The following is a 57671-nucleotide window of genomic DNA, read 5'->3' on the forward strand; positions in this document are numbered from 1 at the left end:
CCAAGCCAATTCGGTGGCAAGACCATCGAGATGTTCCGCGACTTCCTCGGCCACGCCAGCTTCATCCTGCCGCCGCTGCCCAACACCCAGTTCACCCGTGACACCACCTGCTGGATCTACGGCGGCGTGACGCTGAACCCGATGTACTGGCCGGCGCGACGTCAGGAAACCCTGCTGACCACCGCCATCTACAAGTTCCACCCCGAGTTCACCAACGCCGACTTCCAGATCTGGTACGGCGACCCTGACCAGGAACACGGCGCCTCCACCCTGGAAGGCGGCGACGTGATGCCAATCGGCAACGGTGTGGTGTTGATCGGCATGGGCGAGCGCTCGTCCCACCAGGCCATCGGCCAACTGGCGCGCAACCTGTTCAAGAACAAGGCGGTGGAAAAAGTCATCGTCGCCGGCCTGCCGAAATCCCGCGCCGCGATGCACCTGGACACTGTGTTCAGCTTCTGCGACCGCGACCTCGTGACCATCTTCCCCGAAGTGGTCAACCAGATCGTCGCCTTCACCCTGCGCCCTGACGAAAGCAAACCCCACGGTATCGACATCCAACGCGAGAAATCCAACTTCCTCGACACCGTCGCCGCCGCCCTCGGCCTCAAGGCCCTGCGCGTGGTGGAAACCGGCGGCAACGCCTTCGCCGCCGAGCGCGAGCAGTGGGACGACGGCAACAACGTGGTGGCCGTGGAGCCTGGCGTGGTCATCGGCTACGACCGCAACACCTACACCAACACCCTGCTGCGCAAGGCCGGTGTGGAAGTCATCACCATCAGCGCCGGTGAACTCGGTCGGGGCCGTGGCGGCGGCCACTGCATGACCTGCCCGATCATCCGCGACCCTATCGACTACTAAACGACCATCCACCCGGCGGCGCCTATCCCGCGCCGACCGGGCCGATTACCGAATCCAAGGAGAATCATCATGGCGTTCAACATCCACAACCGCAGCCTGCTCAGCCTGGAACACCACACCCCGCGCGAGCTGCGCTACCTGCTGGACCTGTCCCGCGACCTCAAGCGCGCCAAGTACACCGGCACCGAACAGCAACACCTCAAAGGCAACAACATTGCGCTGATCTTCGAAAAAACCTCCACCCGCACCCGTTGCGCCTTCGAAGTGGCGGCCTATGACCAGGGCGCCAACGTCACCTACATCGACCCGGGCTCGTCGCAGATCGGCCACAAGGAAAGCATGAAAGACACCGCCCGCGTGCTCGGGCGCATGTACGACGCCATCGAATACCGTGGCTTCAAGCAGGAAATCGTCGAAGAACTGGCCAAGTTCGCCGGTGTGCCGGTGTTCAACGGCCTCACCGATGAATACCACCCGACCCAGATGATCGCCGACGTGCTGACCATGCGTGAACACGCCGACAAGCCGATCCACGAGATCAGCTACGCGTACCTGGGCGACGCGCGCAACAACATGGGCAACTCGCTGCTGCTGGTGGGTTCCAAGCTGGGCATGGACGTGCGCATCTGCGCGCCAAAAGCCCTGTGGCCTCACGATGACCTGGTGGGCCGCTGCAAAAAATACGCGGAAGAAAGTGGCGCGCGCATCACCCTCACCGAAGACCCTAAAGCGGCGGTGAAAGGCGTGGACTTCATCCACACCGACGTCTGGGTCTCTATGGGCGAACCGGTTGAAGCCTGGGCCGAGCGCATCGAGCAACTGCTGCCGTACCAAGTGAACGCCGAGCTGATGAAAGCCACCGGCAACCCACGCACCAAGTTCATGCACTGCCTGCCGGCGTTCCATAACAGCGATACCAAGATCGGCAAACAGATTGCCGAGCAGTATCCGCACCTGGCCAATGGCATTGAAGTGACGGACGACGTGTTCGAATCGCCGGCGTGTATTGCCTTTGAGCAGGCGGAGAACCGCATGCATACCATCAAGGCGATTTTAGTCTCGACCCTGGCTGACCTGTAACTGAAGGAATGCGGACCAACCTGTGGGAGCGGGCTTGCTCGCGAAAGCGGTGCATCAGTCAACACATGTATCAACTGATCCACCGCTTTCGCGAGCAAGCCCGCTCCCACATTTTGTCCCGTGTTCACAACGATGGATTCCAGAAGGACACTCTGTATGCGTATCGTCGTTGCACTGGGCGGGAACGCCCTGCTCCGCCGTGGTGAACCCATGACTGCGGACAACCAACGCGCCAATATCCGAATTGCCACCGAACAGATCGCCAAGATCCACCCCGGCAACGAACTGGTCATCGCCCACGGCAATGGCCCGCAAGTCGGCCTGCTGTCGTTGCAGGCGGCGGCCTACACCCAGGTGTCGCCGTACCCGCTGGACGTGCTCGGAGCCGAGACCGAAGGCATGATCGGCTACATCATCGAACAGGAACTGGGCAACCTGCTGGACTTCGAAGTGCCCTTCGCCACCCTGCTCACCCAGGTCGAAGTGGACGCCAACGACCCCGCCTTCAAGAACCCGACCAAGCCCATCGGCCCCGTGTATTCCAAGGCCGAAGCAGAAAAACTCGCCGCTGAAAAAGGCTGGGCGATTGCCCCGGACGGCGACAAGTACCGCCGTGTGGTGGCCAGCCCACGACCGAAACGCATCTTTGAAATCCGCCCGATCAAGTGGCTGCTGGAAAAAAGCAGCATCGTGATCTGCGCCGGCGGTGGCGGCATCCCGACCATGTACGGCGAAGACGGCAAGCTCAAGGGCATCGAAGCGGTGATCGACAAGGACCTGTGCTCGTCGTTGCTGGCGTCGCAACTGGAAGCCGACTTGCTGGTGATCGCCACCGACGTCAACGCCGCCTTTATCGACTACGGCAAGCCGACCCAGAAAGCCATCGGCCAGGCCCACCCCGACGAAATCGAAAAACTCGGCTTCGCCGCCGGCTCCATGGGGCCCAAGGTGCAAGCGGCCTGCGAGTTCGCCCGCAAGACTGGCAAAACCGCCGTCATCGGTTCACTCTCGGACATCGAAGCGATTGTCCAGGGCAGCGCCGGTACACGCATCAGCACGGCAAAGCCTGGCATTACCTACCTGTGAAGTTGAGGAGAAACGCCTATGGCCACCTTTGAACCGGGTCACTTGCACGTCGAACGTCATGCGCTCAATGCCAATGACTACAGCTACAACCTGTGCATCGACTACGAAGTCAGCCAGGACCCCAAGGAAGGCAAGGGCATGCTCTTCAAGCTGCATGGCTCGGTGCAGGGCAAGGACCTCAAGGAAGAGTTCTTTTTACCCAAGGACCAGGCGTTCGACTTTGCCCGGCATGCGATGAACATTGCGCAGAAGTATGGAATGCCGAAGATCGCGGTGCTCAACGGCTCGATGCACAAGCAGTACGACCTGATGTTCGAGGATGTGCGGCATCAGTTGGATGTGAAGCCCGGTGATCCGGTCAAACCCGAACACCTAGAGTAAGAACACCGCAAATCCCCTGTGGGAGCGGGCTTGTGTGGGAGCGGGCTTGCTCGCGAATGCGGTGTATCAGTTGATACATGTGCTGACTGACACACCGCATTCGCGAGCAAGCCCGCTCCCACATTTGGATCTTCACCCAATGTGGGATTTCACCTCTACCCTCGCTCCAAGGCATACTTGCCGCCTCTGCTCTCCAGAATTGCAAATCGCCCCATGCGTATCCACGTCAGCTTCATCGACCGCGTCGGCATCACCCAGGAAGTCCTGGCCCTGCTCGGTGGGCGCAATCTCAACCTGGATGCGGTGGAAATGGTGCCGCCCAACGTCTACATCGACGCGCCGACCCTCAGCGCCGAGGTGCTCGAAGAACTGCGAGATGCGCTCTTCAGCGTGCATGGCGTACAGGCCGTCACCGTGGTGGACATCCTCCCCGGCCAGCGCCGCCACCTGCAACTGGACGCCCTGCTGGCTGCCATGACCGACCCGGTGCTGGCCCTGGACAGCGCGGGCAAGATCCTGCTGGCCAACCCGGCGTTGATCGCGCTGTACGGTCGCGAACCCGCCGGCGAAAGCATCAGTGAATTGTTCAACGACCCGGCGCTGCTGGCGACCTTGCTGGAACATGGCTTTCGCTTGCCGCTGCGCGAGATCAGCGTCAACGGCCAGACCCTGCTGCTGGACGCCACGCCGATCACCGACGCCGGCGCCCTGCTGACCCTCTACCAACCCAACCGCATCGGCGAACAACTGTCGGCGCTGCACCACGACCATGCCGAAGGCTTTGACGCACTGCTCGGCGAATCGCCGGTGATCCGCACCCTCAAGGCGCGGGCGCAGCGGGTGGCGGCGCTGGATGCGCCGCTGTTGATCCAGGGCGAGACCGGCACCGGCAAAGAGCTGGTGGCGCGGGCCTGCCACGCCAGCAGTGCGCGCCACAGTGCGCCGTTCCTGGCATTGAACTGCGCGGCGTTGCCGGAGAACCTCGCCGAGAGCGAGCTGTTCGGCTATGCCCCGGGCGCGTTTACCGGCGCCCAGCGCGGCGGCAAGCCGGGGCTGATGGAACTGGCCAACCAGGGCACGGTGTTCCTCGATGAGATCGGCGAGATGTCGCCGTATTTGCAGGCCAAGCTGCTGCGTTTTCTCAATGACGGCAGCTTCCGCCGCGTCGGCGGCGACCGTGAGGTGAAGGTCAACGTACGCATCCTCAGCGCCACCCACCGTGATCTGGAAAAGATGGTCAGCGAAGGCACCTTTCGCGAAGACCTGTTCTACCGCCTCAACGTGCTCAACGTCGAAGTGCCACCGCTGCGTCAACGCGGCCAGGACATCCTGCTGCTGGCGCGTTACTTCATGCAACAGGCCTGCGCGCAGATCCAGCGCCCAGTCTGCCGCCTTGCGCCGGGCACCTACCCGGCGCTGTTGGGCAACCGCTGGCCGGGCAACGTGCGCCAGTTGCAGAACGTGATCTTCCGCGCCGCCGCCATCTGCGAAAGCAGCCTGGTGGACATCGGCGACCTCGACATCGCCGGCACGTCGGTCGCGCGCCAGAGTGACAACGAAGTCGACAGCCTGGAACAGGCGGTGGAAGATTTCGAGCGCAGCCTGCTGGAGAAGCTTTACAGCAGCTATCCCTCGACTCGGCAATTGGCCAGCCGGTTGCAGACCTCGCACACCGCGATTGCCCATCGCCTGCGCAAATACGGCATCCCCAACAAACCTTAACTGATAAAACGCAGGTCAAAATGTGGGAGCGGGCTTGCTCGCGAATGCGGTGTATCAGTCAGAGATGTATTCACTGACCCACCGCTTTCGCGAGCAAGCCCGCTCCCACATTGGACTGCATTCCAGTTTTTGGTCCAGGAACGACATCGACTGTACTGAAAGCGCTACAGCGTAACGATATCGCTACAACCCTGTTTTTTGCGTGCCATGCAAGGCTTTGATCCACATAGGCTTTTTTTCCTGCGCCCAACTGTAGCGAAATCGCTACAGTCGTATTGCATAACGCTATAACCATTTTTATTAACTTGTTGATTTATAACGATTTAATAACCTTGGCCGCGATCTTGCTAAGCAACTCCCCATTATTCCGTCCACCAGACGAATCTGGCCCCGAGGAGTTTCCATGAGCGAGTTGCGTTTCACTGAAGATCACGAATGGCTGCGCGCCGAAGCTGACGGCAGCGTCACCGTGGGTATCACCGCTTTCGCACAGAACGCGCTGGGTGATGTGGTTTTCGTGCAACTGCCGGAGTTGCAGGCCTACGACAAGGGCGCCGAAGCGTCCACCGTGGAGTCGGTCAAGGCCGCCAGCGGCGTGTACATGCCGCTGACGGGCGAAGTGTTGGAAGTGAACGACAAGTTGAGCGACAGCCCGGAACTGGTCAACGAAGACCCGATGGGCGAAGGCTGGTTCTTCCGCTTTAAACCGGCCGATGCCGACGCGGTAGCTAAACTGTTGGATCAGGACGCGTACGACCGCCTGATCAAAGCCAACGCTGAAGCTTGAGGAGCGCGCAATGACCGTTCAACTGACCACCGCCAACGAATTCATCGCCCGCCACATCGGCCCGCGCCAGGAAGATGAGCAGCAGATGCTCGCCAGCCTGGGTTTTGACTCCCTGGAAGCCCTGAGCGCCAGCGTGATCCCGGAAAGCATCAAGGGTACCAGCGTGCTCGGCCTGGAAGACGGCCTGAGCGAAGCCGAGGCCCTGGCCAAGATCAAGGCCATCGCCGGCAAGAACCAGCTGTTCAAGACCTACATCGGCCAGGGCTACTACAACTGCCACACCCCGTCGCCGATCCTGCGCAACCTCCTGGAAAACCCGGCCTGGTACACCGCCTACACGCCGTATCAACCAGAAATTTCCCAAGGCCGCCTGGAAGCGCTGCTGAACTTCCAGACCCTGATCAGCGACCTCACCGGCCTGCCGATCGCCAACGCCTCCCTGCTCGACGAAGCCACCGCCGCCGCCGAAGCCATGACCTTCTGCAAGCGCCTGAGCAAGAACAAGGGCAGCAACGCCTTCTTCGCCTCGATCCACAGCCACCCGCAAACCCTCGACGTGCTGCGCACCCGTGCCGAGCCTCTGGGGATTGAAGTCGTGGTCGGCGATGAGCGCGAGCTGAGCGACGTCAGCCCGTTCTTCGGCGCCCTGCTGCAATACCCGGCCAGCAACGGTGACGTGTTCGACTACCGCGCACTGACCGAGCGTTTCCACGCCGCCAACGCCTTGGTAGCCGTGGCCGCCGACCTGCTGGCCCTGACCCTGCTGACCCCACCGGGTGAATTCGGTGCCGACGTGGCCATCGGCAGCGCGCAACGCTTCGGCGTGCCGCTGGGCTTTGGTGGCCCGCATGCGGCGTACTTCTCCACCAAGGATGCGTTCAAGCGCGATATGCCCGGCCGCCTGGTCGGTGTGTCGGTGGACCGTTTCGGCAAGCCGGCCCTGCGCCTGGCCATGCAGACCCGCGAGCAACATATCCGCCGCGAGAAAGCCACGTCGAACATCTGCACCGCCCAGGTACTGCTGGCCAACATCGCCAGCATGTACGCCGTCTACCACGGCCCCAAAGGCCTGACCCAGATCGCCCAGCGCGTGCACCAGCTGACCGCGATCCTGGCCAACGGCCTGACCACCCTGGGCCTGAAGGTCGAGCAGCAGAACTTCTTCGACACCATCACCCTCAACACCGGCGCCCACACCGCCGCTCTGCACGACAAGGCCCGCGCCCAGCGCATCAACCTGCGTGTGGTAGACGGCGAGCGTCTGGGCGTTTCCGTGGATGAAACCACCACCCAGGCTGATATCGAAACCCTGTGGTCGATCTTCGCCGAAGGCAAGGCACTGCCCGCCTTCGCCGAGACTGAAAGCACCCTGCCCGCCGCGCTGCTGCGCCAGTCGCCCGTGCTCAGCCACCCGGTGTTCAACCGTTATCACTCGGAAACCGAGCTGATGCGCTACCTGCGCAAGCTGGCCGACAAGGACCTGGCGCTGGACCGCACCATGATCCCGCTGGGCTCCTGCACCATGAAGCTCAACGCCGCCAGCGAAATGATCCCGGTGACCTGGGCCGAGTTCGGCGCCTTGCACCCGTTCGCCCCGGCCGAGCAAAGCGCCGGCTACCTGGAGCTGACCAGCGACCTGGAAGCCATGCTCTGCGCAGCCACCGGCTACGACGCGATCTCCCTGCAACCAAACGCCGGTTCCCAGGGTGAGTACGCCGGTTTGCTGGCGATCCGCGCTTACCACCAGAGCCGTGGCGATGAGCGCCGCGACATCTGCCTGATCCCATCGTCGGCCCACGGCACCAACCCAGCGACCGCCAACATGGCCGGTATGCGCGTGGTGGTCACCGCGTGCGACGCCCGTGGCAACGTCGATATCGAAGACCTGCGCGCCAAGGCCATCGAGCACCGCGAGCACCTCGCCGCGTTGATGATCACCTACCCGTCCACCCACGGCGTGTTCGAAGAAGGTATCCGCGAAATCTGCGGGATCATCCACGACAACGGCGGCCAGGTGTACATCGACGGCGCCAACATGAACGCCATGGTCGGCCTGTGCGCACCGGGCAAGTTCGGCGGCGACGTGTCCCACCTGAACCTGCACAAGACCTTCTGCATCCCCCACGGAGGCGGCGGCCCGGGCGTTGGCCCGATTGGCGTCAAATCGCACCTCACGCCGTTCCTGCCGGGCCACGCGGCCATGGAACGCAAGGAAGGCGCGGTGTGCGCGGCGCCGTTTGGCAGCGCGAGCATTTTGCCGATCACCTGGATGTACATCAGCATGATGGGCGGCGCAGGCCTCAAGCGCGCTTCGCAGTTGGCGATCCTGAATGCCAACTACATTTCCCGTCGCCTCGAAGAGCACTACCCCGTGCTCTACACCGGCAGCAACGGCCTGGTGGCGCACGAATGCATCCTCGATCTGCGCCCACTGAAAGACAGCAGCGGCATCAGCGTGGATGACGTGGCCAAGCGTTTGATCGACTTCGGTTTCCACGCGCCGACCATGTCGTTCCCGGTGGCCGGCACCTTGATGATCGAGCCGACCGAAAGCGAATCCAAGGAAGAACTGGACCGCTTCTGCAATGCGATGATCGCGATCCGCGAAGAAATCCGCGCGGTGGAAAACGGCACGCTGGACAAGGACGACAACCCGCTGAAAAACGCGCCACACACCGCCGCTGAACTGGTGAGCGAGTGGACCCACCCGTACACCCGCGAGCAGGCGGTGTACCCGGTGCCGTCGTTGATCGAAGGCAAGTACTGGCCGCCGGTTGGGCGAGTGGACAACGTGTTTGGTGATCGCAATTTGGTGTGCGCCTGCCCTTCAATCGAGAGCTACGCATAACCTGAGGCTGTACTCGGTCAAAAATGTGGGAGCGGGCTTGCTCGCGAAAGCGGTGGGTCAATCACAGTTGTATCAACTGACAGACCGCATTCGCGAGCAAGCCCGCTCCCACATTTGACCGAGCCAGGCTTAGAAAAATAATAAGAAACCGGAGAACAACTCATGTCTTTAAGCGTGTTCGACCTGTTCAAGATTGGCATCGGCCCCTCCAGTTCCCACACCGTTGGCCCGATGCGCGCCGCCGCTCGATTCGTCGAGGGCCTCAAGCGCGACCACCTGCTGGGCACCACCACCTGCGTCAAGGTGGAGCTCTATGGCTCGCTGGGCGCCACCGGCAAAGGCCACGGCAGTGACAAGGCCGTGTTGCTGGGCCTGGAAGGCGAACACCCCGACACCGTGAATACCGAAACCGTGGCAGCCCGCCTGGCGCAGATGCGCAAGGACGGCCGCCTGAATTTGCTCGGTGAACACAGCATTGTGTTCAACGAGAAAGAACACCTGGCGATGATCCGCAAACCCCTCGCCTACCATCCCAACGGCATGATCTTTCGCGCCTTCGACGCCGCCAACATCCAGATCCGCAGCCGTGAGTACTACTCGGTCGGCGGTGGTTTTGTGGTGGATGAAGACGCCGCCGGCGCCGACCGCATCGTCGAAGATGCGACCCCGCTGACCTTCCCGTTCAAACACGCCAAGGACTTGCTCGGCCATTGCGCGACCTACGGGCTGTCCATCAGCCAGGTCATGCTGACCAACGAAAGTGCCTGGCGCCCTGAAGCCGAAACCCGCGCCGGGCTGCTGAAGATCTGGCAGGTCATGCAGGACTGCGTGGATGCGGGCTGTCGCAACGAAGGCATCTTGCCCGGTGGCTTGAAGGTCAAGCGCCGCGCGGCAGCGTTGCATCGCCAACTGTGCAAGCACCCGGAATCGGCGCTGCGCGACCCGTTGTCGGTGCTGGACTGGGTCAACCTGTACGCGCTGGCCGTCAACGAAGAAAACGCCAACGGCGGGCGCGTGGTGACGGCGCCCACCAACGGTGCGGCCGGGATTGTGCCGGCCGTGCTGCATTACTACATGCGCTTTATCCCCGGTGCGAATGAAGATGGCGTGGTGCGCTTCCTGCTCACCGCCGCCGCCATCGGCATTCTGTACAAGGAAAACGCGTCGATCTCCGGCGCCGAAGTCGGCTGCCAGGGTGAAGTCGGCGTGGCCTGTTCCATGGCCGCCGGTGCCCTGTGCGAAGTGTTGGGCGGCACGGTTTCCCAGGTGGAAAACGCCGCCGAGATCGGCATGGAACACAACCTCGGCCTGACCTGCGACCCGATTGGCGGGCTGGTGCAGGTGCCGTGCATCGAGCGCAACGCGATGGGCTCGGTGAAAGCCATCAATGCGGTGCGCATGGCCTTGCGCGGCGACGGGCAGCACTTTGTGTCCCTCGACAAGGTCATCCGCACCATGCGCCAGACCGGCGCCGATATGAAAAGCAAATACAAGGAAACCGCCCGTGGCGGTTTGGCGGTCAACATTATCGAGTGCTGACGCCGCAAGGCGCGCCAGCACGTTTTTCAGGAGCTGAACATGTCCACCGAAACCCTGTTGAAAACCCCATTGCACGCCCTGCACCTCGAACTCGGCGCGCGCATGGTGCCCTTCGCCGGCTACGACATGCCGGTGCAATACCCCTTAGGCGTGATGAAGGAACACCTGCACACCCGTGATCAGGCCGGGCTGTTCGACGTGTCCCACATGGGCCAGATCCGCCTCACCGGCGCGAATGCCGCCAAGGCCCTGGAAACCCTGGTGCCGGTCGACATCATCGACCTGCCGGTGGGCATGCAGCGTTATGCGATGTTCACCAACGACCAGGGCGGCATCCTCGACGACCTGATGGTGGCCAACCTGGGTAACGATGAACTGTTCCTGGTGGTCAACGCCGCGTGCAAGGACCAGGACCTGGCGCACCTGCGCAAACATATTGGCGGCCAGTGCAGCATCGAGCCGCTGTTCGAAGAACGTGCCCTGCTCGCCCTGCAAGGCCCGGCAGCGGTGAAAGTGCTGGCGCGCCTGGCACCGGAAGTCACCAAGATGACCTTTATGCAGTTCGCCACCCTGCGTCTGTTGGGTGTGGATTGCTACGTCAGCCGTTCGGGCTACACCGGTGAAGACGGCTTTGAAATCTCGGTACCCGCCGCCAACGCCGAAAGCCTGGCCCGCAGCCTGCTGGCCGAGACCGAAGTCCAGGCCATCGGCCTGGGCGCCCGCGACTCCCTGCGCCTTGAGGCCGGCCTGTGCCTGTACGGCCACGACATGAATGCCGAGACCACGCCGATTGAAGCGAGCCTGCTGTGGGCGATCTCCAAGGCCCGCCGCGCCGATGGCCCGCGTGCCGGTGGTTTCCCGGGTGCCGATCGCATCTTCACCCAGCAGCAAACCGGTGTAAGCCGCAAGCGCGTAGGCCTGCTGCCCCAGGAGCGCACGCCGGTGCGTGAAGGCGCAGAGATCGTTGACGAGCACGGCACCGTGATCGGCAGCGTATGCAGCGGCGGTTTCGGCCCAACCCTCGGCGCCCCGCTGGCCATGGGTTACCTGGACAGCGCGTTCACGGCGCTGGATACGGAAGTGTCTGCGCTGGTACGTGGGAAAAAGGTGCCACTTCGTGTAAGTAAAATGCCATTTGTGCCGCAGCGTTACTACCGTGGTTGATTGACTGTTTCTATAAGTAACGCGGTTGCGTTAACGCGCACTAATTTGTAACGCAACCGCCATAAAACAGTGCATTGACGATAGTCAATTTAATAGGGCACAACCTATAACAAGTGACCAACTCTATCGAATAAGCCGAATCCACCGAGGTGACAAAAGTGTCATAAAGCCGAGCAAACGCTGGGGTTTTGGCAGGGCTTGTATTTTCTCTATTAGTTGGCGTAGAGTTTGCCCACTGTGTTTGCATGGGTCGCATTGAACCAGGACCTGGGCAGTAGCTGAAGTAGTTGCGCTACAACCCGTTCGACGTCTTACTTTCCTGCAATCCAGCACCAGTACTCTTTCATGCGAAAGAGGCTGTCATTAATTTTTAGCGTCAAGGAAATAAGAAAATGTCGGATAGCAAACGTCAGAGCGGCACCGTCAAGTGGTTTAACGACGAAAAAGGGTTTGGTTTTATCACTCCAGAAAGCGGCCCGGATCTGTTCGTGCATTTCCGCGCTATTCAAGGCAACGGCTTCAAGAGCCTGAAAGAAGGCCAGAAAGTGACCTTCGTTTCGGTCCAAGGCCAAAAAGGCCTGCAAGCAGACGAAGTACAAGCAGAAGGCTGATCCTTCCTGCGACAAAAAGCCCCTGACATGACATCAGGGGCTTTTTTATGGGCGTTATTCCGTACTATGGGTTTTTTCTCCAGAGAGCCCCGCCATGTCCAAATCCCTGCTGAGCCCCCAGGGCGAATTTCCCGCCGTTGGCCTGGGCCGTCGACTGGCAGCGATGTTCTATGACTTCTTGCTGTGCACCGCGCTGCTGATCGTCACCGCGTTTATCTACAAGCTGGTGTGGATGGCGTTTATCGGCGAAGCCAGGATGCGCACCCTCACCGAATCCGGCGCGCTGGACGGCGACCCGTTGCTGTCAACGATTCTGTTGTTTGTGGTGTTTGGTTTCTTCGCCAAGTTCTGGACCCATTCCGGGCAGACCCTGGGCATGCAGGTGTGGGGCGTGCGCGTGCAGAACGCAGATGGCTCGCGCATCAGCCTGTGGCAGGCGCTGCTGCGGTTTGTGGTGTCGATTGCGTCGTGGCTGTGCGTGGGGCTGGGGTTTTTCTGGTCGCTGTTTGATAAGCAAAAGCGCAGCTGGCATGACATCTATTCGGATACGCAGCTGGTGCGAATCCCGAAGCAAAAGAAATAATCACAGGCCAGTGAAAATCCAAATGTGGGAGCGGGCTTGCTCGCGAAGGCGGAGTGTCAGTCGCAGGATTCATTGACTGATACACCGCCTTCGCGAGCAAGCCCGCTCCCACATTTTTCACCGAGTTCGCCTCAGGTCAGGCGTTGCCCGCCAACTTCAGCCGCGCCGCCTGGGTGAAATCCAGCATGCGCTTGAGCGGCCGCACCGCATGCGGAATCACCGACGGCTCGACAAAGATCTCATTACTACCCTCACGCAGGCACTGCAACGTACGCTCCAGCGTATTCATCGCCATCCACGGGCAATGCGCGCAACTGCGGCATGCCGCGCCGTTGCCGGCGGTGGGCGCTTCGACAAACACCTTGTCCGGGCACAGCTGCTGCATCTTGTAGAAGATGCCGCGGTCGGTCGCCACGATGAACGTCTTGTTCGGCAAGCGCTGGGCGGCGGCGATCAGTTGGCTGGTGGAACCCACGGCGTCCGCCAGTTCGATCACGGCGGTCGGTGATTCCGGGTGCACCAGGATCGCGGCGTCCGGGTACAGCGCCTTCATGTCTTCCAACTGCTTGGATTTGAACTCTTCGTGGACGATGCACGCACCGTCCCACAGCAGCATGTCGGCACCGGTCTGGCGCTGGATGTAGGTGCCCAGGTGCTTGTCCGGGCCCCAGATAATGGTCTCGCCGTTGTCCATCAGGCTCTCGACGATTTCCAGCGCGCAGCTGGACGTCACCACCCAATCCGCGCGGGCTTTGACCGCTGCCGAAGTGTTGGCGTAGACCACCACCGTGCGCTCGGGATGCTGGTCGCAAAACGCGGAGAACTCGTCCACCGGGCAACCCAGGTCCAGGGAGCACGTGGCTTCCAGGGTCGGCATGAGGATGCGTTTTTCCGGGGTGAGGATCTTGGCCGTCTCGCCCATGAACCGCACGCCGGCGACCAGTACGGTCTTGGCCGGGTGGGCGGCGCCGAAGCGGGCCATTTCCAGGGAGTCGGAAACACAGCCACCGGTTTCTTCGGCCAGGGCCTGGATCACCGGGTCGCAGTAGAAGTGGGCAACCAGCACCGCGTCCTGAGCTTTAAGCTCGGCGGCGATGGCGGCGCGCAGGCTCGCCTCTTCTTCGGCGCTGAGGGCCTTGGGCTGCTTGGCGTCGAGGTGGGCTTGAACCAGAAGGCGTTCGGAAATTTGCGTCATGTTCGCAAGACCTGCAGGCGCAGTAGCGCGAAAGTCGAGTGTACCACCGGCTCTGGAGCCCTTCGGGCGCCGCCGGACGAAGTGTTTTTGTTCATCAAGCACGGGTGAAACAGAAGCTGCGCAAGGCTACAGAATATCCAATCGTTTCAAAAGCCAAATCTGGTATCCAGCGGCACGCCCGTCGGGCAAAAAAAACGGCAAGGCCCCGTGATGGGCCTTGCCGTTTTCATGTTGGCACCGGTCAGAAGCGGTAAGTGACCGAACCCCCAAAGCCGTTGGCGCTGTTTTCGTACTTGGCGTCGTAGGTCAGTTGCAACTGAGGGTTGTTGTCGCGCACCTTGATCGGCTCCTCCTTCAGGTAGGAATAGGCCACGTCAAAGGTCAGGTTATCCACCGGCGTCCAGCCGGCACCCAGGCTGAATACGGTGCGGTCGCCCGTCGGAATGCGCACGGAACGATCGGTGTTGTTGGTCGGCGTCTGGTCCACGGAGAAGCCCGTGCGCAGCACCAGTTGATTGTTGAGCTGGTATGACAGGCCGATCGCGTGGGACCAGGTGTCATGCCAGTGCTGTTCTTCGGTGATGGAATCCAGGCCGGCCAGCTCAGTGGTAATGTCGGACACGCCGGTGTTGTTCACCGTGATCTTCTTCAACTGGCTCCAACGGGTGTAGGTGCTGCCCACGTAGAGTGTCAGAGCATCCGTCAATTGGTGGGTGACCGAGAAGTCCACGGAGGATGGCGTGGTGACGTTCAGCTTGGCGTCATACTTCTGCGGCCCACCGTCCAGCAGGTCGGACAGCACACCCGAAGCGTTGGTATGGCCGCTCAGGTGATAGACCACTTGCGAATGGTAGGTGACGCCAACACGAGTAGTGTCCAGGGCCTGCACCAGAATACCGGCGTTAAAGCCCATCGCGGTGTCATCGCCCTTGATCTTGGCCGTTTCCGTGCCCAGGCCAAACGCAGGCACCTTGGAGTCCAACTCCCCGCTGATTTTGTTGAAGGTCGGGCCGAAACCTACCGAAACCTTGTCGTTGAACGCATAGCTGACCGTCGGTTGCACGGTGATGACCTGAACCTTGCTCTTATTGCCAAAGCCATTGCCTTGGAAGCTGTGTTCATAGTCAGTCACCAGGCCAAACGGTGCGTAGACCCCCAGGCCAAACGCCCAGTGCTCGTCGATCGGCGTCACCAGGTAACCCATCGGCACGGCAATGCCGGGGACCATGTCGCCTTTGTTGGTACCTGGGTTGTCGGCGCCACCCTGGGAGGAACTGGCGTCCTTGATGTTGGATTTGGCATCGAGGTAGGTCGCGCCGATGCTCACTTCATTCTGTTTGATGCGAGCCATACCGGCCGGGTTGCCGAACACTGTACTGGCGTCGTCGGCCGAGGAAGAGCGACCGGCGTAGCCTGTACCCATTGAACTGATGCTTTGTTCATTGAGCGCAAAACCACCGGCGAACAGCGGTGTGGAGGCAAGCGAAATGGCAAGCGCCAAAGCGCTTTTAAGAGTTTTTTTATTCATTATTAGGACTCGAATTGTTGGGCAGCGGTGAGAAAACTACCAACGTTCGAGCGGAGCAATTATGAAGAGTTTTTCATGCGCAAGATTGTCGGACAATCCTATCCATTTCAAAGACTTTGCCCGATTTATCGCTTCTTTTTATGACTTTTTAACCTGATCGTGACCCGCTGGTTTCTGGGCCGACGGGGGCTCAAATCAGCCGAGCATCCAACTCCCCCGCCCAAGCCATCAACGCCGCCAGCAAAAAGAAACTGCCGCAGGCTGACTCGACTTTGTGCTCCGTCGTCGCCGACGTGCGATAGCAATGTCCGTTGAAACGCCCGTCGACAAAGTCATCGCTGCGCACGATCGCCGCCAGCAAACGCCCCGCCTCCTGCTGCAACACCTGCCCATCGGCCAGCTCCAGCGCCTGCGCTTGCAGGGCCAGCGACGCCATGGCCGCCGCGCACGGATCGTGCGGTCCATCGGGCTGCCCCAGGCGGTTGAGCGGTGCGTGCACCGAGCGGCTGCGCAACCAGTATTGGCTGGCGCGCTGGGCATCCTGGTGGAATGGCACACCGTACAGACGCGCACCGACGCCGAGGCCGAGCATGGCCCAGGCTTGCCCACGGGACCAATCGCCCGCAGGGTCGCCAACGTGCCATTGCCCCTGCTCATCAAGGGCATGGCTGCTCCAGGCGCCCGCCGAACCCGCACAGGCACGAAACGAGGTATGCAGGTGCTGGCGCCCCAAACTCAGCAGGTCAGGGGAGTTGCCTAATGCGAACAGGTTTAACGTCGCCGCCAGTGGGTCGATGCTTAAGCTACGATCCCCCTGCGCGCCGCCGCCCATCTCACGGCCCAGGGGGATGCAACCGAGCACCGGATCAAACGCATGGGCCAGGCGCTGTGCGGCCTGTTGCGCCAACTCCGCAGCTTCGGGATCCGCCAATAACTGCGCGCCAAGACCAGCGCCATACCAGAAGATCAAGCTGCGGTGATGGGTATCGCTGTCGAGCTTGTCGCGCAGGCGTTCAGCAATCCTTAGCGCTTGTTGCCGATCCGCCTGGCGCCCGTAATGGACGGCGCGCAGCCACCACAACCCCGCCCAGAAACCACCCAGCCACGAGCCACCGGCCGAGACTTTCCAGGCGCCGTCGTTGTACAGCGGGAAACCCTCGCCACAGACCGCCTCGATCTGCTCCAGTCGAGACAGGATCGCCTCGATGGCGCGCTGCGTCTCGGCACTGTTGAGCGGCCGGTCCAACACTTCGAACGCGCTCATTTGACCACCTGCAAACCCGGCGCCGCGCGCACCCGCGTCAGTACCAGGCTCAGCCCACAGGCCAGCAGCACCACGCCGATGGGCATCCACCAGGACTGGCCGAACACCAGCCCGAACAACGGCGGCCCCAGCGCAAACCCGCCGAAAAAGCCCACCGACAGCAACCCCGCCGACGGCGCCGGCGCGCCGAAACCGGGGTCGCGCAGCACCATGCTCATGGCGATGGCATTGGTCGCCACTGCCGTCAGGCCCATGCCCAGCGCACCGGCCCACAGCAGCCAGTGACGCGCGGGCGTGGCCTGGGCGGTCAGCCACAACGCCACGCTCGCCAACAGCAGCAACACCAGCAACAGCCACGATTCATCGGCCATGCGCGCGCCCAACGGCGTCAACAGCGTGCGCGCAACAATGCCCATCACGCCGAAGCCGGCGATCAAGCCGCCGATGGCCGTGGCCGACATGCCCTGCCCGGCGGCGAACACACCGAGAAAGGTCACGAAGGACGACAACACCACGCCCACGCACAGCTGGATACTCATCAACACAGCCAGGCGCGCCGTCGGCCGCGCTACCCGCAAACTCAGCGGTTTGCGCGCCGATGCCGCTGGCGCCACACGCGGCCCCAACACCGCCAGCAGCAACGCCGGCAGCAGCAGGCACGCCAACGCCCCGCGCCAACCGAAACCCAGCGCCAAGCCCGGCAACAACGCCCCGGCAAACAACGCCGAGACCTGCACCCCGGACTGCTTCAACCCGACCACCGCCGCCTTGAACGCTGGCTCGACGCGCTCGGCAATCAGCAGATTGGTCACCGGGTTGGCCAACGCCTGGGCAATCCCGCACACCGTCAGCGCCAGCACCACACCCGCAAATCCCGGCAAAGCGGCGAGCAGGCTGTAGGAGCACGCCGTGCTCCAGAACAACAACGCCAGGCCACGCCGGCTGCCCAGCCAATTGACCAGCGGCCCGGCCCACAACGACAGCAACGCCGCGAAACCAAAGGTGCTGGTGATCAACCAACCGAGCCACGGCGTCGGCACGCCAAGATCGGCGATCATCAACGGGCCGAGGGTGCCGACCGCGTAGAAGATCAGCATCGGCAGGGCCATGGCGCAGGTCAGCACCACGCGCAACCACAGGCTATGGGTCATCCCCGCGCTCCAACCGACGGCAGGTCGAAGTCCAACCCGTCCACGCCACAGCTATCGAGCAACTGCCGGCCGACCGCACTGATAAGCGCATCGTCGGTGCCATCGAGAATATGCGTGGTGCGCGCGGTGTTGTAGATGCCCGGCAGTGGCGACCACGCGCTCAAGCCTTCGGCGCCCATGATCTGGATCGCCGAATCCGCCGCCGCGCTCAACGCCTGGGACGCCGCGACCTTGGCGATATTCACTTCAACACTGTTGGCCACGCCCGCATCGCGTTTGGCCGCCGCGTCCTGCAACAACAACCGCGCACTGGCGATGGCCTGGTACACGCTGAACACCCGCAGGCGCACCAACTGCTTGTCGGCCAGCCGCGCCTGCTGGCCACGGGCCGAATGAATGCGCGCGCACATCAGGTCGAAACAACGCTGGGCCAAGCCCAGCCAATGCACCGAACGCAGGATGCGCCCCAAGCCCAGGCGCTCCTGCATCAGCGCCAGCCCTTGCCCCGGCTGGCCCAGCACATAGGCCGGCGCCACCGGCACATCGTCAAAGGCCAACTCGCCCTGGCCACTGAAGCGGCCAAGGATCGACAACGGCCGCACCACGCGAAACCCCGGCGCATCCGCTGGCACCAGGAACATCGACAAGCCCTGCGCCGTCTGCGCCACCACCGTGACCAACGCCGCCCGCTCGGCGCGGCAGATAAACCATTTGCGCCCGTTCAAGCGCCACTGGCCGTCGATCAGTTCCGCGTGCGCGGTGATCGTCGCCGGGATCGAACCGATGCTGTCCGGCTCGGACATGCCGTAGCTCGACACCATCGCCCCACTCGCCAACGGTTCCAGGAAGCGCTGGCGCACCGCCTCGCTGGCGTGGCGAGTGAGCATGTGCAGATCCAGGGTGGCGTCATCGCCGAAGATCGCCGGGGCGTATTCCGAACGCCCCTCCTGTTCGGCCACCGCCAGGTAATCGCGCAAGCTGCCAGCGGTGTGCGGATAAAAACTACCCCACAACCCTTCGGCCCGCGCCTGCTCGCTCAGCTCGGCCAGCAATTGCGGATTGCTGGCCAACTCACCTTCCACGGGGATGATGCGCTCATCGACAAACTGCCGTACCCGCTGCGCCTTCAACATGCGATGCCCGCCCCGCTTTCGAGGAACGCCACTTCGGCGGCCAGGGATTTCTTGTCGATCTTGCCCGCTGGCGTCAGCGGCAATTGGCGATAGAAACGCAGGTACTCCGGCAGCTTGTTCACCTCCAGCCCTTGCTCACGCAGGTAGTCGGTCAACTCGCTGAGGGAGAAACGCGCGGCGCCGTCTCGCAAGGTCACGCAGATGCAAACGCGTTGGCCGAGGTCCGGGTCAGGTACCGCCACGCACGCGACGCTGACCACGTCCGGGTGGCTGGTGGCCAGGGTTTCGATCTGCACCGGGCTGATGTTCGCGCCGCCGCGGATGATGATGTCTTTCTTGCGCCCGGCCAAAATCAGGTAGCCATCACTGTCGATGTAACCGAGGTCGCCGGTATTCACCCAGCCTTCGGCGTCGCGGTACTGCGCGTCGAGTTCCGGCGCATTCACGTACTGCATCGGGCTCAACGGGCCGCGCGCCTTGATTTCGCCGACGCTGCCCTGGGGCAATTCCACGCCGTCTTCGTCAAAGATCTTGATCGCACACACCGCCGGGTTCGGCCGGCCGACGCTGTAGAACACCACATCCAGCGCATCGTCCAGGGTGTTGTGACAGTTCACCCCGTCGGCGGAACCGTAGAGGCTGATAAAACCGCAACCGAACGCCTCGACACAGCGGCGCACGGTGACTTCATCGATCAGCGAACCGCCGCAAATCAGCCCGAGCAGGCTGGATTTATCCACCTGCGCCAACCGCGCATCGGCAGCGATACGTTGCAACATGGTCGGCACGCCGAGGATGTGGGTCGGGCGCAATTGGGCGATGGCGTCGATAGCCGCCGCGACATCGAATTGCGGCAACACCGCAATCGAACCGCCGAGCCAGGACAGGCTGCCAAAGGTCGCCGTCGAACCAAACGACGAACCCAGCGGCACCAGGTACAGGCCACGGAACGTACCGCCCTCGGGGTGCACACGTTGCAGGAAGCGCCCGCGCCCGCCAACCAGGGCGTTGTGGGAATAGGCGACCAATTTAGGCTCCGACTCGGTGCCGGAGGACACCAGCAAGCGCACCGGAGAATTCGGGCACACCTCGGGCAATTGCGCTGCGCTCAAGGGCTCGGCCTGGAACATCTGCTCCAGGCTCAGCCATCCTTTGCGCGCCTCGCCTTCGACGATCAGCACGCGCAGCGACAACAACGTCGGGCGCAGGGCTTCGATGACCTGGCACAAATCGATGCCGGCGTACTGCGCCGGCACGATCACCGCCCGCGCATCGCAACGGCGCACCAGGGATTGAATGTCGAGGCTGCCGCGCCCCGGTGGAAACGGCGCGACCACGGCGCCCAGCGCCGCAGCGGCGAGGTCGATGGCGCAACTGCGCCAGCTGTTGGTCAGTTGATACGCCACCACGTCACCGGCGACGATGCCCGCATTGCGCAAACTGGCGGCCATGCGCAGCGCCGCTGCGTGCAGCTCGCCGTAGGTAACGCTGCTGTCGGGTTCGAGCACCGCCGGTTTGTGCGGGTCGCGTTCGGCGTGTTCACGAAACAGTTGGTACACCGAACGGTTGGGGTAAGTGCCGTCCTGTTCCCACACGCTGCGCACAGCGGCGGGAACCAGATCGATAATGCCTGCGTTATTCATCGAAAACTCCAGTGAGCGTTGACCGAGGTATAGGCATTCACGCTTAAACACGTCTTCAATCGCCTGTCTTGAGCCAGGGCTGACAGGTCTTCTACGGCCACCACGGCCGGGATGTCGGCGGCGCCCAGCACCTGTTGCCAGGTAGCGGCGGGTTGCGACGCCAAGGCGCTGCGGATTGCTGCATCGCTATGCAAGTCGCAGGCGAGGATGTTTTCCAGCTGTGCAAGTTGCGCCGGAGTCTGGCAGTCGATGGCCAGCACGCCGTCGGCGGTCGGGTAGACGCCCTTGAGCAGGCTCTGTGTGGGCGCGTCCTGCACCGTCAGCAGGTTGGCGGTGCCCAGCAGCGAGCTATCGACCCGCGCACCCTGGCCGCTAAGGGCACGATGCAGCAATGCCGCACTCACGCCTTGCGCCGCGACCACACCGCCCAGCACATCGAGCACGGTGAACAACGAACCGCCCGGCGTGGCCGAAGCCTGGCCGATCTGTTCGCCGACGCCGGACCAGGCTTGCACCATAAAGTCGGTGCCGGGCAGCGGTTCGCCCGGGCGGTCGTGGCCCCAACCGCCGGCGTAGGCGTACACCAGCGCCGGGTTGATGCGCAGCAGGTCGGCGCTGTCCAAGCCCAGCTCGGCGGCCTTGCCCGGCGCCCAGTTGTGCAGGAACACATCGGCGTCACGCACCCGTTCAAACAGTTCGTCGCGACCGGCGCGGGACTTGATGTCCAACTCCCGCACCTGCTTGTGCCGGTTCAGCGCATCGAAGCGCACCGACACGCCCTCCACACACGGCGGCATGCCGCGCAGCGGGTCACCACCAGGCAATTCGAGGCGGATCACCTCGGCGCCCAACATCGCCAGCAGATGCCCGGCCAGCGGGCCCTGGATACGGCGGCAGGATTCGATCACGGTGAGGCCGCTCAACGGCAACGCCGGGTTGTTCAGGCCACGCAATGGCTGGCCGCCGGCAGCGACGGCAAAGCTCCACGGGCCTTGGGCGATTTGCGCGGGCAGATCCGCATCGCCACGACGCTCGGCGAGGCTGCGCAACGGGCACACCGCCATGCCGCTCAAGGCGCACAACGCGGTGATGCGCGCCATCGACAAGCGCGCCATGGCCTGGCGAAACACCGGCGGCATCGGCGCGACGGCTTTGGCATAGCGCAGCAGGAAGGCTTTCCAGCCCTGTCCGGCCTGTTCGCCGTCGATGCCGACCTGCGCCCAGAAGCGCCGCCACGGCTCGGCGTCGAGGGTTTCCAATTCAAAATACACGCCGTCCGCCGACATGAACGGCGGGCGATTCTTTGCGCACGTCGCCCCCGGCAACAGGTGTTCGGCTTCAGCACCCGCCGTGGCACCGGCCAGGTATTGAGCGATGCTCAACACGCCGGCGCCGGCCATGGCGGTGTCCACGCGGCTGAAATCGCCACCGCGCAGTTGCCCGACGGCTGCGGCCAACACGCCTTGCAGCGCGAGGCTGGCGCCGAGGGTGGAGACGTAATCCACGCCCAGCCCCTGGACCTTGCCGCTGGCCCGGCCGTGCACCGACATCAAGCCGCAGGCCGCTTGCACCGTGTGTTCGGTGGCGCCGGCGGACGTGCCGTCGGCCCAGCCGTGAATCACGCCCTGCACCGACTTGAGGTCAGGGTGATGCAAGCCCATGCGCATGGCATCGCGCTTATCGCTGTCATGGGGCGCCAGGCCCAGCGCCGTCGCCTGGTAGCGCAGTGACGCGGCCAAGCTGGCCATCCCGGCCGGTGCGCCGGTAAACGTGCCGCTGAGGCTACAGCCATGTAGAAGTGCAGACATTCGACATTCGCCAGAAAGGTGAGTGATCGCTGCGCGCGCGACCTCGGGTGAGGTACGCCGCGCCAGCTCTTAGAGATCGCCGCCGCTCAGCCGCCCGCGACAGCCGGCAGGATGGTGATGGCGTCACCGGCCTTGAGCGCGGTGCCCAGGTTGTCGGCGAAACGGATGTCGTCATCGTTGACGTAGATGTTCACGAAGCGATGCACCTGGCCGTCGCCAATCAAGCGATCCTTGACGCCTGGGTATTCGCGTTCCATCTGTTCGATCACTTCCAGAACAGTGTTGCCTTGCACTTCCACGCGCTTCTGATCCTGGGTAAAAGAGCGCAATAAAGTGGGCACCATCACGGAAATCGACATGCAGAACTCCTTGGGCCTTAGTTGGCCCATTGATTAATTTCGGTTTAATTAACGATGTAGATAACTTCTTCAGTCACTTTGCGTTGCACGATACGAAAACTGCGCACTGCAACTTCAACTTCCGGCAATGTTGAAACAATCACGTAGTGCACCGATGGATCACCGGCATAACTCACATCTTCCGCACTGGGGTAGGCCACGCTGGCGGTGTGGGAGTGGTAGATCACCCGGCACTCTTCGTCCCGTTCATCGAGTTCGCGCCACACCGCCAATTGCTGCTTGGGGGCGAAGCTGAAGAACGTTTCGGAGCGCGCCGCGTTGTCCATCGCCACCAGGCGTTCGGCGGTTGGCTCACCCACGGGCGCAGCGATGATGCCGCAGGTTTCCAGCGGGTGATCGCGGTGCGCCTGTTCCAACATGGCCTCCAGCAGGCCGGCACGCAGCTTCAACATGGCCGTCAGTAGCTCGGCAACGTCGGTTCGACATCACGCACCCAGGCCAGCACACCGCCGTCGAGGTTGCGCACATTGCTGAAACCGCGTTGCTGCAATTCCAGCAAGACCGCCTTGGAACGCATCCCGGATTTGCAATGCAGCACCAGGTTGGCGTGCTTGCCGAAACGGGTTTCGATGACCTGCGCGGTGTTCGGGCCCTTGGGGATATGTTGCGCGCCGGGGATGTGCACGATGTCCCATTCGGTCTGTTCCCGCACATCGATCAGCAGCAGGTTTTCCCGCCGTTCGCGCAGGGCGTGCAACTCGCGGGCGCTGATGGACGGGATGTCCGACGGCTGCACGCCGTGGGGCGCCAGCAGGCCGCAGAACGCCTGGTAATCGCTGAGGGCGGTAATCAGCTGACGGCCCGGCGCACGGCGCAGCGGCATTTGGCGGTAGGACATTTCCAAGGCGTCGTAGACCATCAAGCGGCCCAGCAGGCTGTCGCCAATGCCGGTGATCAGCTTGACCGCCTCGGTGGCCATGATCGCGCCAATCGACGCGCAGAGGATGCCCAGCACCCCGCCTTCGGAGCAGGACGGTGCCAGTTCCGGTGGCGGCGGCTCGGGGTAGAGGTCGCGGTAATTGAGGCCGACGCCGCCGGGAGCATCTTCCCAGAACACCGAGGCCTGGCCTTCGAAGCGGTAGATCGAGCCCCACACGTACGGCTTGCCGGCCAGCACGCAGGCGTCGTTGACCAGGTAGCGGGTGGCAAAGTTGTCGGTGCCGTCGAGGATCAGGTCGTACTCGCTGAACAGCTGCACGGCGGTTTCCGGTTCCAGGCGCAGGTTGTAGCAGTTGACCTGCACATGGGGGTTCAAATCGCGGATCGCGGCGGCGGCGCTGTCGACCTTCAATTGGCCGACAGTGGCGACACGGTGGATCACCTGGCGTTGCAGGTTGGACTCGTCCACCACATCAAAATCAATAAGGCCCAAGGTACCGATACCGGCCGCTGCCAAGTACAACAAGGCGGGCGAGCCAAGACCACCGGCACCAATGACCAACACCTTGCTGGTCTTTAAACGGCGCTGGCCGTCCATGCCGACATCGGGAATTAACAAGTGCCGACTATAACGGGTTATTTCGTCGTTACTTAGTTGGGCAAGTGGCTCTACAAGTGCAGGAAGTTTCATCACGAATACCTGTTTCTGAATGCAAGTGATTCTCAAGTAAACACTTGGTTTAATCAATTCAACAAATCAGAACATTCATATTCATAAGGGATATTTTTGTATGCGTTTAAATAAACAGTGGTGAACGGAACACCTGTGGCGAGGGAGCTTGCTCCCGCTGAGCCGCGTAGAGGCCCCAAAATCTTGGGAGCGCTGCGCACTCCAGCGGGAGCAAGCTCCCTCGCCACAAGAAGACAGCCCAGGAAAATCAGCCGAGGAAGGTCGACATGTCCTTGCACACCGCGCTGAACGCCTGCACAAAATGCCGCGCCTCGGACTCGCTGAGCACCAGGGGCGGCTGGATGCGCATGACCCGGTTGTTGTTGGCGGTGACGAAGGTCAGCACGCCATGCTCCCGGGACAATTTGCTGACAAAGCGCAGCACGAACATCTCCTCGAAGTTTTTCTCCACCTCGCTGATGGCCTCGTCGATATGCCGCTTGGCCTTGCCCGACAGCATGCGATAAGTGCCCGCCGCGTTGCCCGGCATACGGCTGGCGAACTCGCGCACAAACGCCTCGACGCCGCCCGTGTAGCTGTACTCGAACTCGATGGCGATCATCAGGCCTTGGCCGCGCACTTCACGGATGAACGGGTAGCCGCTGACGGCTTCGCTCAACGCCTCCTTGAGTTGCGTACCGACCCGCTCCGCGTTGCCGGCCAGGTCTTCGTTGGTGATCACATCCAAGGTGGCGAGGGCCGAAGCCGAGGCGAAATTGCCGCCGCCGAAGGTCGAGGTGTGCAAGGCAAAGGTGTCGATGCTGCCGTAGGCGCGGTCCCACAGCGCCGCGCTGGACAGCGTCGCGCCAATCGGCACGGCACCGCCGGAGAGGGATTTGGACAGCACCAGGATGTCCGGCACCACCCCTTCCCACTCGCAGGCAAACAGCTTGCCGGTGCGGCCGAGGCCGGTCTGGATTTCGTCGAGGATCATCACGCAATCGTGGGCCGTGCACAGCGCCCGCACCTGTTGCAGATAACCCGCTGGCGGGAAAATCACCCCGCCTTCGCCCTGGATCGGCTCGAGGATGAACGCGCCGACATCGCCTTGTTGCAGGGCGGTTTCGAGGGCGTGCAGGTCGCCGAAGGGAATCGAATCGCAGCGCGGCAGCAGCGGCTTGAACGGGTCGCGGTGTTTGTCGCGACCGGTCACCGACAGCGCGCCGAGGGTCTTGCCGTGGTAGCCGTTGTCGCAATACAGCACGCGTGGACGACGCATCGCGGCCATCGCCAGTTTCAACGCGGCTTCGATGGCCTCGGTGCCGGAGTTGCTGAAGAACACCCGCTCCAGATCTCCCGGCGCCAGTTCGCTCAAGCGCTGGGCGAGCAGGCTGGTATGCAGCGGCACTGACACGTACTGCACAAAGGTCGGGTGCTGGTTTTGCAGGAATGCCTGCAACGCCTGGTTGACCTTGGGGTGGTTGTGCCCGGTGTTCAGGCAGCCGTAGCCGGCGACAAAATCCAGGTAACGGCCGCCGTCCAGGTCGGTCAGCCAGCAGCCCTCGCCCTGGGTGAACACGCGCTCGATATGGTTGAACTGGTAGAACTCGCGCAGCACCGGGTTGATGTGCTGGCCGAAGCAGCGCAAGGCTTCGGCGCGCAGGTCGGCGGGCGGCGCCACGTCCTGGCGGCGGTGGAAGCGGCGCAGGGGCTGGAAGTCTTCGTCGCGCAGGCGCTCGCCATAGGAAGCCATAGGCGACGGCGAGAAACCGTGCAGCTCGGCGATACGGCCGATTTCCAGGACTTTTTCTTCAGGCAGTTCACGCCCGATGGAGAACGCTTCGGCACGGCCTTCCAGGGCCAGCACCAGGGTTTCGGCGAGGCAGCCGTTGAGGAATTTCTTCGGTGCCAGGCCGAGGTTTTCGGTGCCGAAACGCACCGCGTCGCTGGCCGACACCAGGCCGCCGTCGACGATCAGGATGTCGTTGCGGTCGTGGTTGAAAGCCAGCACATCGCGGGGCAACGCAGCATCGATCACCACCGCGCCGGAGGCCAGGCGATAGGGGTCGATCACCCCGCCGCTGGAGGTGGCGGCGACGTAGAAGCGCACGTCGTCGTAGCAGCTTTCGATCTCGGCGGTGAGGCGCACCTGGGCGTGCATCTCCCCCGGCAGGTAGGCCAGGCTTTCCAGGCCTTGCTCGACACTGCCGCGATGCACCAGGCGCAGGCGGCAACCATGGCGGGCGAGCAGTTTGGCGATGACCAATGCGATGGAGCCGGGGTAGCCGACCACCGCAACTTCGCTGTCGGCGGGATCTACGTCGAGGCGCTGCATGGCTTCCAGCACGTTCTTGTAGGCGGCGTAGGCCGTCAGCGAATTACCGGTGGTGACCGCCACGCCACTGCGCTCCTGAGTCTGCAAGCCACGGTTGCCGACGATGGCCGTGAAGCCCCCCAGGCCCACCAGATGGGCGCCCTGCTCTTTGAGGCTGTTCACACCGTCCAGCACCCGCGCGGCAATGCTGCGCGGCTGGCTGAGCATTTGCTCGGCGGTCAGTGGCAGGTAATGCAGGATGCCTTCGCAAGTGGCGCCGGTGGCGCTGACGATGCGCCCGAAATCGGCGAACGGCACCAGGTTGCGTGGCTGCCACAGTTCGGGCTGATAGCCGCGATCCTGCTCCGCGAGGGTGCGATCGAGCAGGTCGATGATCTTCACTTGGCGTTGCAGCGCGATGGAAGTCGGGTGAGCGATAAAACCGAATTTCATGGGAGCGTGTCCTCTGTGTTTCATTGACGGTTCCAGGCGGTTTCGGAGACCAGGCTCAAGCCGTCGCCTTCCGAGTTGTGGGCCAGCAATACGTCGAAGATATTCAGTTGCCCGGGTTGGGTCAGGGCGTTGCGCAGGTGCGCTTCATCGAAGCGCACCTGCCGCTCGCGGTGCAGGTTGATCGTGCCGATGCGCTGCACGGGTTGCGTCGCGGCGGCGCGGGTGCTGACGGCGACCTGTTGCGCGCCGTTGTGGGCGTAGCGCTTGTCGAGGTAGGTCTGGATCAGCGAGAGCACACCGTTGCTGAGGTAGAACAAGGTCACGTTGCGCGCAGGGTCAGTCAGGCCTTGGGCCAGGCGCGCTTCGATGTCCGGCACCAACGCCCGGGCGCCGTCGCCGACAAACGCCAGCACGTTGCCGCTGCCGGTCATGGCGATATACGGCAAGGCCATCAGGCCGTCGCCCATCAACGCGCGGCCATACCAGCCGGAGAACCCCGGATCGGTGCGCGGCACGTTGCGCAACGCCGAGATGGCGCCACGGCCGACGTCGTACACACCGATGTAGCGGTAGTCGTGTTGCTCGATGAGTTCGCGCACCAGGTTGCCCAGGCGGCGGAAGAAGTAGTTGGAGGTCATCGGCAGGGTTTCGATATGGTCCGCCGCCACGCTTTCGCTGGTGGCGGCCACTTGCGCCAGCTTGGCGCGGCGCAGGGCGAGCACCACGGGTTCGACCTGCAAGCCGCGCTCGATGTGATCGAGGAACACGTCCAGCGGCACGTCCAGCGCCAGGTCGGTGAACGGCGACAAGTGCCGGGGTTCATGGTTGACCTGCACCACCCGCAACTGGCGCTTGAGCTTGCCTTCGGAGAACGGCGTGGCGGCCTGGTCGACCTTGCCCTTGAGGAAGAACACGCAGTGGCTGTGCGGCCCGTTCAGTTCGTGGTCGGTGTGCACGAACTGGTAGACCCGGCGACTGAAACCATACAACGACAAGGGCCCGAGGTAGTTCGGCACCTTGCGACCCTGGTGATACGGACCGACGCTGCCCGGCTGGGTAATGCTGTCGGACAGCGCAATCGCGCCGCGCTCGGCCAGAGCATGCACGCGTTGGCGCTGTTGCTCGCTGAGCTTGCCGCACTGCCAGAGCAAGTGCAGCGGCTGGCGGTTGATCAGGTCCAAGGCCTGGTCCAGCGCTTCGAGTTGCGCGCTGCTTAGGTTTACCTGCGCAGTCGTTGGCAAGGCCGGCAGCGCCACATTCAACGGCACTTGCGGACGCGATTCGAGCACGCCTTGGGTGGCCAGGATAAACACCGGCTCGGCACGTTCGGCGAGCATGGCGAAGGCTTGCTCCAGGCAGGCGCCGATCTCCTCGACCTTGCGGATGAACACCTGGCGCAGACCCTTGGCTTCGATGACCTGGCGTCCGTCGTTGTCGTTGTCGTGGGTGCCCTGGAACGCGTACCAGACGTTTTCCGGGCTGTCGGCGCAGATGATCAGGCCCGGCGCGCCGATGCGCTTGAGGTTGGCCAGGGTGCCACGAAACTCGTCGATCATGCCCGAGGTCACGGTGATCACATAGGCGCGGCCAAACAACTGCCAGCCGGCCATGGCACCCACCGCCAGGCTGTGTTCGTTGCAACCGCTGAGGCAACGCACGCCGGTGCCGGCGACGTTTTGCTGCATCGACTGGATCAGGCCCGCGACCATCGAACCGGTGTAGGCGTGAAAGTCCCAGCGCTCCTGCCAGCGGCTGTGCATAAAGCGCGTGACCTCGGTGGCCAGGCTCACCGACAGCAACGGACCGCTGATGGAACGGGCGAGCAAGCGGTTGAAGTGGGCATGCTCCAGATGGTCGAGGATGATGCGCAGCAGGTCGGCACGGCGCGCAGCGCGGTCGTCGTTGGCCACGCGCAGGTGGCGGTTGCCGCCGACGCGGTTCATCCAGCCGGGCAAGGCCGACAAGGCGCAGTACAGCACGGCCGAATGGGGCGACAGACGCGCATTCGGCGCGGCGGCGATCAGCGCGTCGAACGGATCGTCCATGCCCGCCTCGGCTTGTTCGCCAAGGTCGAGGATGAACAGTTCGTTGGACAACGGCGGGCTTTGCTGACGCAAGCGTGCCTTCGCGGCCTCCACCGAATCGAAGCTCATCAACCACATGTCCGGCAACGCCGCCGCATGCGCCGGGCTGCCTTGCAGGTAGCGCTGGGCCTGGACCATCAGGGTTTCCAGTACCGCATCGCTGCGCGGTCGGGGGCCCAGGGCCTGGTGCATTTCTTCGCAGTCGCCAGCGGTCACGGGCCAGTCAGCGGCATTCGGCAGCGGTTGCAAACCGGCCTGCAAATGCTCGATGACAAACGTCACGTCCTCAATCAGCGGCTGCGCCTGGGTAATCAAGCAGATTCCTAACGTGGCCTTCATGAACCTATCCCTATTCAAATCAAACTGAGGATCAAATGACCGGCCGCTGCGGGTCGCCGGTGGCCAGCGCAATCGAGCGCCGGGCCAGCACGGCAACGCCGCACACCAGGGCCATCGCCAGCGACAGGCCGGCGAGCATGCCGACGTGGCCGCTGCGGTCGAGCAGCACGCCAGCGCCGATCGGCACCAACATGCGCGTCAACACGAACAGGCTGGCCTGCAAGCCGTAGTCGGCGGCCTGGCGATGCTCGCGGGAGAAAAACATCATCAGGGCGAAGACCAGGGTCGATACCGCGCCCATGGCTGTCGCCAACAGGAACGCCGCCGCCACCAGCCAGACCATGTCGGCACGCAGGCCGACAGCGGCGGTCAGTGCTAATAACGAAATCAACGCCCACAACATAAACAGTGGAATCGCGCGGCCCGGGCCGATGCGGTGGATCAACCGCCCGCCGAGCAAGCTGGCCACGGCCCCGACCACGCCGCCGCCGACGCCGGCGATCAGCGCGACTTTCGGCGCGACCATGCCCTGGTCCAGCAGCAGCGGTTTGAGGTACAGCCACGCCGCGCCGACAAACGGAAAACTGGTCAACAGCACCCAGGTCCACAGCCGTGCGCCGGGTTGGCGGAAGTAACCCGACCAGTCGGCCAGCGCCGGGCTGACCGGCGCGCTAGTGGTGCCTTGCGCATGGCCTTCACGCAGCCGGGCCAGGGGCAGCAACGCCAGCAGCAAGCCGCCGGCCATCAACAGGAATGGCGCTTGCCAGCCCCAGCGGCTTTGCACCAGCAACATCACGCCAGCGCCGACAATCGCGCCGAGAAACAGCGCGGCCGAACGGATGCTGCCGGCGCGCACTTGCTCCGATTGCGGCAGCAACTTGATCGCCAGGGCGTTGACCGGGATGTCGGCCCAGGTCGCCAACACCGAGGCGGCGAACGCCAGGCCGAACAGGTACAGCGGATTGCCGGTGATCGACAGTTGGCTGGCCGCCACCAACAACACCGCCAACAACAGGCACAGCAGCATCGCCCAGTTGCGGTAATGCCCACGCTGGAAGCGATAGCGCTGCACGGGCAGTGCCAGCAGGAACTTGAACACCGCCGGCAAGCCGGCCAGTTGGAACAGGCCGATGTCGGTGCCCGACCAACCGTGTTCGCGCATCACCAACGGCAGGCCGAGCAGCAGGTAGATGCTCGGCACCACCAGCACAAAACCGAGCCAGCCGAACAGCAATTGCAGACGCCACATGGAAGGGTTCATGAGGCGCTCCGGCGAGCCACCAGCACCGAGACGGGCGCCACGGCAAAGGCCACTTCGGGGTAGCTGTCGATGTGGCTGAAACCGGCCTGTTGCAAAGCGTCACTCAGGCCGCCCGCCTCGGTGACATGGCGACCGAGCATTTGCATCGACAGGTAATACGGCATGACGCGCTGGGCGTGTTCGGGGTCGGCGGGGATCTCCGCGTGGGCGCTGATCAGCACGCCACCGGGGCGCAATGCCGCGTGGATCTTGGCCAGGGTGGCGGGCAGGTCCGGCACGAAGTGCAGCACCGAGGAACACCAGATCACGTCGTAGCCGTCGCCAATCGGGTCGCTGGCGAGGTTGCCACCGCGCACGCTGAGACGTTGTTCCAGGCCAGCGCGCTGGATGTTGGCGGCGGCCACTTCAACGGTTTTTTCGAAGTCGAAAACTTCGCCGCTGAGCAGCGGGTTGTCACGCACCAGGGCAATCGCCACCAGGCCAGGACCGCCGCCGAGGTCGAGCAGGCGACGTGCCTGGCTGAACTCCGGGATCAGGGCTGTCAGGCGCAGGGCCACGTCAACGGTGACGGCGCGCTGCTCCTGGGCGATTTGCAGGCGCGCGGCGGCGGTCCAGTTGTCGATGGTGGTGGTCATGTCGGTGGGTTGGCTGTCGGGCTGGCCGGCGCGCACTTGCTCGCCCAGTTGGTTGCCGAAACGGCGCATGCCGCGCAGGCGAAAGGTCCAGGCGTCGCCGCAGTAGTCCGTGGCATCGCTGCGCAGGTAATCGCTGGCCACCGGCGTGTTGCGGTACAGCGGCGGCTGGCGTTCATCGCGTTGCAGCAGATCCATGCTCCACAGGGCTTCGAGCCAGAAGCCGGTGTTGGCCGGGTCGAGTTCCAGTTGCCGGGCGATCAGGTGGGCCGAAGTGGGCACTTGCAACAGGTCGAAGAGTTTCCATTCCAGCGCAATGCGCAGGGCGTCGGCGCGTACGGCGGACAGGGTCAGATCCCAGAAAGGTTGCAGGGCATGTGGGGTGGACAGATTCATAGGTTTATCGCTCACAGTTCATAGCTGAGCCGAAGGCCGACTTCACGGCCCGGGCTGTACACGCGGGTGGTGCCATTCAGGTAGCCGACGGCGTCGTAGCGCTTGTCGGCGGCGTTGTTCACGTAGGCGCTGATGCCGTAGTGGCTGAAGTCATAGCCGGCAGTCATGTCGATCAGGCCGTAGCCGCCACGGCTGTATTGGTTGGCGGCGTCGAGGTAGGTCTTGCCGACGGCGCTGACGCCGCCCTGGGCGTACCAGCCGGCAGGCGCGTCGTAGCGCAGGCTGAGGTGGCCGGTGAGGTCCGGCGCGTAGGGGTTGTGATTGCCTTTGTAGTCGTTGCTGCCTTCACTGAACTGCTTGAAGCGCGTGCGGTTCAGGCCCACGGAACTGACCACGCGCCAGTCGTCGGCGACGAGGTAGTCAGCCTCCAATTCAAGCCCGGTGGAGCGCGCGGTGGCGGCGTTGGTGATGTACACCACGCCGGGCTGGATGATCTGCTGCACCTGCATGTCGCGCACGTCCATCAGGTACACGGCGGCCGAGTAGCGCAGGCGTTTGTCGGCGAGCCAGCCCTTGGCACCGAGTTCGTAGGTTTTGACTTTTTCCGGGTCGTAGCCGGGGTAGTTGGCGACGCTGGAGAAGGCGTTGAACCCGCCGGCGCGGAAGCCTTCGGCGTAGCTGGCGTAGACGTAGGCGTCGGGCTGCCATTCATATTGCAGCGCGGCCTTGGGGGTGAAGCGTTGCCAGCTGGCGCTCTGGCGGCTGCCGATGGCCGGGTCGATATGCACTTTGTCTTGCTCGGCACGGGCGCCGAGGGTGAGGGTCCAGCGCTCGGCCAGGGGCATCAGCCATTGGCCGAACAGTGCGCTGGTGTTGCCGCCCAACTGGCTGGCGGTCTCGGTCAGGCGCAGCGGCAGTTTTTGCTGGTAGGACAGGTCGTGGTCGTCGCGGTCGGCATAGGCGCCGAGCAGCCACTGGTTGTCGCGCCATTGGCCTTCAAGGCGCAATTCCTGGGACAGGGTGTTGAAGTGGTAGTCGCGGGCCAGGTGCAGTTGGTCGGCGGGTTGGAAGTCGGTGTCTTGTTGCAGGCGGTCGTAGAAGTCGTTGCGCGCGGTGATGGAGCGCAGTTTCACCCCGGAGTCGAAGGTGTGTTGCACGTCCAGCGACAGGCTGCGGCCGCTGGAGTGGTTCCAGCTCGGCGTGCCGGAGCGCACTTCGCGCCGGGTCGAGCTGGCGGCGCCCCATTGTGAGCCGCCATCGCGGTAGTCCTGGCGGCTGTAGCGCAGGTTGACGTCGGTGGCCAGGGTTGGCGTCCAACGCAGCACCATACGCGCGCTGTGGCGTTCACGGTCATCGGCCTGGCCGCCTTTATAGGCATTGTCGATAAAGCCGTCCTGCTCGCGCCATTGGCCGGACACGCCGGCATATAAGGTACCGGGCACCAACGCCGTGCTGGCATCCGCGCTCAGCGTGCGCAGGTCGCGGCTGCCGGTGCCGGCTTCGATGCGCGCGTAAGGCGTATCGCCGGGCTGGCGGGTGTGGATGCTCAGTACGCCCGCTTCGGCGTTGCGTCCGTACAGGGTGGACTGCGGGCCGCGCAGGATCTCGATGCGCTCGACGCCCAGCAGGTTGTGGTCGAAGCCCTGCCCCATCAGGGTCGGCACGCCATCCACGAGCATCAGCATCGAGGAGGAAAACGCCGTCGCCCCGGAACTCAGGCCACGGACCACCGGCAGGTTGGTGCCGGACTGCCCGAACGGCTGGAAGGTAAAGCCAGGCGTGGTGCGGGCCAGGCGCTCCAGATCGTCGATATTGCCTTTGCGCAGGTCTTCGCCGGTGATCACCGACAGGCTCGCCGGGACTCCTTCCTGTTCCTGCTCGATCTTGTTGGCCGTGACCTTGACCGGTGCCAGTTCGGTCTGTGCCATGGCAACGCTTGCGCCGCCCAGCCAACACACCAGCGCACCGCTGAAAACCCCTGTGTTCAAACGCTTTCCCCTTCAATGAATCGCCCCATGGCCGCGTCGTGGCGATGGCAGTTGATGGGGAAACATGCTATTCATTAATGCGAATGCTTATCATGTATGTCCGTATGGATTTCGGATCAATCCATATGCGAATCGGAGCCAAATCTAGGGAGGGCGTTGAACGTGTCGGCTTTACAAAGGATTTCCCAGTCGTATCGAGTCGCGTCAACGCACTCGCGATTGGTCAGCACGCAAGACTGCGGCTGGATGCGCCAGCAGTTGCCGGAAGAGCTGGGCGAGTGCTATTCGGAACGCCTGACCTTCGACGACGACCTGATGGTGGTGCGTTCGCGCTATCGCCCTACGCGCAATTTGATTGAAGAAACCGTCAGCCCGCACAACCGCCACATGCTGGTGATTACCTTCGGCATGCAGGGTGATTCCGGCTACAAAGGCGCGGATGGCGCTGCGGTGTCGTTCAGGGCGGGCTTTACCACGATCACCTCGTTCCAGCTCAGCCTGGGTGAACGCTGCTATGAGGCGGGTGCGACGGTGTCGCAACTGCGGTTGTTGATTGGCGAGAGCATGCTCACCAAGTACATCGGCGAGCAGCGCACCCAGCAGATCCTCGGCAACGGCAACGTGCGCCAACTGGCGTTCCAGAAGACCTCGGCCGCCAGCGCCAGCCACGCCAGCGCCTTGACCCGCTACCTCAACCACGGCGTGACCGGCACGCTGGACATGCACATCCACACCCTGAGCCTGCTCTCCGAACAGCTCAAGCTGCTGAGCCCCGACACCCTGCCGGAAAGCCTGCAATTCAGCGCCGCCGACATCGAGAAACTTGAGCGTGCGCGCGACATCATGATCGAGCAGATGGACCAACCGCTGACCATCCCCTATCTCTGTGCGGCGGTTGGGCTCAACGAGTTCAAGCTCAAGGAAGGCTTGCACTACCGCTTCAACTCCACCCCGCACCGCATGCTCAACGAGATTCGCATGCGCAAGGCCTACACCCTGCTGGAAAGCGGTTGCCAAGTGGCGCAGGCGGCCTACCAGGTGGGGTACAAATTCCCGAACAACTTCAGCGCGGCGTTTACGCGATTCTTCGGCAAGACGCCGAAGTCAGTGTTTGGCAAACGCCGCTGAGCGCATCAAGGGTGTGTGGCGGGAGCCAGCTTGAAGGCCGCCTGGGCCTTGGCGTTGGTCAGGATGCTGTAGCGCGTGGTGCGCGAGACTTTGTGGGTGAGGAAGCGTTCGAACACCGGGTCGAAGGTGGCGCGTTGCAGGTTCGGCTGCGCCTCCATCAAGTAACGCTCGCAGAGCGCACGATAGGCTTCGAGGGTGACGAAACGCTTGATCCAGAAGTGATAGAAGTAGCCCATCAAGAAACCCAGGCTGAAGTCATGATCGATGACCGAATGGGCGCAGCACTCAAAATCGATCAGGCGTAGCTGGCCGTCCGGGGCGATCAAAATATTCTTGGGGTGCGGGTCCATGTGCACAAACCCTTCGGCGAGCATCTGCGCAAACAATCGGAACACCCGTGGCAGCAACTCACCGGCCTGTTCCGGGTGCGCGACAAGACGATCATCCACACTGCAATGATCATCAAAAAAACCCACCAGCAGGTATTCCTCTTTCAGGAACGGAAAGCGCGTTTTATAGCCGAACCCGGCGACGCGCGGCACGCTGGCGGACTTGGCAGACACGACGGACAGGTTGATGAACTCATTGGTCAAGTCATGCAGGCCGAACACGCGCTTGAGCCCCAGGTAGTTTTGCAGCTGTTTTTTCCAGTGCTCAAGCTTGTTGTGCTTCAACACCCATCGGCGCTCGCCCTCCAGCAGGAAAACGCCGCGGGTGGTTTCGGGTATGTCGAGGGTGGTGTGTTGTTCCGGGGCGGCGAGGAAGCGCTGGACCAGGGTGGATAGTTCAGGCTGGTGGCGTGGGTCGAAATGGAAGGTGATGTCGCCGATGGACTCGGGTTGAAATGCGCGGGTGATGGGGTTGAGGTGACGCATGGGGTCTTCCTGACGTGGGGCTATCGACTTTTGCGAAATGGCCCAGCCAGGTAGACCGCGCTAAATCGCGGGCAAAAAAAAACCCGGAAATCCTCACTTGCGTGGGCCTTCCGGATTTTCTAAACCGCCAAAAATGGTGGGTCGTGTGGGATTCGAACCTACGACCAATTGGTTAAAAGCCAACTGCTCTACCAACTGAGCTAACGACCCGCTGTGTGGTGGCGCGTATAATACTGATTTCTAAGGATTATTCAACACCTTATTTTAAATAAATCAAAAATAACGCGTTGGGTCCGTAATTCCGGCCGCTTGGAAGCCTTCTGCACGCAGTCGGCAGCTATCGCATTTCCCACAAGCACGGCCGTCATCGTCTGCCTGGTAGCAGGAAACTGTCAGCGAGTAATCGACGCCAAGTCTTACGCCAGCCTTGACGATATCGGCTTTGCTGAGGTTTTGCAGCGGCGCCAGGATACGGAAGCCCTGCCCTTCTACACCGGCCTTTGTCGCCAGGTTGGCCATGCGTTCGAACGACTCGACGAACTCTGGGCGGCAGTCCGGGTAGCCGGAGTAATCCACCGCGTTGACGCCGATAAAGATGTCGCGGGCGTTGAGCACCTCGGCCCAGCCGAGGGCCAGGGACAGGAAGACGGTGTTGCGCGCTGGCACGTAGGTGATGGGAATGCCTTCGCTCGGCGCTTGCGGCACGTCGATGCTGCTGTCGGTCAGGGCAGAACCGCCGATGCCGTTGAGGTTCAGGCCGATGACCTTGTGCTCGACCACGCCCATGTCGCGCGCTACACGGGCAGCGGCGTTGAGTTCGGCGCGATGGCGCTGGCCGTAGTCGAAGCTCATGGTGTAGCAGCTGTAGCCTTCAGCTTGCGCCATCGCGACTACCGTGGCGGAGTCGAGACCGCCGGACAGCAGGATTACAGCGCGTTTTTGATCGTTGGTTTGTGCAGTCATGTCAGCGTCCTGGCTCGTCGTTCCAAAGGTATTTGTGCAACTGCAATTGCAGGCGCACCGGTAGATTGTCCGCCACGACCCAATCGGCAAGGTCGCGGGCGTTCAGGTCGTGGTGGCTGGGAGAAAACAGCACCTCGCCTGCGCGACGGTCCAGACCGTATTGGATCAGTTTGGAGTTCGCCCAGTCGTAATCATCACGGGAACAGATAACGAACTTGACCTGATCGTTGGCCGTCAGCAAGTCGATGTTCTCGTAACGGTTGCGGTGCGATTCCTTGGAGTCGGGCGTCTTCAGATCGACTACCCGGCTCACGCGCGGGTCGACCGCGGAAATATCCAAGGCACCGCTGGTTTCCAGGGACACCTCGTAACCGGCATCGCACAATTGCTTGAGCAAAGGAATAGCGTTGGGCTGCGCCAACGGCTCACCGCCTGTCACGCAGACGTAGCGTGGCCGGAAGCCAGCAACCTGTTCGAGGATGTCGTCGAGGGTGCGCACGGTGCCGCCACTGAAGGCGTAGGCGCTGTCACAGTATTGGCAACGCAGCGGGCAACCGGTCAGGCGCACAAATACTGTGGGCAGGCCAGCGGTGCGCGTTTCACCCTGCAACGAGTAAAAAACTTCGGTGATACGTAATGTGTCTTGCATAGTCGCCACGGGCGTAACAGCTAAACAGGCTGTCCGCCTCCGTCAGGCACTTCGAGAGGCCCCGCCAACGCGTAGGCCCCAAGAAGCGTGTTTCATAAAAGGGCGTGGATTCTAACGAAAAAACCCGCGCCAGGCGCGGGTTTCTTCTAAACGGGCAGCTTTGCTTACAAGCGTTGCAGATCCCGTTGGGCCAACTGGGCAGCGGAAGTCCCCGGATATTGGGCAACCACTTGCTGCAGAATGCCTTTGACCTTGTCGGTATGACCCAGGCGGCGTTCTACGTCAGCGAGTTTGTACAGCGAATCCGGCACCTTGGCGTGCTTGGGGTACAACTGGCTGACCTTGGCAAATGCCTGGCCCGCCGCTTGTAGATCACCCTTGGCCAGGTTGACCTCGCCCAACCAGTATTGGGCATTGCCCGCGTACTGGCTGTTCGGGTATTTGCGCAGGAAAGCGCCAAATGCCTGGCTGGCTTTATCGAAGTCCTTGGCTTTGATCAGGTCGAAGGCTGCATCGTAATACAGCTTTTCCTTCGCCGGATCACCCGGTTCGCTGCTCGCGGCAGGGGCTTGGCTGGCAGCGGCCCCTGCTGCTGCACCACCGATAGCTGCGCTAGGCGCACCACCGGCAGAAGAATTATCAGGAGTTGCGGCAGGTGTAACGCCGGCTCCAATACGTCGGTCAAGATCCTGGTAACGCTCCAGGCCTTCTTGCTTCAGCTGACGCACTTCATTTTGCAGAATTTCAATGGTGCCTTGTTGCTGCGCCAATTGATCCTGCATGCGTTGCAGCTGGTTGAACAGTTCGCCCTGTGCCGAGGGAGCGGACGTAGCCGCTCCCCCCGCATAGGCGCCGTTCGTGCCATAACCCGCTGGCGGATAACTGCTCCCGCTATTGTTATAGCCAGAGTTGCTATCTTCCACAGGAACCGCAGCCCACACCGCAAGTGGTGCGAGGCTGAGAGCCAATACAGTCAGAGCACGACGGCACGTTCGCATGACGAATTACTTACGCAGTTCGACGCGACGGTTTTGAGCCCAGGACTGCTCGTCGTGGCCAGTAGCAACTGGACGCTCTTTACCGTAGGAAACCAGTTCCAGTTGGCCTGGAGCAACACCTTGCAGTACCAGGTAGCGCTGAACGGCTTTCGCACGACGCTCGCCCAGTGCCATGTTGTACTCACGAGTACCACGTTCGTCGGTGTTACCTTCCAGAACAACGCGAGCGCCGTTAGCTTTCAGGTCCTTCGCGTGAACGTCCAGAGCGCGCATGGCTTCTGGCTTCAGGTCCGAACTGTCGTATTCGAAGTAGAAAGTGGTGATAGCGCGCAGAGCAGCTTCTTCGCTCAGGGAGCCGTCAACTGCACCAGTGTTAGCGCCGTAACCAGCGTTTGGATCAACAGCTGCGCCTTCACCGGCATTGTCGCCGCCTTTAGACGAGCAACCAACGGCTACGGACAGAGCCAGAGCCAGAGCAGCAAACTTACCAAACTTCAGCATTTCCATCGTGAAACTCCTAATGAACCCCAGTGTGTTAAGTACTTCTTTTTGTAGCGCCGCGTCAGTTCAGGTAAGGGGACCAGGATGGTTCTCTGACTTCGCCTTGAGCGGTAGGAAGTGGGAGCCTTACGCGTCCATTAATGGATACGAGCATCAAGACTCCCCGGCCCTGCTGGCGGGTGGCGTAGATTACCATGGTGCCGTTGGGCGCAACAGTGGCTGACTCATCAAGGTTGGTATCTGTGAGGATTTTTACGGTTCCGCGCTGCAAATCCTGGGCCGCAACCCGGAAATTAGTGAAACCATCCTGACGGTGAATCATCACCAACGTCTTTTCATCAGCCGAAAGCTTCGGATTGGCGTTGTAGTTACCAATAAAGGTCACACGTTCCGCACCACCGCCGCCCACGCTTGCCTTGTAGACCTGAGGCTTGCCGCCACGGTCGGAAGTGAAGTAGATGGTCGAGCCATCTTTACCCCAGAACGGCTCGGTGTTGATACCTGGGCCGCTGGTCACGCGAGAGATCTGGCGCGAAGCCATGTTCATCACGTAGATATCCGGGTTGCCATCTTTGGACAGCACGAACGCCAGGCGCGAACCATCCGGCGACCAGGCTGGCGCACCGTTGAGGCCTTCGAAGTTGGTGATCTGCTCACGACGGCCAGTATCGATGTGCTGGACGAAGATGCGCGGACGCTTCTGTTCAAAGGACACGTAGGCAATGCGCTTGCCATCTGGTGCAAAGCGCGGCGACAGGATCGGCTCACGGGATTGCAGCAGGGTCACGGCGCGAGCACCGTCATAGTCCGAACGCTGCAAGGTGTAGCGCGTGTTGTCTACCGAGAAACGCTCAGCCGTTACATAAAGCAGACGCGTCGAGAAAGCACCCTTGATACCGGTGAGCTTTTCAAACGACTGGTCCGAAATGTAGTGAGCCATGTCCCGCAGTTGTTCAGCCGTGCCCGACACGCTGCCGGTCAAGACCTGCTGCTCGGTGGCCACGTTGAACAAGGTGTACTGGATCTGCAGGCGACCACCGGCTGGCACGATATTGCCGACCATCAGGTACTGCGCGCCCACGGCTTTCCAGTCACGGAACACAACTTCGCTGGCCTGGTTCGGCTGGCTGATCATGTTGCCTTTTGGAATCGGCGCGTAGTAACCGGAGTTGCGCAGGTCGTCACTGACGATCTGGGCCATGTCGTCCGGCAGCACGCTGCCGCCCTGCCAGCCAAACGGTACTACCGCGATCGGGGTGGCCCGATCGCTACCGCTGGTGACCAGGATGTTTTTTTCATCCGCCGCCGCTATCCCTGCCATACAGCAAATAACGACAAGCATTCCTCGAAGAAGGTTTCTCACAAGGCTAGATCCTCAGGTGTGAATGTCATCTTGAATGAACGATAGGGAGCGAAGTCGCTTGGTTTCATTCCCTGCATCTCGGTCAACCGGCCAATGTTCTTGACCGCTGCAACCGCCGAACTGTCGAACGAACCATCGCCACTGGACTTTGCCACGCTGACCGAAGTCACCGTACCGTCCGGCAACATGCCGATCTGCAGCACTACTGTCATGCCTTTGCGTGCCGAAGGTGGACGCGTCCAACCCTCTGCTGCCCGTGCCCGAATCAGGTCGTCGAAACTGCCCGCGACTTCATCACCACGCTCATCGGCCAAGGCTTGCTGACGCTGCGGCGTGTCGGAAAGCAAATCTGCCAAGGCCTGGGCCTTTTTCTCTTCGGCGGATTTACGTGCTGCTTCCTGGGCCTTTTTCTTGGTGGCGTCGGCGGCAGCTTTCTTCTTCGCATCATCGGCGACTTTCTTCTTCGCCTCGTCTGCTTCAGCTTTTTTCTTGGCGTCTTCGGCGGCTTTCTTCTTCGCGTCTTCGACTATTTTCTTCTTGGCCTCTTCAGCGGCCTTTTTCTTGGCCTCTTCTTCGGCAGCTTTCTTGGCTTCTTCTTCAGATTTCTTCTTGGCTATATCAGCCAATTGTTTCTCTTCGGCTTTTTTGGCTTCGGCAGCTTTCTCGGCTTTCTTGGCTTCATCAGCCTTTTTCGCCTCGTCGGCCTTCTTCGCTTCGTCAGCCTTTTTCGATTCCTCGGCCTTTTGAGCCGCCTCTTCTTTCTTTTGTTCCGCAGCAGCCTTCACCGCTTCCTGCTCGACCTTTTTCTGTTCCATCTGTTCGACTTCAGTCTGGCGCGCAGCCGACTTCTGGGCCTCACCCGCAATCTTCTGATTGGTCTGGGTGGTGGCCTGACTTTTCGATTTCAGCTGATACAGGGTCGCCTGCACGATAGGCTTGGCTGGCGGCAGGTCCGGGGTCATGGCAAAGCTGACGAACAGCATGCCAAACACCAGGACGTGCAGGGCAATTGCCCAGACGCTAGGCCAGAAGTAGCTTTCCGAGGCGGACGGCTCTCGCTGCTGCTGCATCAGGGCGCCTCGGTAATCAAGCCAACGTTACCGACGCCGGCCTTCTGCAGCCCGCCCATGGCGCCCATGACAGAGCCGTAGTCGACAACCTTGTCACCACGAATGAACACCTGGGTGTGCTTGCCGCCTTCGTTGCCGGAACGGATGATCTTGGTCACCGCGTCGGTCATCTGCGGCAAGGTCATGGCCTTGTCCTGCTGTTTCTGGGTATCGACTTCGCTGCCAAGGTTCCAGTAGTAGGTCTTGTCAGCCTTGATCGAAATGGTCAGGACCTGGGTGTTGTTGTCTTGCGGCAAGGCTTCGCTGGAAACCTTGGGCAGATCAACCTTCACGCCCTGATTGAGCATCGGCGCGGTCACCATGAAGATAACCAGCAGTACCAGCATCACGTCGATGTAAGGCACTACGTTCATCTCGGCGACCGGCTTGCGCTTTTTGCGAGCTCGAGCGATTAAAGCCATTGTGAATTACCTGCTTATTCTTCGCTGGTGTGCACTTTACGGTGCAGGATCGCCTGGAATTCATCGGCGAAGGTGTAGTAACGACCAATCAGGGTTTCGCTGGTTGCAGCAAAACGGTTGTAGGCAATTACTGCGGGGATAGCAGCGAACAGGCCGATCGCGGTGGCGATCAAGGCTTCGGCGATACCCGGGGCCACGGTGGCCAGGGTCGCTTGCTGGGCCTGGGCCAGGCCGCGGAAGGAGTTCATGATCCCCCACACGGTACCGAACAGGCCGATGTACGGGCTCACGGAACCGACGGTGGCGAGGAACGGCAAGCTTTGCTCAAGCTTCTCTTCTTCACGGGAGATGGCCACGCGCATGGCACGGGCCACGCCTTCCATCACGGCTTCCGGGTCAACGCCAGGCTGCTGGCGCAGACGGGAGAATTCCTTGAAACCGGCGCGAAAGATCTGCTCGACGCCCGAATCCGGGTCCGGGTTGCTGCCCGCCTGGCGGTACAGCTTGGACAGGTCGATACCCGACCAGAAGCGCTCTTCAAAGCTCTCCAGGGCACGTCGACCGGCACGCAGCAGGTTGCTGCGCTGAAAAATCATGACCCAAGAGGTAACCGATGCGGCTACCAGGGTCAGCATCACCAGTTGAACCACGACACTGGCATTGCTGACCAGGCTCCACATGGAGGAATGGTCGACGACGGTAGGTTCCACGCTAAATCTCCTGCTTTGATTGTTTACCCGCGCCGCTTACGCCGGCAAAGGCCGCACGTAGAGCTTCGGGAATGGCCCGGGGTTTCAAACTATTGGTGCGCACACAAGCCACCAGGAACTGCCCCTCACAGAGCAGCGTTGCATCCGTTGCCCGCCTGACCTGCTGTTTAAAGCGCAGGCTGACACGGTTCAATTCGATTACTTCAGCGCTGACCAGCAGTTCATCGTCCAGCCGCGCCGGCGCGTGATAGCGCGCCTCGCTGGAATGCACGACAAACAACAGGTCCTCCCCTGCCAGCTGGGATTGGGCAAAGCCCAGCTCCCGTAGCCGCTCGGTTCGAGCCCGCTCCATGAACTTGAGATAATTGACGTAATACACGATGCCGCCCGCATCGGTGTCCTCGTAATAAACGCGACAGCGATGTGCGAACGACTGATCCCCGTTTTGCGCGCGCATACTCTAGTGCTTACTCCTCAGGTTGCCAATCCGGCTGGGCAACTGTTTTTTCATTCCCTGAAACATTCTCCAGTGACTGACTGACGACACCAGCCACTAGGACAGCACAAACGTCGAATAAATCGACTTGCGTAATGCTTTTAATCGTCCACTGCATCGAGGAATTCGTCTACCACGGGCATCTCACCCAATCGTGACGGAATGTTTAACCCAAAGTGCAGGTAAGCATGCCGCGTCACCACACGGCCCCGTGGGGTACGCATGATGTAACCCTGCTGGATCAGATACGGTTCCAGCACATCCTCAATCGTGTGGCGTTCTTCGCTGATGGCTGCCGCCAGGCTGTCGACGCCCACTGGGCCGCCGTCGAACTTCTCGATCATGGTCAAGAGTAGACGCCGATCCTGGTGATCGAAGCCGTGTTCATCCACATCCAGCAGGTTCAACGCCAGGTCGGCCACGGCTTTGGTGATATGGCCCTTGGCGCGCACTTCGGCAAAGTCCCGTACGCGGCGCAGCAAACGGTTGGCGATTCGCGGTGTACCACGGGCACGACGGGCGATTTCAAACGCGCCTTCCGGGTCCAGCGGCAAGCCGAGAATGCCCGCCGAACGGCTGACGATGGTCGCCAGGTCTGCGGTGCTATAGAACTCTAGACGTTGAACAATGCCGAAACGGTCTCGCAACGGGTTGGTCAGCATGCCCGCGCGGGTGGTGGCGCCAACGAGGGTGAAGGGTGGCAGGTCGAGCTTGATCGAGCGCGCCGCCGGGCCTTCGCCGATCATGATGTCGAGCTGGAAGTCTTCCATGGCCGGGTACAGCACTTCCTCGACGATCGGCGACAGCCGGTGGATCTCGTCGATAAACAGCACGTCGTGCGGCTCAAGATTGGTCAACAGTGCCGCCAGGTCACCCGGACGTTCCAGCACCGGGCCGGAGGTGGACTTGATCGACACACCCATTTCCTGGGCGATGATATTGGCCAGGGTGGTCTTGCCCAAGCCCGGTGGACCGAAGATCAACGTGTGGTCCAACGACTCACTGCGCCCGCGCGCGGCCAGGATAAACAACTCCATCTGCTCGCGCACGGTAGGCTGGCCGATGTAATCGGCCAGGCTCAAGGGGCGGATGGCGCGGTCCTGCACTTCTTCACGGTCGCGCGGGCCGGTGGCCGCGATCAGACGATCTGCTTCAATCACTTAAATCATTCCCTTCAGGGCGCGGCGGATCATGTCTTCGGCACTCAGGTTCTTGTCCTTGATGGCCGACACGGCCTTGCTGGCTTCCTGCGGCTTGTAGCCCAGGGAAATCAGCGCATTGACCGCATCGCTCTCGGCGCTGGCGACCTGGGCCGCTGGCATGTCCGGCTGGTTTGGGACCAGGGCAAACATGCTCGGTACGACTTCCCAGGCCTTGAAACGGTCCTTGAGTTCCACCAGCAGGCGCTCGGCGGTCTTCTTGCCGACACCCGGCACCTTGGTCAGCGCCGAAGTGTCCTGGGCCGACACCGCGCGCACCAGCTCATCCACTTCCAGGCTCGACATCAATGCCAGCGCCAGTTTCGGGCCGACGCCATTGAGGCGAATCAACTCGCGGAAGAAGTCGCGGTCACGCTTGCCAATGAAACCATAGAGCAATTGCGCGTCTTCGCGCACCACCAGATGGGTATGCAGCGTAATCGGCTCGCCGACCGACGGCAGGCGATACAGGGTGGTCATGGGCACTTCCAGCTCATACCCCAACCCGTTGACATCCAGAATCAGGTGCGGCGGCTGTTTCTCAGCCAGGGTGCCGCGCAAGCGTCCAATCACGGTTCAAATCCTTAAAGCTTGAGGGTCAGGCAAAGACCAGACCGGGAAAAACGATTGCGCTGATGCTATCAGAGACGCAGCCGCCCGCCACGACTGCGTGCCGTGCCCAGACCGTGGGGCAGCAGGCTGGAGCGGGTGTGCGCATGACAAATGGCGATGGCCAGGGCGTCGGAGGCATCGATTTGCGGCTTGGCGGTGAGCTTGAGCATGTGCATGACCATCATCTGCACCTGCTCCTTGTTCGCCGCACCGGTGCCGACCACGGCCTGCTTGACCTGGGTCGCGGTGTATTCGGCGATCTCCATGCCCTCCTCGGCACCGGCGACGATGGCCGCGCCACGGGCCTGGCCAAGCTTGAGCGCCGAATCGGCGTTCTTGGCCATGAACACCTTTTCGATGCCCATGGTCACCGGGCCGTAGGTCTGGATCACCTCGCGCACACCGCGATAGACAATCTGCAGGCGCTCAGCCAACTCGCCGGCGCCGGTGCGGATGCAGCCCGAGGCGACGTAGATGCAGCCGCGCGGGGTCTGTTGCACCACGCCAAAACCGGTGATGCGCGAACCGGGGTCGATACCTAGGATTAAAGTCATAACGCCTGCGGGTTGGGTAAAACAAAATTCTTGCGGCCAACATCGAACAACTGTGGGAGCTGGCTTGCCTGCGATGCAGACACCTCGGTGTTTCTGTCAACCCGAGGTGATGCCATCGCAGGCAAGCCAGCTCCCACAAGGATCCTCATTGTGCTCAGGTAAGCTGCTCGGCTACAGATTCCGGGATATCTGCATTGGAATAGACGTTCTGCACATCATCCAGGTCCTCAAGCATATCCAGCAGTTTCAGCACCTTCTGCGCACCCTCCAGGTCCAGTTCGGCACTGGTGGTCGGCAGCATCACGATTTCCGCGTCGGTGCCTTTGAAACCCGCCGTTTCGAGGGCGTTGCGCACGGCATAGAAGCTGGCAAACGAGGTGAACACGTCGATGGAACCATCTTCGTTGGTCACTACGTCGTCGGCGTCAGCCTCCATCGCGGCTTCGATCAGGGCGTCTTCATCTACACCCGGAGCGAAGGAAATCTGCCCCTTGCGCTCGAACAGATAGGCCACCGAACCGTCGGTACCGAGGTTACCACCGCACTTGCTGAACGCATGGCGCACCGCTGCTGCGGTGCGGTTGCGGTTGTCGGTCATGCACTCGACCATCACCGCCACGCCGCCCGGGCCGTAGCCTTCGTAGGTCAGTTCGACCATGTCGTCGGTATCGGCAGCGCCGGCACCACGGGCCACGGCGCGGTCGATGATGTCGCGGCTCATGTTGGCGCCGAGGGCCTTGTCCAGCGCCAGGCGCAGGCGCGGGTTGGAACCCGGGTCACCACCGCCCTGGCGGGCAGCGACGGTCAGCTCGCGGATCCACTTGGTGAAGATCTTGCCTTTCTTGGCATCCTGACGCTCTTTGCGGTGCTTGATGTTCGCCCACTTGGAATGGCCAGCCATAACACAACTCCAAAATTCTGTAGAAACCTTATCAACCCCGCCAGGCGGGATTTGCCTCATGTAACGCAAAGGCGCATCCGAAGATGCGCCTTTTTAGACTGCGTGGAACTCAGTGCGCTTTCACGCCGCAGCCTTACTCAGCCTTCGGCGTCTCGCGCAGGCGGATGTGCAGCTCGCGCAGCGCCTTGGCATCCACCACACCTGGAGCCTGGGTCATGACGTCCGCAGCACTCTGGGTTTTCGGGAACGCGATCACTTCACGGATCGACTGGGCGCCAGTCATCAGCATCACCAGACGGTCCAGGCCGAAGGCCAGGCCACCGTGGGGCGGCGCGCCGTATTTCAGGGCGTCGAGCAGGAAGCCGAACTTCTCTTCCTGTTCTGCTTCGTTGATGCCCAGCAGGCGGAAGACCGACTGTTGCATTTCCTTGCGATGGATACGGATCGAACCGCCACCCAGCTCAGTACCGTTCAAGACCATGTCGTAGGCACGGGACAGAGCGCCAGCCGGGTTGGCTTCCAGCTCGGCCGGCGTGCACTTCGGCGCGGTGAACGGGTGGTGCAAGGCGCTGAAGCTGCCGTCGTCGTTCTCCTCGAACATCGGGAAGTCAACGACCCACATCGGCGCCCATTCGCAGGTCAGCAGGTTCAGGTCGTGGCCCAGCTTGATCCGCAGCGCGCCCAGGGCTTCGCTGACGATCTTGGCCTTGTCGGCGCCGAAGAACACGATGTCGCCGTCAACCGCGCCAACGCGATCGAGGATCTCGTTCAGGTTGTCCAGCGGGATGTTTTTCACGATCGGCGATTGCAGGCCGTCAACGCCATTGGCGCGCTCGTTGACCTTGATGTAAGCCAGGCCCTTGGCACCGTAGATGCCGACGAACTTGGTGTAGTCGTCGATCTGCTTGCGCGGCATGCTCGCGCCGCCTGGCACGCGCAGGGCAGCGATGCGGCATTTAGGGTCGTTGGCCGGGCCGCTGAACACCTTGAAGTCGACTGCCTTGAGCTGGTCGGCCACGTCTACCAGTTCCAGCGGGTTACGCAGGTCTGGCTTGTCGGAACCGTAGCGGCGCATGGCTTCTTCGAAGGTCATGTGCGGGAAATCGCCGAATTCCAGGTCCAGCACTTCCTTGAACAGGTTGCGGATCATTTGCTCGGTCAGGCCCATGATCTCTTTTTCATCGAGGAAGCTGGTCTCGATGTCGATCTGGGTGAATTCCGGCTGGCGGTCGGCGCGCAGGTCTTCGTCACGGAAGCACTTGGCGATCTGGTAGTAACGGTCGAAGCCGGCCACCATCAGCAGTTGCTTGAACAGCTGCGGCGATTGCGGCAAGGCGAAGAACGAACCGGCGTGGGTGCGGCTCGGCACCAGGTAGTCACGCGCGCCTTCCGGGGTGGCCCGGGTCAGGATTGGCGTTTCAACGTCGAGGAAGCCGTTCTCGTCGAGGAAGCGGCGGATGCTGGTGGTCATGCGCGAACGCAGACGCAGCTTCTCGGCCATTTCCGGGCGACGCAGGTCGAGGAAACGGTAGCGCAGGCGGGTTTCTTCGCCCACGTCGGAGAACTCGTTGAGCGGGAACGGCGGGGTTTCCGACTCGTTCAGCACTTCCAGTTCATAACCCAGCACCTCAATGCCGCCGGATGCCATGTTCTTGTTCACGGCACCGGCCGGACGCAGGCGCACCTTGCCGGTGATCTTCACAACGTATTCGCTGCGCACGCGGTCGGCGGCGGCGAAGCTTTCAGCGCGGTCCGGGTCGAACACCACCTGGGCCAGACCATCACGATCACGGATATCGAGGAAGATTACCCCGCCGTGGTCCCGGCGACGGTGAACCCATCCGCAAAGAGTGATTTCCTGACCTTCCAGGGTCTCGTTCAGTTGGCCGCAATAGTGGCTGCGCATCATGGTAGTGGTTTCACTTCTCGTAATTCGAAATTCGGTGGAGGCCTGCCTCGTCACCGTACATTTAAGCCTGGGGACGGATAATGCAGGAGCCTGCGCGTAGAGTTCAACTCAGTCTGCTTTGTCGCCGCCGGCCAGATTCTTCTTCGAGCCGGTCTTGAAGTCGGTCTCGTACCAGCCGCTGCCACTCAGGCGGAAGCCTGGCATGGACAACATCTTCTTGAGTTCCGGCGCGTTGCAGGCTGGGCAATCGACCAGCGGTGCTGCGCTGATCTTCTGAATGGCTTCCAACTGATGACCACAGGAAGCACATTGATAGTCGTACATGGGCATGGCGATGTCTCGGCGATCAGATCATTACTGCGCCACGCCTGCCCATTGGAGAATAGCCCAGGCACACGCAGCAAAGCGCGGGATTATATAGGGTAAATCAAGGCAGCGCAGCCGGCTTTCTGCCCGAAGCACGGCCCGCCTGAGCAGCGGGCCGCGCTCGGGACCGTTGGGTTAGCCAGGGCTCGACGGATCTACGTGGCCCTTCAGTGCGTGAACCACACACACCACCCGGACCAAACCACTGAAGTTCTTCACTCCCCCGTAACGCAAATGCACTTCCCGATCGACGTAAGACAGCAACGCACTGACGGAACAGGCATTGATCCTGGCGATTTCCGTGAGGATGTTCCAATAAATCTGCTCAAGCCGCAGGCACGTGGAAAACCCGTTGAGCCTGACTGATCGGGACAAGGGCCTGGCCAGTCCCATGTCGAAGCCCTTTGCAAAGGGATCAACCTTTATCTTATGGAAACCACCGGCCTCCATCACTCCATTACCCACTCCGCGTGACATACACCTGACACTCCATTGCCAAACAGCAGCCCATGGGGTTGTCCCATGGGACAGTGGGCCTATAAAACAGCAGGAGCACGTGAGCGGCCAGAAGACGCGGAGTTGATAGTTGTAGGACAACGCCAGGAAGCGAAGGGAAACAAGCAAGTGGCGCCAGGGCGGCGCCACAGCGGGTGCGTATCTACTGGTTTTCGAGCAAGGAGCGCAGCATCCACGCGGTCTTTTCGTGAACCTGCATACGTTGGGTCAGCAAGTCGGCGGTCGGTTCATCACTGACCTTGTCGAGCAGTGGGAAGATACCGCGCGCGGTGCGGGTAACCGCCTCCTGGCCCGCCACCAGTTGCTGGATCATCTCTTCGGCGCTGGGCACGCCCTCCTCTTCCTTGATGGACGACAGGCGGGCATAGATCGAATAGGCGCCCGGTGCCGGGAACCCGAGGGCACGGATACGCTCGGCAATGGAGTCCACCGCCAGCGCCAATTCGTTGTACTGCTCTTCAAACATCAAGTGCAGCGTACGAAACATGGGGCCCGTGACGTTCCAATGGAAGTTGTGGGTCTTCAGATACAGTACGTAGGTATCGGACAGCAGCCGTGACAGCCCATCGACGATGGATTTACGGTCTTCTTCACTGATACCAATATCGATTGCCATGTTTTTCCCCTTCAATTGACGAACGTTCATTGATCAGGTGCAGGACCACTCTAGCAAGAGAGTCGGCCTTGTGCAGCCCGAGGCCCTCAACGGGGCATGCGGCAAATTGCCCCTTCTACGCTGTGCTGACCGACGCAGGGCAAGCCGTCGAGCACGTAGGAAAATTCTCAAAATCTCATTCAAAAACGCCCACACCTCTCTAGGACAAGCCTTTGCCGCAGAAATGCCGACGCCATCGCAATACCCTGAAATGCTTGATTTGAGTAGGCACAGCCTTTGCTGTTAAATAGGCGACGTGTGGCTGCCGTTAATGTTTGCGGCACGTTACATAGGCTGATACCCGCGCACGTGCTCAACGCCTCCCATTGTTCAGAAGCGAACCGTGCCAGTCAGCTCTTCCTTGTGATCCGTCTTAACGTGAGTTAATCAAAATGTTGAAAATCGTCCACCTGCTAACGGGCGTTGCAGCGTTGCTGCTGTCCTTTATCCCGAGCCTGCAGCCTGAAAGCCTGCCCTACCTGCAACAACATGACGCTCTGTACCTGGCCTTGTTCGGCCTTCTTAACCTGACGCTGGCACCGGTGATCCCTTACTGGAACAAAGGCACACGTCATCAACTGCAAAACCTGGTCAGCGCGCTGCTGGTACTGAGCGTTGTCGTGCAAACCCTCACCCTCCTGGCGCCCATGCCTGAAGTCGGTGGCCACCCGGCCATCCTGCTCAGCCTGGTGATTGCTGTCGTCGCTATCGTTCTTCACCTGGCGATCAGCTTCTACCGTTCGTCGCCTGCGGCCGCGTCGCAAAACTACGACATGACCAACCGCGATACCGGCACCGTCAAGTGGTTCAACACCTCCAAAGGCTTCGGCTTTATTTCCCGCGATTCGGGCGACGATATCTTCGTCCACTTCCGGGCCATCCGCGGCGAAGGCCATCGTGTCCTGGTGGAAGGCCAGCGCGTGGAGTTCTCCGTGATGAACCGCGACAAGGGCCTGCAAGCTGAAGACGTGATTGCGGCTCTGCCGCGTCGCTGATTTAACCTTCGCAACAAAAAACCGCGATCCAGTGCTGACTGGATCGCGGTTTTTTATTGCCCGGCTATTGATGGAGCGGCATCAATAATGAGGCGGCGGCGCTTCTTCTTCGGAGGTCTCGAACTGCCCGCCCATTTCTTCCTGGCGCTTGAGCAGCGCGGTCATCTGCATTTGCAGGCGTTCGACCGCCCGCTGCTGGGTGACCAGGATGTCATTGAGGGTTTCGATGGTGTCGTCCTGGAAGGCCAGGCGGCTTTCCAGGTCGTTGACGCGGTCTTGCAAATCCATGGTTCAGCCCTGGGTAAAGATAAAGTCGGCAGGCAACAGTTCACGCAGGCGCGCGCGGATGGCCGTCACTTGCGCGTCGGTGTAAGGCCGGGCGGGATGCTTGCCCCATACCGGTGCCGGCCAGGCGGCGTCGTCGCGCTTGCGCACGATCACATGCACATGCAACTGGCTGACCACGTTACCGAGCGCACCAATGTTCATCTTGTCAGCGCCAAGACCTTCGTTCAGCACTTGGGCGAGGGCTGTCGTCTCTTGCCACAAAGTCTGCTGATCGGCGACATCCAGTTGAAACACTTCACTGATAGCGTTGATGCGTGGCACCAGGATGAACCAGGGGTAATTCGAGTCATTGGACAGCAGCAGGCGGCACAGAGGGAAATCCCCAATGGCCAGCGTGTCTTGTTGCAGGCGTTGGTCTAGGGCAAACACCGCGGGCACTCCGTTTGGCAGGTCAGTTTCAGGCGCCCAGCATACCTTCGAATGCGTCCGCCTTCACGGCGAAGACGCCGCCCGGCAAAAAGACCTGCACCTTTTCGATGCAGGCGGATATTTCGACTACGCTAAGTCGGGCTTCAGCGAGGCGCACCAAAATGACTCACTTGTGCCTCATAGAGATCCGCCAATTACCCACTCGATGGGGTGAACCGGTAACGTTTTGCTCTGGGGCACTGTTTACGGATGAATGCACAGGCGTAAAGCCCCAGCGTCAAGCCCAAACCAAACGGCGTAAAAACCCCGTGCTTATGCGGTTTTTACAGTGATTTCACAGTTTTCACGAAAAAATGACATTCGGTTACCGCTTTGTGCACGCTTGTTGCATTCAGACTCATATCGTCGGCAACAACACCGACTTGGAAGTCGGTGTTACGCGATAAAAACAGCAGCGTTTCAATGCATACCGAGGAAGGATCCAAACGTTTAAAAACGTTTGAAAACAGCATTGAAGTTGTCAGTCCCGTTACATTAAGGACTGTGAATTTGCGACATGGATCTAGCAATTTACGACAGCCTCGTAAAGAAGCTGAAAGGAAAGATAGGCAAGTATCGCCAAGTATTGTCAGCGTGATATACCTTTGCGCCGACACAAAAAGAAAGAGCCGCCCAGACAAAAATACAGGTGGGACGGCAGTACTCTTCCTAAAAACCAAAGGAGCAAATCACGATGCGCGTGATGAAGTGGAGCATGATCGCCCTGGCTGTTTCAGCAGGCACCGCACAGTTCGCAATGGCGTCCGACCAGAGCGATTCCAAAGGCTTTGTTGACGACAGTACTTTCAGCATCAACACCCGTTTGCTGAACTTCCGTCGGGACTTCCGCAACAACGATTCCGGCAAGAGCTACACGAACGAGACCGGTCTGGGCTTCAACGGCCTGTACCAATCGGGCTTCACCCAAGGCACCGTCGGTGTGGGTGTTGACGTGATCGGCCTGCTGGGCGTGAAACTGGACAGCGGCAAGGGCCGTAACGGCACCGGCCTGTTCCCGAACGGTTCGGATGGTCGTGCCCAGGATGACTACTCCAAAGGCGGCGGCGCCATCAAGTTCCGCGTATCCAACACCGTCCTGAAAATCGGCGACCAGTACACCACCGCACCTGTGTACGCTTCCGACGACAGCCGCTTGCTGCCGGAACTGCCACAGGGTATCTCGCTGACCAGCACCGAGATCAAGGACCTCAAGCTCGAAGCCGGCCACTTCACGTCCAGCGTCGCGCAGTCCCAGACCTTCAAGGACAGTATCCTCGACTTCCCTGAAACCAGCCGCGGCCTCAAGCAAGCCAACTTCGTCGGCGGCGTGTACGCCTGGACTCCAGAGTTCACAACCAGCCTCTACTACTCCAAAGTCGAAGACTACTGGCGCAAGCTCTACGCCAACGTCAACTGGACCCACGCCCTGAGCGAAGACCAGTCGGTGGCCGTGGACTTCAACATCTACGATACCAAGAGCTCGGGCGAAGGCCTGCAACGCGCCTACAAAGACGACGTGACCAAGCTCGACAACCGTGCATTCAGCTTGCAGGGTGCCTACACCCTCGGCGCGCACACCTTCACCCTGGCGGCTCAAAAAGTCAGCGGCGACGGCGACTACGGTTACGGTATCGATGGCGGCGGCACAATCTTCCTGGCCAACTCCGTTGCCCGTTCCGACTTCAACGCCGAAGGCGAGAAGTCGTTCAAGGCTGGTTACGACCTCAACATGGCAACCTTTGGTATTCCGGGCCTGAGCTTCATGGCACGTTACATCACCGGTAGTGGCGCCAACACCGCTACGACGTCGAACGGCAAAGAGTGGGAACGCGACTTCGAAGCCAAGTACGTGATCCAAAGCGGCCCAGCCAAAGACCTGAGCCTGCGCGTACGTCAAGCGACCTATCGTTCGTCTGACGGCGTCTACTACGGTTCTTCGTCCATCGACGAACTGCGTCTGATCGCGCAATACCCGTTGAACATCTTGTAATTGCCCGCTCAATTACAACGATGACCTAAGGTTTCGACCTTAAATAAAAAGCCGCTCCCTTGCTATAAGGGAGCGGCTTTTTTATTACAGTTTCATTTCAATGCAAGAATAGCTAGCAAGCTAACTAACGAGCCACATCAAAAAGTTTAAACCTGACCTATCGACCAGGTTTAAACACTGCAACGCCTTATTACTTCGCCGCCGTTTCCTGCATCACGCGAATAACCCGCTGTGGAAACGGGATATCAATCCCCGCCGCTTTCAAACGGTCACGTGCAAGTTCATTCAACATGAACACCACATCCCAATAATCCGCCGTCTTGGTCCAGCAACGCAGGGAAACCGTGATGGAACTGTCGCCCAAGGTCGACACCACGGCCACCGCTGCCGGGTCAGCCAGTACGCGCGGGTCTTTCGCCAGCTCCAGCAGCACCTCACGGGCTTTCTGCAGGTCGGCGTCATAGTCCACGCCCACGTCGAACACCACCTTGCGGGTCGGCTGGCGGTTGGTGTTGGTGATGATGCCGTTGGACAGGCTGCCGTTCGGAATGATCACCGTCTTGTTGTCGCCCGTACGCAGCACAGTGTGGAAGATCTGGATACTGTCGACGGTACCGGAAGTGCCCTGGGCTTCGATCCAGTCACCAATACGGAACGGGCGGAACAACAGAATCAGCACGCCACCGGCGAAGTTCGCCAGGCTGCCTTGCAGTGCCAGGCCAATGGCCAGGGTCGCGGCGCCGATTGCGGCAACGAACGAGGTGGTTGCCACGCCGATCATCGAGGCCACGTTGACCATCAGCATCACTTTCAGCGCGATGTTGGCCAGGTTGGTGATGAAGTGTTGCAGCGCCAGGTCCGCATTACGCAGGGCCAGCAAACGCCCCACCCGGTGGGTCAGGATATTTATCAACCACCAGCCGATGGCCAGGGTGAGCACAGCCAGGAATACGCGGCTGCCATATTCCATGATCATCGGAACCCAAGACTGCGACGTCTTGATCAGTTGATCCACTTCAGCGTTCAAATCCATCTACATTCTCCTGTCTAGCGGATGTGCGGCTTTAAATTGAGTACCCAGTAACGCAATTGAGCCCCGTAGGGCTCAAAGGTAGGCGCAGGTTCTGGGGCGTGGGACGTCAAAAACGCCCTCAGGTTCCCCAAATGGCCATCAGTCGCGGAAGTTATTGAACTGCAGCGGCATGTCGAAGGTCTTGGCGCGCAGGGCAGCGATCGCTTCTTGCAGATCGTCACGCTTCTTGCCGGTGATACGCACCTGCTCACCCTGGATGGCCGCCTGGACTTTCAGCTTGGCGTCCTTGACGTGAGCAACGATTTTCTTCGCCAGCTCCTTGTCGATGCCTTCCTTGAGGACGGCTTCCTGTTTCATCAGCTTGCCGGAGGCGTAGGCGTCCTTGATTTCAAGGCACTGCGCGTCGATCTTGCGCTTGACCAGCGACAGCTTGAGGATCTCGATCATCGCTTCCAGCTGGAAATCGGCTTCAGCGGTCAGGTTGACGGTCAGCTCCTTTTCCTTGAATTCGAAGCTGCCCTTGCCTTTCAAGTCATAGCGACGGTCCAGTTCCTTGACGGCGTTCTCGACGGCGTTGGTGACTTCGTGTTTGTCCAGTTCGGATACCACGTCGAACGAAGGCATGTCATTTCTCCAATATAAGGGGCGGGCTCAGTAGAGATGGAGCGCGCCCGAGCTAAAATGCCGGGGCATTATAGCGGTTCTTTCGCCTCATTCACTGCGGGCGACCCTACGGAGCAAAAACTGATGTCGATCACCTGGCATATTCTCGGCGCCGGCAGCCTTGGCACCCTATGGGCTACACGGTTGGCGCGGGCGGGCGTGCCCGTCAGGTTGATCTTGCGCGACAAAACCCGTCTGGCCAGCTACCAGGCCGGGCCAGGGCTGACGCTGGTGGAACACGGCATCGCACACACCTACCCGGTGATCGCTGAAACATCCGATAGCCCGGAGCCAATCCAGCGTCTACTGGTCGCGTGCAAAGCCTACGACGCTCAAGGCGCTGTCGCACAGCTGCAACATCGGCTGGCGCCGGACGCCGAGCTGATCCTGCTGCAGAACGGCCTCGGCAGCCAGGATGCAGTGGCCGCCCAACTGCCCCTGGCCCGCTGTATTTTTGCCTCCAGCACCGAAGGCGCATTCCGCGACGGCGACTGGCGCGTGGTGTTCGCCGGCCACGGCTATACCTGGCTGGGTGACGTAGGCCATCCCACCCCGCCGCTGTGGCTGGAAGACCTGCACGCTGCCGGAATTCCCCATGACTGGAGCACCGACATCCTTACCCGCCTGTGGCGCAAGCTCGCACTCAACTGTGCGATCAATCCGCTGACGGTGCTTTACCAATGCCGCAACGGTGGCTTGCAGGCCCACGCATGCGAAGTCGCGACCCTCTGCGCGGAACTGAGCGAGTTGCTCGAATGCTGCGGCCAACCCGCCGCCGCGCAAGACCTGCACAGCGAAGTGACACGGGTGATCGAGGCGACTGCGGCCAATTACTCCTCGATGTATCAGGACGTGGCCAACGCCCGGCGCACCGAAATCAGCTATCTATTGGGCTATGCTTGCCAGGCGGCGGCCCGTCACCAGTTGAACCTGCCCCATCTGCAACAGTTGCAAGTACGCTTGGTCGAGCAGTTACGCGTACGCGGATTGCCCCAAGACTGAGCCACGCGCTACCCTGCCCGCCTGTCTATCACCTGGGAAAACCCTGATGCCGCTGCGCCAGCGTCTTGAAAATCTACCGGTAGGGCAGAAACTGCTGGCCGCCCTGCTGGTGCTGCTGACCACCGTATTGCTGGTGGCCAACCTCACCTTTATCAGCGCCGCCTACTGGATCTCCCAGGAAAGCATGGCGCCCCAGGCACTCCAGGCCATTGGCCGATTGGTGTCCAACCCCGCCCTGGCGGCCGAAGCCCTTGAGTCCCCGGCCAAAGCCGACGCCTTGCTCAATGAGCTGACCAGCTACTCGCCCCTGCGCGCAGCGGCCTTGTATGACGGCGAAGGCAACCGCCTGGCGCAGATGCAACACGGCGACCGCCTGCATCTGCCCGACCACTACCGGCACATCGAAGCCTGGCGCGTCACCGAGTTTCGCAGCAACCAGATCATCACCCTGCCCCGTCCGGGCCAGCCGTCCGGCCACTTGCTGCTGGTGGCCAGCAGTGAACTGCCGGTGGCGTTTTATACCGGGACCTTGACCGCCAGTCTGGGCATCCTGATTTTCAGCGTACTCCTGTGGCTGATCATCGCCCGGCAGATCAAACGCCTGATCACCCGGCCGATCCACGAATTGGAAGAACTCTCGCGCCAGGTCACCCGCGAAGAGAACTACGCCCTGCGCGCCGGCCGTGGCAACCATGACGAAATCGGCAGCCTGGCCGAAGCCTTCAACACCATGCTGTCGCGTATCGAAGCTCGCGAGCAACAGCTCAAGCGCGCCCGGGACGACTCCCAGGAAGCCTACGACCAGGCCCAGGGCCTGGCCGAAGAAACCCGCCACACCAACCGCAAACTGGAACTCGAAGTCCAGGTGCGCAGCAAGATCGAGAAAAAGCTCACCGGCTTCCAGAACTACCTCAACAGCATCATCGACTCCATGCCGTCCGCCCTGATCGCCCTGGACGAGCAACTCTACGTCACCCAGTGGAACCAGGAAGCCAGCGCCCTCTCCGGCACACGCCTGGACGAAGCGCTGAACCAGCCGATCTTCCTCGCCTTCCAACCGCTCAAACCGTACCTGCCACAGATCAAGGCCACCGTTGAACAGCACACCGTGGAGCGCATCGAGCGCGTCACCTGGATCAAGGACGACGAGCCCAAGCATTACGCCCTGACCTTCTACCCGCTGATGGGCGGTGCCGGGCGCGGCGTGGTGATCCGTATCGACGACATCACCCAGCGCCTGTCCCTGGAAGAGATGATGGTGCAGTCGGAAAAAATGCTCTCCGTCGGCGGCCTGGCCGCTGGCATGGCCCACGAGATCAATAACCCGCTGGGGGCGATCCTGCATAACGTGCAGAACATCCGCCGCCGCCTGTCGCCCGACCTGCCGAAGAACCTCGAACACGCCGAGCAGGCGGGCGTCGAACTGGACGTCATCAACCGCTACCTGCGCAGCCGCGAAGTGCCGCAACTGCTCGACGGCATCCAGC

The 57671-nt window shown here is 61.5% G+C and carries 53 protein-coding genes and 1 tRNA gene (2 of these 54 only partly in view); 16 read left to right on the forward strand and 38 right to left on the reverse strand.

All coding sequences use genetic code 11. From position 1 onward, the window contains the following. From arcA to DBR46_RS02690, 11 genes are all read left to right on the forward strand, one after another. On the forward strand, positions 1-861 hold the 3' portion of the coding sequence (gene arcA / locus DBR46_RS02630) for an arginine deiminase (protein ID WP_124524914.1). Its footprint begins 396 nt before the window's first position; only the last 861 of its 1257 coding nucleotides appear in the window; the start codon falls outside the window, past its left edge; it ends in the stop codon at positions 859-861. 69 nt (positions 862-930) lie between these two features. Next, positions 931-1941 (forward strand): ornithine carbamoyltransferase, encoded by a 1011-nt coding sequence (locus tag DBR46_RS02635; protein WP_124524915.1) that lies wholly within the window; start codon positions 931-933, stop codon positions 1939-1941. A gap of 156 nt (positions 1942-2097) precedes the next feature. Next, positions 2098-3027 carry a carbamate kinase gene (gene arcC / locus DBR46_RS02645; RefSeq protein ID WP_124524917.1) on the forward strand — a complete coding sequence of 310 codons (930 nt, stop codon included), beginning with the start codon at positions 2098-2100 and terminating at the stop codon, positions 3025-3027. An 18-nt stretch (positions 3028-3045) separates the two neighbouring features. After that, a complete protein-coding gene (locus tag DBR46_RS02650) occupies positions 3046-3408 on the forward strand; it encodes a DUF5064 family protein (protein ID WP_124524918.1) in 363 nt (120 codons plus the stop codon). Positions 3409-3621: 213 nt separating this feature from the next. Then, positions 3622-5130 carry a sigma-54-dependent transcriptional regulator gene (locus DBR46_RS02660; RefSeq protein ID WP_124524920.1) on the forward strand — a complete coding sequence of 503 codons (1509 nt, stop codon included), beginning with the start codon at positions 3622-3624 and terminating at the stop codon, positions 5128-5130. Between the two features lie 403 nt (positions 5131-5533). Further along, complete coding sequence (gene gcvH / locus DBR46_RS02665; protein ID WP_078738842.1) at positions 5534-5917, forward strand: glycine cleavage system protein GcvH; 384 nt, start codon at positions 5534-5536, stop codon at positions 5915-5917. 10 nt (positions 5918-5927) lie between these two features. Further along, complete coding sequence (gene gcvP, locus DBR46_RS02670; RefSeq protein WP_124524921.1) at positions 5928-8765, forward strand: aminomethyl-transferring glycine dehydrogenase; 2838 nt, start codon at positions 5928-5930, stop codon at positions 8763-8765. Positions 8766-8927: 162 nt separating this feature from the next. Continuing rightward, positions 8928-10304 (forward strand): L-serine ammonia-lyase, encoded by a 1377-nt coding sequence (locus DBR46_RS02675; RefSeq protein ID WP_124524922.1) that lies wholly within the window; start codon positions 8928-8930, stop codon positions 10302-10304. A gap of 39 nt (positions 10305-10343) precedes the next feature. Beyond that, entirely contained in the window at positions 10344-11468 is a 1125-nt protein-coding gene (gene gcvT / locus DBR46_RS02680) for a glycine cleavage system aminomethyltransferase GcvT (protein ID WP_124524923.1), read from the forward strand. Positions 11469-11860: 392 nt separating this feature from the next. Continuing rightward, entirely contained in the window at positions 11861-12079 is a 219-nt protein-coding gene (locus DBR46_RS02685) for a cold-shock protein (RefSeq protein WP_003193835.1), read from the forward strand. A gap of 94 nt (positions 12080-12173) precedes the next feature. Beyond that, positions 12174-12662 (forward strand): RDD family protein, encoded by a 489-nt coding sequence (locus DBR46_RS02690; protein ID WP_124524924.1) that lies wholly within the window; start codon positions 12174-12176, stop codon positions 12660-12662. 136 nt (positions 12663-12798) lie between these two features. On the opposite strand, the gene nadA is transcribed toward DBR46_RS02690, so the two are convergent. From nadA to DBR46_RS02770, 15 genes are all read right to left on the reverse strand, one after another. After that, positions 12799-13857 (reverse strand): quinolinate synthase NadA, encoded by a 1059-nt coding sequence (gene nadA, locus DBR46_RS02700; protein WP_124524925.1) that lies wholly within the window; start codon positions 13855-13857, stop codon positions 12799-12801. 241 nt (positions 13858-14098) lie between these two features. Then, positions 14099-15385 (reverse strand): OmpP1/FadL family transporter, encoded by a 1287-nt coding sequence (locus DBR46_RS02705; protein WP_124524926.1) that lies wholly within the window; start codon positions 15383-15385, stop codon positions 14099-14101. Positions 15386-15575: 190 nt separating this feature from the next. Continuing rightward, positions 15576-16649 (reverse strand): glucuronyl hydrolase, encoded by a 1074-nt coding sequence (locus DBR46_RS02710; RefSeq protein WP_124524927.1) that lies wholly within the window; start codon positions 16647-16649, stop codon positions 15576-15578. Further along, the gene (locus DBR46_RS02715; RefSeq protein WP_124524928.1) at positions 16646-17800 is read right to left on the reverse strand and encodes an MFS transporter; all 1155 of its coding nucleotides are present in this window, start codon (positions 17798-17800) and stop codon (positions 16646-16648) included. Before DBR46_RS02715 ends, DBR46_RS02710 begins: the two co-directional genes overlap by 4 nt. Next, positions 17797-18933 carry an acyl-CoA dehydrogenase family protein gene (locus DBR46_RS02720; protein WP_124524929.1) on the reverse strand — a complete coding sequence of 379 codons (1137 nt, stop codon included), beginning with the start codon at positions 18931-18933 and terminating at the stop codon, positions 17797-17799. Before DBR46_RS02720 ends, DBR46_RS02715 begins: the two co-directional genes overlap by 4 nt. Then, positions 18927-20576 (reverse strand): class I adenylate-forming enzyme family protein, encoded by a 1650-nt coding sequence (locus DBR46_RS02725; protein ID WP_124524930.1) that lies wholly within the window; start codon positions 20574-20576, stop codon positions 18927-18929. The genes DBR46_RS02720 and DBR46_RS02725 overlap by 7 nt, the downstream gene beginning before the upstream one ends. Beyond that, positions 20573-22384 (reverse strand): CoA transferase, encoded by a 1812-nt coding sequence (locus tag DBR46_RS02730; protein WP_124524931.1) that lies wholly within the window; start codon positions 22382-22384, stop codon positions 20573-20575. The genes DBR46_RS02725 and DBR46_RS02730 overlap by 4 nt, the downstream gene beginning before the upstream one ends. 86 nt (positions 22385-22470) lie before the next feature. After that, a complete protein-coding gene (locus DBR46_RS02735; RefSeq protein ID WP_124524932.1) occupies positions 22471-22743 on the reverse strand; it encodes a MoaD family protein in 273 nt (90 codons plus the stop codon). A 44-nt stretch (positions 22744-22787) separates the two neighbouring features. Then, positions 22788-23195: a Mov34/MPN/PAD-1 family protein gene (locus DBR46_RS02740; protein ID WP_124524933.1), complete on the reverse strand. Its 408-nt coding sequence runs from the start codon at positions 23193-23195 to the stop codon at positions 22788-22790. A gap of 5 nt (positions 23196-23200) precedes the next feature. Next, entirely contained in the window at positions 23201-24373 is a 1173-nt protein-coding gene (gene moeB, locus DBR46_RS02745; protein ID WP_124524934.1) for a molybdopterin-synthase adenylyltransferase MoeB, read from the reverse strand. Between the two features lie 247 nt (positions 24374-24620). Beyond that, on the reverse strand, positions 24621-27119 hold the full coding sequence (locus DBR46_RS02750; protein ID WP_124524935.1) for an aminotransferase class III-fold pyridoxal phosphate-dependent enzyme: 2499 nt from the start codon (positions 27117-27119) through the stop codon (positions 24621-24623). Between the two features lie 20 nt (positions 27120-27139). After that, complete coding sequence (locus DBR46_RS02755; RefSeq protein ID WP_124524936.1) at positions 27140-29542, reverse strand: decarboxylase; 2403 nt, start codon at positions 29540-29542, stop codon at positions 27140-27142. Positions 29543-29573: 31 nt separating this feature from the next. Next, complete coding sequence (locus DBR46_RS02760) at positions 29574-30803, reverse strand: MFS transporter (RefSeq protein WP_256659202.1); 1230 nt, start codon at positions 30801-30803, stop codon at positions 29574-29576. Beyond that, entirely contained in the window at positions 30800-31831 is a 1032-nt protein-coding gene (locus DBR46_RS02765; RefSeq protein ID WP_124524937.1) for a methyltransferase, read from the reverse strand. The genes DBR46_RS02760 and DBR46_RS02765 overlap by 4 nt, the downstream gene beginning before the upstream one ends. An 11-nt stretch (positions 31832-31842) precedes the next feature. Further along, on the reverse strand, positions 31843-33819 hold the full coding sequence (locus DBR46_RS02770) for a TonB-dependent receptor (RefSeq protein WP_124524938.1): 1977 nt from the start codon (positions 33817-33819) through the stop codon (positions 31843-31845). A 162-nt stretch (positions 33820-33981) separates the two neighbouring features. Here DBR46_RS02770 and DBR46_RS02775 point away from each other — a divergent pair, with 162 nt between their 5' ends. Continuing rightward, positions 33982-34947, forward strand: coding sequence for an AraC family transcriptional regulator (locus tag DBR46_RS02775; RefSeq protein WP_124524939.1), 966 nt, complete (start codon positions 33982-33984; stop codon positions 34945-34947). 5 nt (positions 34948-34952) lie between these two features. Here the strand turns inward: DBR46_RS02775 and DBR46_RS02780 are convergent, their stop codons facing one another. The 19 genes from DBR46_RS02780 to DBR46_RS02870 form a co-directional block, all read right to left on the reverse strand. Beyond that, positions 34953-35822 (reverse strand): phosphotransferase, encoded by an 870-nt coding sequence (locus DBR46_RS02780; RefSeq protein ID WP_124524940.1) that lies wholly within the window; start codon positions 35820-35822, stop codon positions 34953-34955. 134 nt (positions 35823-35956) lie between these two features. Next, positions 35957-36032 (reverse strand) — tRNA-Lys (locus DBR46_RS02785). 63 nt (positions 36033-36095) lie between these two features. After that, on the reverse strand, positions 36096-36785 hold the full coding sequence (gene queC, locus DBR46_RS02790; RefSeq protein WP_124524941.1) for a 7-cyano-7-deazaguanine synthase QueC: 690 nt from the start codon (positions 36783-36785) through the stop codon (positions 36096-36098). 1 nt (position 36786) lies between these two features. Beyond that, positions 36787-37434: a 7-carboxy-7-deazaguanine synthase QueE gene (queE, locus tag DBR46_RS02795; RefSeq protein ID WP_124524942.1), complete on the reverse strand. Its 648-nt coding sequence runs from the start codon at positions 37432-37434 to the stop codon at positions 36787-36789. A gap of 164 nt (positions 37435-37598) precedes the next feature. Further along, the gene (gene ybgF, locus DBR46_RS02800; RefSeq protein ID WP_124524943.1) at positions 37599-38432 is read right to left on the reverse strand and encodes a tol-pal system protein YbgF; all 834 of its coding nucleotides are present in this window, start codon (positions 38430-38432) and stop codon (positions 37599-37601) included. Between the two features lie 6 nt (positions 38433-38438). Further along, positions 38439-38939: a peptidoglycan-associated lipoprotein Pal gene (pal, locus tag DBR46_RS02805; protein WP_003209827.1), complete on the reverse strand. Its 501-nt coding sequence runs from the start codon at positions 38937-38939 to the stop codon at positions 38439-38441. A gap of 55 nt (positions 38940-38994) precedes the next feature. After that, complete coding sequence (tolB, locus tag DBR46_RS02810) at positions 38995-40275, reverse strand: Tol-Pal system beta propeller repeat protein TolB (RefSeq protein ID WP_032865025.1); 1281 nt, start codon at positions 40273-40275, stop codon at positions 38995-38997. Positions 40276-40292: 17 nt separating this feature from the next. After that, positions 40293-41366: a cell envelope integrity protein TolA gene (gene tolA, locus DBR46_RS02815; RefSeq protein WP_017738026.1), complete on the reverse strand. Its 1074-nt coding sequence runs from the start codon at positions 41364-41366 to the stop codon at positions 40293-40295. Then, the gene (gene tolR / locus DBR46_RS02820; protein WP_161630238.1) at positions 41366-41818 is read right to left on the reverse strand and encodes a protein TolR; all 453 of its coding nucleotides are present in this window, start codon (positions 41816-41818) and stop codon (positions 41366-41368) included. Before tolR ends, tolA begins: the two co-directional genes overlap by 1 nt. A gap of 23 nt (positions 41819-41841) precedes the next feature. Then, positions 41842-42537, reverse strand: coding sequence for a protein TolQ (tolQ, locus tag DBR46_RS02825; RefSeq protein ID WP_015885609.1), 696 nt, complete (start codon positions 42535-42537; stop codon positions 41842-41844). Between the two features lies 1 nt (position 42538). After that, positions 42539-42994 carry a tol-pal system-associated acyl-CoA thioesterase gene (gene ybgC / locus DBR46_RS02830; RefSeq protein ID WP_071484353.1) on the reverse strand — a complete coding sequence of 152 codons (456 nt, stop codon included), beginning with the start codon at positions 42992-42994 and terminating at the stop codon, positions 42539-42541. A gap of 140 nt (positions 42995-43134) precedes the next feature. Beyond that, positions 43135-44193, reverse strand: a complete 1059-nt coding sequence (gene ruvB, locus DBR46_RS02835; RefSeq protein ID WP_124524944.1) for a Holliday junction branch migration DNA helicase RuvB — start codon at positions 44191-44193, stop codon at positions 43135-43137. Then, positions 44194-44805, reverse strand: coding sequence for a Holliday junction branch migration protein RuvA (gene ruvA, locus DBR46_RS02840; protein WP_003193868.1), 612 nt, complete (start codon positions 44803-44805; stop codon positions 44194-44196). It lies immediately after the preceding gene. 68 nt (positions 44806-44873) lie between these two features. After that, the gene (gene ruvC, locus DBR46_RS02845; RefSeq protein ID WP_065908840.1) at positions 44874-45398 is read right to left on the reverse strand and encodes a crossover junction endodeoxyribonuclease RuvC; all 525 of its coding nucleotides are present in this window, start codon (positions 45396-45398) and stop codon (positions 44874-44876) included. Positions 45399-45552: 154 nt separating this feature from the next. Beyond that, the gene (locus DBR46_RS02850; protein WP_124524945.1) at positions 45553-46299 is read right to left on the reverse strand and encodes a YebC/PmpR family DNA-binding transcriptional regulator; all 747 of its coding nucleotides are present in this window, start codon (positions 46297-46299) and stop codon (positions 45553-45555) included. A gap of 133 nt (positions 46300-46432) precedes the next feature. Continuing rightward, complete coding sequence (gene aspS, locus DBR46_RS02855; protein WP_017738029.1) at positions 46433-48208, reverse strand: aspartate--tRNA ligase; 1776 nt, start codon at positions 48206-48208, stop codon at positions 46433-46435. A 108-nt stretch (positions 48209-48316) separates the two neighbouring features. Continuing rightward, positions 48317-48538: an FmdB family zinc ribbon protein gene (locus DBR46_RS02860; RefSeq protein ID WP_124524946.1), complete on the reverse strand. Its 222-nt coding sequence runs from the start codon at positions 48536-48538 to the stop codon at positions 48317-48319. A gap of 171 nt (positions 48539-48709) precedes the next feature. Then, positions 48710-49051: a ribbon-helix-helix domain-containing protein gene (locus DBR46_RS02865; protein ID WP_124524947.1), complete on the reverse strand. Its 342-nt coding sequence runs from the start codon at positions 49049-49051 to the stop codon at positions 48710-48712. Positions 49052-49232: 181 nt separating this feature from the next. Continuing rightward, positions 49233-49706 (reverse strand): Dps family protein, encoded by a 474-nt coding sequence (locus tag DBR46_RS02870; protein ID WP_124524948.1) that lies wholly within the window; start codon positions 49704-49706, stop codon positions 49233-49235. A gap of 431 nt (positions 49707-50137) precedes the next feature. Here DBR46_RS02870 and DBR46_RS30665 point away from each other — a divergent pair, with 431 nt between their 5' ends. Further along, complete coding sequence (locus DBR46_RS30665; RefSeq protein ID WP_124524949.1) at positions 50138-50740, forward strand: cold-shock protein; 603 nt, start codon at positions 50138-50140, stop codon at positions 50738-50740. Positions 50741-50821: 81 nt separating this feature from the next. Here DBR46_RS30665 and DBR46_RS02880 read toward each other — a convergent pair whose 3' ends face one another. Next, positions 50822-51028, reverse strand: coding sequence for a SlyX family protein (locus tag DBR46_RS02880; protein ID WP_016975456.1), 207 nt, complete (start codon positions 51026-51028; stop codon positions 50822-50824). Between the two features lie 3 nt (positions 51029-51031). Further along, a complete protein-coding gene (locus DBR46_RS02885; RefSeq protein WP_124524950.1) occupies positions 51032-51457 on the reverse strand; it encodes an HIT domain-containing protein in 426 nt (141 codons plus the stop codon). Between the two features lie 733 nt (positions 51458-52190). On the opposite strand from DBR46_RS02885, the gene DBR46_RS02890 reads away from it, so the two are divergent. Continuing rightward, positions 52191-53486, forward strand: coding sequence for an OprD family porin (locus DBR46_RS02890; protein ID WP_124524951.1), 1296 nt, complete (start codon positions 52191-52193; stop codon positions 53484-53486). Between the two features lie 190 nt (positions 53487-53676). Here DBR46_RS02890 and DBR46_RS02895 read toward each other — a convergent pair whose 3' ends face one another. Both DBR46_RS02895 and DBR46_RS02900 read right to left on the reverse strand, forming a co-directional pair. Beyond that, on the reverse strand, positions 53677-54519 hold the full coding sequence (locus DBR46_RS02895) for a mechanosensitive ion channel family protein (protein WP_017738035.1): 843 nt from the start codon (positions 54517-54519) through the stop codon (positions 53677-53679). Between the two features lie 138 nt (positions 54520-54657). Continuing rightward, the gene (locus DBR46_RS02900; protein WP_003209785.1) at positions 54658-55143 is read right to left on the reverse strand and encodes a YajQ family cyclic di-GMP-binding protein; all 486 of its coding nucleotides are present in this window, start codon (positions 55141-55143) and stop codon (positions 54658-54660) included. Between the two features lie 123 nt (positions 55144-55266). On the opposite strand from DBR46_RS02900, the gene DBR46_RS02905 reads away from it, so the two are divergent. Both DBR46_RS02905 and DBR46_RS02910 read left to right on the forward strand, forming a co-directional pair. Continuing rightward, entirely contained in the window at positions 55267-56184 is a 918-nt protein-coding gene (locus DBR46_RS02905; RefSeq protein ID WP_124524952.1) for a putative 2-dehydropantoate 2-reductase, read from the forward strand. A 46-nt stretch (positions 56185-56230) separates the two neighbouring features. After that, on the forward strand, positions 56231-57671 hold the 5' portion of the coding sequence (locus DBR46_RS02910) for a PAS domain-containing sensor histidine kinase (RefSeq protein ID WP_124524953.1). The gene runs 596 nt beyond the window's last position; 1441 of the gene's 2037 nt are visible here — the first part of the coding sequence; its start codon is at positions 56231-56233; its stop codon lies off the right edge, out of view.

This window comes from Pseudomonas sp. KBW05 (assembly GCF_003852405.1).
GTDB lineage: Bacteria > Pseudomonadota > Gammaproteobacteria > Pseudomonadales > Pseudomonadaceae > Aquipseudomonas.

Excerpts from the sequence above, each read along its gene's own strand:
- DBR46_RS02635 (WP_124524915.1), top strand. The coding sequence starts at position 931 with ATGGCGTTCAACATCCACAACCGCAGCCTGCTCAGCCTGGAACACCAC.
- arcC (WP_124524917.1), top strand. The coding sequence starts at position 2,098 with ATGCGTATCGTCGTTGCACTGGGCGGGAACGCCCTGCTCCGCCGTGGT.
- DBR46_RS02650 (WP_124524918.1), top strand. The coding sequence starts at position 3,046 with ATGGCCACCTTTGAACCGGGTCACTTGCACGTCGAACGTCATGCGCTC.
- DBR46_RS02660 (WP_124524920.1), top strand. The coding sequence starts at position 3,622 with ATGCGTATCCACGTCAGCTTCATCGACCGCGTCGGCATCACCCAGGAA.
- gcvH (WP_078738842.1), top strand. The coding sequence starts at position 5,534 with ATGAGCGAGTTGCGTTTCACTGAAGATCACGAATGGCTGCGCGCCGAA.
- gcvP (WP_124524921.1), top strand. The coding sequence starts at position 5,928 with ATGACCGTTCAACTGACCACCGCCAACGAATTCATCGCCCGCCACATC.
- DBR46_RS02675 (WP_124524922.1), top strand. The coding sequence starts at position 8,928 with ATGTCTTTAAGCGTGTTCGACCTGTTCAAGATTGGCATCGGCCCCTCC.
- gcvT (WP_124524923.1), top strand. The coding sequence starts at position 10,344 with ATGTCCACCGAAACCCTGTTGAAAACCCCATTGCACGCCCTGCACCTC.
- DBR46_RS02685 (WP_003193835.1), top strand. The coding sequence starts at position 11,861 with ATGTCGGATAGCAAACGTCAGAGCGGCACCGTCAAGTGGTTTAACGAC.
- DBR46_RS02690 (WP_124524924.1), top strand. The coding sequence starts at position 12,174 with ATGTCCAAATCCCTGCTGAGCCCCCAGGGCGAATTTCCCGCCGTTGGC.
- nadA (WP_124524925.1), bottom strand. The coding sequence starts at position 13,857 with ATGACGCAAATTTCCGAACGCCTTCTGGTTCAAGCCCACCTCGACGCC.
- DBR46_RS02705 (WP_124524926.1), bottom strand. The coding sequence starts at position 15,385 with ATGAATAAAAAAACTCTTAAAAGCGCTTTGGCGCTTGCCATTTCGCTT.
- DBR46_RS02710 (WP_124524927.1), bottom strand. The coding sequence starts at position 16,649 with ATGAGCGCGTTCGAAGTGTTGGACCGGCCGCTCAACAGTGCCGAGACG.
- DBR46_RS02715 (WP_124524928.1), bottom strand. The coding sequence starts at position 17,800 with ATGACCCATAGCCTGTGGTTGCGCGTGGTGCTGACCTGCGCCATGGCC.
- DBR46_RS02720 (WP_124524929.1), bottom strand. The coding sequence starts at position 18,933 with ATGTTGAAGGCGCAGCGGGTACGGCAGTTTGTCGATGAGCGCATCATC.
- DBR46_RS02725 (WP_124524930.1), bottom strand. The coding sequence starts at position 20,576 with ATGAATAACGCAGGCATTATCGATCTGGTTCCCGCCGCTGTGCGCAGC.
- DBR46_RS02730 (WP_124524931.1), bottom strand. The coding sequence starts at position 22,384 with ATGTCTGCACTTCTACATGGCTGTAGCCTCAGCGGCACGTTTACCGGC.
- DBR46_RS02735 (WP_124524932.1), bottom strand. The coding sequence starts at position 22,743 with ATGTCGATTTCCGTGATGGTGCCCACTTTATTGCGCTCTTTTACCCAG.
- DBR46_RS02740 (WP_124524933.1), bottom strand. The coding sequence starts at position 23,195 with ATGTTGAAGCTGCGTGCCGGCCTGCTGGAGGCCATGTTGGAACAGGCG.
- moeB (WP_124524934.1), bottom strand. The coding sequence starts at position 24,373 with ATGAAACTTCCTGCACTTGTAGAGCCACTTGCCCAACTAAGTAACGAC.
- DBR46_RS02750 (WP_124524935.1), bottom strand. The coding sequence starts at position 27,119 with ATGAAATTCGGTTTTATCGCTCACCCGACTTCCATCGCGCTGCAACGC.
- DBR46_RS02755 (WP_124524936.1), bottom strand. The coding sequence starts at position 29,542 with ATGAAGGCCACGTTAGGAATCTGCTTGATTACCCAGGCGCAGCCGCTG.
- DBR46_RS02760 (WP_256659202.1), bottom strand. The coding sequence starts at position 30,803 with ATGAACCCTTCCATGTGGCGTCTGCAATTGCTGTTCGGCTGGCTCGGT.
- DBR46_RS02765 (WP_124524937.1), bottom strand. The coding sequence starts at position 31,831 with ATGAATCTGTCCACCCCACATGCCCTGCAACCTTTCTGGGATCTGACC.
- DBR46_RS02780 (WP_124524940.1), bottom strand. The coding sequence starts at position 35,822 with ATGCGTCACCTCAACCCCATCACCCGCGCATTTCAACCCGAGTCCATC.
- queC (WP_124524941.1), bottom strand. The coding sequence starts at position 36,785 with ATGACTGCACAAACCAACGATCAAAAACGCGCTGTAATCCTGCTGTCC.
- queE (WP_124524942.1), bottom strand. The coding sequence starts at position 37,434 with ATGCAAGACACATTACGTATCACCGAAGTTTTTTACTCGTTGCAGGGT.
- ybgF (WP_124524943.1), bottom strand. The coding sequence starts at position 38,432 with ATGCGAACGTGCCGTCGTGCTCTGACTGTATTGGCTCTCAGCCTCGCA.
- pal (WP_003209827.1), bottom strand. The coding sequence starts at position 38,939 with ATGGAAATGCTGAAGTTTGGTAAGTTTGCTGCTCTGGCTCTGGCTCTG.
- tolB (WP_032865025.1), bottom strand. The coding sequence starts at position 40,275 with ATGCTTGTCGTTATTTGCTGTATGGCAGGGATAGCGGCGGCGGATGAA.
- tolA (WP_017738026.1), bottom strand. The coding sequence starts at position 41,366 with ATGCAGCAGCAGCGAGAGCCGTCCGCCTCGGAAAGCTACTTCTGGCCT.
- ybgC (WP_071484353.1), bottom strand. The coding sequence starts at position 42,994 with ATGCGCGCGCAAAACGGGGATCAGTCGTTCGCACATCGCTGTCGCGTT.
- ruvC (WP_065908840.1), bottom strand. The coding sequence starts at position 45,398 with ATGACTTTAATCCTAGGTATCGACCCCGGTTCGCGCATCACCGGTTTT.
- DBR46_RS02850 (WP_124524945.1), bottom strand. The coding sequence starts at position 46,299 with ATGGCTGGCCATTCCAAGTGGGCGAACATCAAGCACCGCAAAGAGCGT.
- aspS (WP_017738029.1), bottom strand. The coding sequence starts at position 48,208 with ATGATGCGCAGCCACTATTGCGGCCAACTGAACGAGACCCTGGAAGGT.
- DBR46_RS02860 (WP_124524946.1), bottom strand. The coding sequence starts at position 48,538 with ATGCCCATGTACGACTATCAATGTGCTTCCTGTGGTCATCAGTTGGAA.
- DBR46_RS02865 (WP_124524947.1), bottom strand. The coding sequence starts at position 49,051 with ATGTCACGCGGAGTGGGTAATGGAGTGATGGAGGCCGGTGGTTTCCAT.
- DBR46_RS02870 (WP_124524948.1), bottom strand. The coding sequence starts at position 49,706 with ATGGCAATCGATATTGGTATCAGTGAAGAAGACCGTAAATCCATCGTC.
- DBR46_RS30665 (WP_124524949.1), top strand. The coding sequence starts at position 50,138 with ATGTTGAAAATCGTCCACCTGCTAACGGGCGTTGCAGCGTTGCTGCTG.
- DBR46_RS02880 (WP_016975456.1), bottom strand. The coding sequence starts at position 51,028 with ATGGATTTGCAAGACCGCGTCAACGACCTGGAAAGCCGCCTGGCCTTC.
- DBR46_RS02890 (WP_124524951.1), top strand. The coding sequence starts at position 52,191 with ATGCGCGTGATGAAGTGGAGCATGATCGCCCTGGCTGTTTCAGCAGGC.
- DBR46_RS02895 (WP_017738035.1), bottom strand. The coding sequence starts at position 54,519 with ATGGATTTGAACGCTGAAGTGGATCAACTGATCAAGACGTCGCAGTCT.
- DBR46_RS02900 (WP_003209785.1), bottom strand. The coding sequence starts at position 55,143 with ATGCCTTCGTTCGACGTGGTATCCGAACTGGACAAACACGAAGTCACC.
- DBR46_RS02905 (WP_124524952.1), top strand. The coding sequence starts at position 55,267 with ATGTCGATCACCTGGCATATTCTCGGCGCCGGCAGCCTTGGCACCCTA.